We start from the raw sequence: 57007 nt of genomic DNA on the forward strand, positions 1-57007 counted from the left end.
TCACGCCAAACGGTTCTTTCAGAAGGCTGAGGAGCTTGAGGTTATGCCTTGGGACGCAGCAACGACACACACATATGACATGATCCTGTCTGACATGAAGTTCAGCGAGAATGACGGCGTTATCCGATCACCGGGTATACCGCACATCGCAAGAACAACACTGCCAGATTGGTTCAAACACGCTGATGGATCAGATCAGTAAGAGCGCTACGGCGCTTTTACTCGTCCGATCCGGACGAATTGACATCGTATAGAGAGATACAAGTTACTTTGAGAGCAATCTTAAAGTAACAATCAACACTGTTTGGTCGCCCGAGTGTGGGTCTGACCTCGGTGTGGTTCCAAGACCTTGGCAACAAGGAGTTGGAAGGCGACATGATTGAGTGCTTCCTCGCTCACCATGACGTATCCCGCGCTGAAACGAACAGAGTTGTCCAAGTCAAGTACACTAACCCGCGTGTCCGCACGGGCACGCACCGATCCTTTTGACCGACATCAGAAGGATCAGGGAAAGTATGCTTTTGACCGGAAAATGCGGCTCAGTTGTTCCAGCTTCTGAGCCATTGAAGACGCAAGTCTTTCTTTTTCTGGATCAAATCAAGCGCGAGAAGGGCGTTTGGTGAATGCCTTGGCAGTAAGAGGCGATGAAAGACGTGATACTCTGCGATAAGCCGTGAGGAGCTGAGAATAAGCTTTGATCCACGGATCTCTGAATGGGGGAACCCACCTGACAGTTTCCTATTGTTACTTCGGTAATCAATAGGTCGCTGAACCAGGTACTTATAGACTGAATACATAGGTTTATAAGAGCAAACCCGGGGAACTGAAACATCTAAGTACCCGGAGGAAAGGAAATCAATTGATACTCCCCTAGTAGCGGCGAGCGAACGGGGACCAGCCGAGCCATGAATGTGACTAGAACGACCTGGAAAGGTCGGCCATAGTGGGTGACAGCCCCGTATAGGAAGCATGATTGGACGTATTAAGTAGGGCGGAACACGTGAAATTCTGTCTGAAGATCGGAGGACCACCTTCGAAGGCTAAGTACTCCTTACTGACCGATAGCGAACCAGTACCGTGAGGGAAAGGTGAAAAGCACCCCGACGAGGGGAGTGAAACAGTACCTGAAACCGAACGCCTACAATCAGTTGGAGGCCCCTTGAGGGCTGACAGCGTACCTTTTGTATAATGGGTCATCGACTTGGTCTTACTAGCAAGCTTAAGCCGTTAGGTGTAGGCGCAGCGAAAGCGAGTCTTAATAGGGCGTCGAGTTAGTGGGATCAGACCCGAAACCGAGTGATCTAGGCATGACCAGGCTGAAGGTAAGGTAACACTTACTGGAGGGCCGAACCCACACCTGTTGAAAAAGGTCGGGATGAGTTGTGCCTAGGGGTGAAAGGCCAATCAAACTCGGAGATAGCTGGTTCTCTGCGAAATCTATTTAGGTAGAGCGTCATCCGAATACCCCGGGGGGTAGAGCACTGGATGGGTAATGGGGCCCCACAGGCTTACTGATCCTAACCAAACTCCGAATACCCGGGAGTACTAGATGGCAGACACACGGCGAATGCTAACGTCCGTCGTGGAGAGGGAAACAACCCTGACCTACAGCTAAGGCCCCTAATTCATGGCTAAGTGGGAAAGCAGGTGGGACGACCAAAACAACCAGGAGGTTGGCTTAGAAGCAGCCATCCTTTAAAGATAGCGTAACAGCTCACTGGTCTAAATAAGTTGTCCTGCGGCGAAGATGTAACGGGGCTCAAGCCATGAGCCGAAGCTTAGGATGCCGTAAGGCATGGTAGCAGAGCGTAGTGTGACATAGTTCCTATCCTCTTTAGCGATCTTCGGATCGCCTTGGAGGATATTTGGAGCTTTCAGTGAAGCCGGCGCGTGAGCGATCCGGTGGAGAGATCACTAGTGAGAATGATGACATGAGTAGCGACAAAGAGTGTGAGAGACACTCTCGCCGAAAGTCCAAGGGTTCCTGCTTAAAGCTAATCTGAGCAGGGTAAGCCGACCCCTAAGGCGAGGCCGAAAGGCGTAGTCGATGGGAACCAGGTTAATATTCCTGGGCCAGGAGGATGTGACGGATTGTGAAGGTTGTTCACCCTTATCGGATTGGGTGGGCCGCTAATCAGTCCCTGGAAATAGCCCTCCATGAGATCGTACCCTAAACCGACACAGGTGGACTGGTAGAGCATACCAAGGCGCTTGAGAGAACGATGTTGAAGGAACTCGGCAAAATACCTCCGTAAGTTCGCGAGAAGGAGGCCCGGTTCCTAGGCAACTAGGGGCTGGGGGCACAAACCAGGGGGTGGCGACTGTTTATTAAAAACACAGGGCTCTGCGAAGTCGCAAGACGACGTATAGGGTCTGACGCCTGCCCGGTGCCTGAAGGTTAAAAGGAGAGGTGAGAGCCTTGAATTGAAGCCCAGGTAAACGGCGGCCGTAACTATAACGGTCCTAAGGTAGCGAAATTCCTTGTCGGGTAAGTTCCGACCTGCACGAATGGCGTAACGACTTCCCCGCTGTCTCCAACATCGACTCAGCGAAATTGAATTACCTGTCAAGATGCAGGTTTCCCGCGGTTAGACGGAAAGACCCCGTGCACCTTTACTACAGCTTCACACTGGCATCAGGCCATGCATGTGCAGGATAGGTGGTGGGCTTTGAAGCAGGGACGCTAGTCCTTGTGGAGCCACCCTTGAGATACCACCCTTGCATTGCTTGATGTCTAACCGCGGTCCGTTATCCGGATCCGGGACCCTGTGTGGCGGGTAGTTTGACTGGGGCGGTCGCCTCCTAAAGCGTAACGGAGGCGCGCGAAGGTTGGCTCAGAGCGGTCGGAAATCGCTCGTTGAGTGCAATGGCAGAAGCCAGCCTGACTGCGAGACTGACAAGTCGAGCAGAGTCGAAAGACGGCCATAGTGATCCGGTGGTCCCGAGTGGAAGGGCCATCGCTCAACGGATAAAAGGTACGCCGGGGATAACAGGCTGATACTGCCCAAGAGTCCATATCGACGGCAGTGTTTGGCACCTCGATGTCGGCTCATCTCATCCTGGGGCTGGAGCAGGTCCCAAGGGTACGGCTGTTCGCCGTTTAAAGAGGTACGTGAGCTGGGTTTAGAACGTCGTGAGACAGTTCGGTCCCTATCTTCCGTGGGTGTAGGATACTTGAGAGGAGTTGCCCCTAGTACGAGAGGACCGGGGTGAACGATCCACTGGTGGACCTGTTGTCGTGCCAACGGCAGTGCAGGGTAGCTATGATCGGACAGGATAACCGCTGAAGGCATCTAAGCGGGAAGCCCCCCTCAAAACAAGGTATCCCTGAGGGCCGTGGTAGACCACCACGTCGATAGGCCAGAGATGTAAGCGCAGTAATGCGTTCAGTTGACTGGTACTAATTGCCCGATAGGCTTGATTTGATCCAGTAGAAGCAAGACTTCACTGATCAAAGCATACACATCACAAGGTCGTACGCGACTTGGACACATTGTTGATTATTCTGAGCGGTTTTTTCGGTTTGGTGGTCATAGCGCAAGCAAAACACCCGGTCCCATCCCGAACCCGGCCGTTAAGTGCTGTAGCGCCGATGGTACTGCATCTTAAGGTGTGGGAGAGTAGGTCACTGCCAAACCTAAAAAGCCGCTCAGGATCGTATCTCTCATACGATGTTTCAAAAACACCGCCCTTTGGGGCGGTTTTTTTATGCGCAATAGAAATTTCGCATCTATCTCGGACCCAGTTTGCGCAGTGGCGCGCCACCGCATTCGTCGACCTGGCAGTTGGCGTCGAACGAGCGCCGTCCTAGTGGCATAGACGCGGTTGAGGCTGCAAAGATCCACAGCGGTCGGTGTACAGGGTCTTGGCAATCTCCCCTCGCGGCACAAAGAGCAAAGCTGACGCCAATGTGAGTGATGGTGTCCCTGCTTATTATTGAATCGTGCGCAACAGCGCGCACATAGCGTGTCATGGAATTTGTCTTTGCATATGCCGCAGGCTTGCTGACTTTGATCAACCCCTGCGTTTTGCCGGTGTTGCCCATCGTGTTGGTCAGTGCCCTAAACGCAAACCGCATGGGGCCGGTTGCCCTGGCGGCGGGAATGAGCGTGTCTTTCGTCACGTTCGGTGTGTTGGTCACAGCATTCGGCAGCGCAGTTGGCCTGACCCAGGACCTTCTGGCGCAGATCGGGGCCGTCATGATGATTGGCTTTGGTCTTGTCCTGGTTGTTCCCGCCTTTGCTCAGCGTTTTGAACTGGCGACCGCTGGAATGGCGCGCGGCGCGGATGCACGGATGAACACGCTGGACCATTCGGGTTTGCGCGGCCAATTCATGGGGGGACTTTTGCTGGGGGCTGTCTGGTCGCCTTGTATTGGCCCCACGCTGGGGGGTGCCATTGCGCTGGCATCTCAAGGTGAGAGCCTCGGCTATGTCACTGCGATCATGAGCTTTTTTGCTTTGGGTGTATCAACCTTAATCCTTGCCCTCGGACTTGGGGCGCGTGAGGCGATCCGGGCGCGTGCCCAGTCGTTGCGTGGACTGGCGGAGAGGTCCAAGCCTATTTTAGGTGTCACATTCATGGCCGTCGGGTTGATGCTTCTTCTTGGCGTGCACCACATCATCGAAGCCTGGGCCATTCAGGTGTTGCCAATCTGGCTCCAGGACTTGTCCGTTGCACTTTAACTTTACGAAGGGGACCAAATGAAACGTCGCACTTTTCTGACGGCCACCGCGGCTGCTTCACTTCTGCCTTTTGCCGCGCGGGCGGCAGGGTTTGTCGAGTACACGCCCGGTCTGATCCAGTCCGAACTGGATGCGGGTCGCACGGTTCTTGTCGATTATGCTGCCGATTGGTGCAGCACGTGTGCAAGGCAAGAGCGGGTGATCACTGCACTGCGCGGCGGCAATCCGGCCTACGATCAGGCGATGACGTTCGTCCGGGTCGATTGGGACGAATTTGCGCGGCATGAGGTGACCACATCGCGCGGCGTTCCACGCCGCTCTACCTTGATTTTGCTGCGCGGGGACCAGGAACTGGGCCGCATCGTGGCGGGTACGTCGCAAAGCCAGATCAAAGGTCTGCTCGACCGCGCTTTGTGACGGTTTTCTGACGACAAAAGTGGGGGATGGTCTTGCGGTCCCCCGCGACTCGGCGTACACCGCCCAAACCAATTGGCGCGGGATGGAGCAGCCCGGTAGCTCGTCAGGCTCATAACCTGAAGGTCGTAGGTTCAAATCCTACTCCCGCAACCAAAAACGCCGTCCTTCGGGGCGGCGTTTCCCGTTTCAGTCCTTGTGCCCGGCGGCCTGTTGCACCAGCGGAACGAGGTCTTGCAAGGCGGGTCCCATGGGGTTGGTCGCGCGCCAAACCATGCCGATGGATCGGCTGGGCGCAGTCCCCGCGAAACGGCTGATGCATACGGGTGCCGACCGTGTTTCCACATCGATGGCCATTTCCGGGATCAGCGTCACACCAATGCCCGCGCCCACCATCTGGACCAAAGTTCCCAGTGAGCTGCCGTCTAGCCCACCGCGCGGACGGTTCGGGTTGATGTTGCAGAACGACATGGCCTGATCGCGGAAACAGTGCCCTTCCTCCAATAGAAGCAGACGCAACTGTGCCAGTTCGTTCACGGTCGCGGGTGGTGCAGTCGCGTCGGTTTTGGGGCGAATTAGCACCATTTCTTCTGAAAATAGAGGGCTTTCGACGAGGGCCGGTTCGTCGAGGGGCAGGGCGACGATCGCGGCGTCCAGTTGCCCGTCCATCAATTCGTCGATCAGTCGTGGTGTCACAGTCTCGCGCACATGCAGGTCGGTTTGAGGGTGCGCCTGCGTCACCTGGCTGATCAGATTTGGCAGCAGATAGGGCGCGATGGTTGGGATGATGCCAAGGCGCAGGCGGCCAAGGGTGGTGCCGCGCGCCGATGTGGCCCAGTCGCCCAACTCGTCCATGGCGCGCAGGATGGCTGTCGCGCGGGTTTCAAAGTCTTCGCCCTTTGGCGTTAGTCGCAGGGCGCGGGGTTGCCGCTCGAACAGCTCAAGGCCGAGGGTTTGCTCCAGGTCGCGGATCTGCACGGACAACGCGGGCTGGGAAATGGCACATCTGTCCGCTGCCCGACCGAAGTGCAGGTCCTGCGCGAGTGCCTTGAAGTACCGCAATTGTCGGAGGGTGATATTCATAATTTTTACTTATGGATCTGATTGAAAAATGCAACTTCTAATAATGTAACCTGCACCTTACTTTGCCGGTACACGCAGACGGTTCGGCAAAAGGAAATCCGAATCGAAGGCATCCAGAGGCTTGGTACCGGGACGGCAAATGAATCTGAAGACAAGTCTAGAATGATTCTTAACTGGCCTTAGATGTGCAAGCAGCAACGACACCAACGCAGCAAAGAACGGAGACTGACATGGACGGCAACGATATTGGCAAATGCCCCGTCATGCATGGCGCAAGCCTTGCCAGCACATTTGGCGGACGCACCAACAAGGATTGGTGGCCAAACGCCCTGAAAGTCGAGGTGCTGCACCAGCACGGCACGCGGATTGATCCGATGGATGCCGATTTCGACTATCGCGAAGCGGTGAAGGGGCTGGATTTTGACGCTGTCAAAGCCGACCTGCATGCCCTGATGACAGACAGCCAGCCCTGGTGGCCCGCAGACTGGGGACACTACGGTGGCTTCATGATCCGGATGGCGTGGCACGCGGCAGGCACATATCGGAAGCAAGACGGTCGCGGTGGTGGTTCCGCCGGTGACCAGCGCTTTGCCCCGCTGAACTCCTGGCCGGACAATGCGAGCCTCGATAAAGCCCGCCGTCTGCTGTGGCCGGTGAAGAAGAAGTACGGCAACGCGCTGTCCTGGGCGGACCTGATGCTGCTTGCGGGCAACATTGCCTATGAATCCATGGGCTTGAAGACCTTTGGCTTTGGCTTCGGCCGTGCCGATACGTGGGCACCGGGCATCGACATCAACTGGGGGGAAGAGACCGAGTGGCTGGCCCCGTCCGAGAACCGTTACGAGGATCTGGACGAACCGGGCACCATGGCGAACCCGCTGGCGGCTGTGCACATGGGCCTGATCTATGTGAACCCCGAAGGTGTGAACGGCAATCCTGACCCAGCCCGGACCGCGCTGCATGTGCGTGAAACTTTTGCCCGGATGGCAATGAATGACGAGGAAACGGCGGCACTGACCTGCGGTGGCCATACAGTTGGCAAGGCCCACGGCAACGGCGATGCAGAAGTGCTGGGAGCCGAGCCCGAAGGCGCTGGCATCGTGGACCAAGGCATGGGCTGGACGAACCCTACTCAGACGGACAAGGCGGATTCGCTGGTCACCTCAGGCATCGAAGGTGCCTGGACGACCGAGCCCACCAAGTTCGACATGGGGTATTTCAAGCTGCTCTTCGGTTACGAGTGGGAACTGACCAAATCGCCCGCAGGCGCGCATCAGTGGAAGCCCATCGACATCAAGGAAGAGGACATGCCCATTGATGCCGGCGATGGCACGACCCGTACTATGCCCATGATGACCGATGCCGACATGGCGATGAAGGTCGACCCGGCCTATCGTGCAGTCTGCGAGAAGTTCATGGCGGACGAAGACTACTTCCGCGATACTTTCGCCCGCGCATGGTTCAAGCTGACCCACCGTGACATGGGCCCGCGCGCCAACTATATCGGCCCCGATGTTCCGTCCGAGGATCTGATCTGGCAAGACCCGATCCCTGCTGGCAACACCGGCTACGATGTGGACGCGGTGAAGACGATGATCGCGGCAAGCGGTGTGTCGCATGCCGACCTGATCGCGACTGCATGGGACAGCGCTCGCACCTTCCGTCGGTCGGACAAGCGGGGCGGTGCCAATGGCGCGCGCATCCGGTTGGCCCCGCAGCGCACGTGGGAAGGCAATGAGCCTACGCGTCTGGACGCGGTATTGGCAGCGCTTGAGGCGATTGCGGCAGAGACTGGTGCCTCGGTTGCGGACGTGATCGTGCTGGCGGGGAACGTGGCTGTTGAAGCGGCGGCGAAGGCGGCTGGTTTCGATGTCAGCGTGCCGTTTACGCCCGGTCGCGGCGATGCCACGGACGAGATGACAGACGCCGATAGCTTTGACGTGCTGGAGCCTCATGCCGATGGTTTCCGCAACTTTGCCAAGGCTGATCTTGCCATCAGCGCCGAGGAAATGACGCTCGACAAGGCGCAGCTTCTGGGTCTGAACGCGCAGGAGATGACTGTGCTGCTGGGCGGGATGCGTGTGCTGGGCACGAACCATGGCGGGTCGAACCACGGTGTGTTCACCAACCGCGTGGGCCAGTTGACGACCGACTTCTTCGTCAACCTGACTGACATGGCCTATAGCTGGCATGCCATTGACGACGGCACCTATGAGCTGCGGGACCGTGCGACGGGCCAGATCAAGTTCACGGCGACAAGTGCTGACCTGGTCTTTGGTTCCAACTCGATCCTGCGTGCCTATGCCGAGGTTTATGCTCAGGACGACAATGCCGAGAAGTTCGTGAAGGACTTTGTCGCCGCATGGACTAAGGTGATGGACAACGACCGCTTCGATCTGCTGTAAGCGATTGTAAATAATGTGAAACGCGGGTCCGTTGTGGCCCGCGTTTTGCGTTTCAGGCGTCGAAGAAGACGGTTTCGTTTGGGCCTTGCAGGTGGATGTTGAACTGGAAATGCCCGTCCGCGACCTGTTTGGTGATGAGGGTGTCGCGCCTTGTGTCTTCGACCAGTGACAGCCACGGGTCGCTTGGCAACTTTGGTTCGTCCGGAAAATACATCCGCGTGTGCAGGCCCACATTGATGCCTCGGGCGACGATCCAGAACGTGATGTGGGCAGCACCCCCGCCGGTTGCGCCGGGGCGGATCGTTTCGAACCGCCAAGCACCTGTGTCCTGATCCGCAGGGCATCGGCCCCAACCTGTGAAGCCTGTGTTCGTCGTGCTGAAATGGCCCGCAGCGTCGGCTTGCCAGATCTCGATCAGCGCATCGGTCAGCGGTGCGTCTTCGCCGTCGTACACCGTACCGGTGACGGTGATCCGTTCGCCTTCAGTCGAGTCGGTCAGCATGGTTGCGCCGGGATCGCTGGCGTAAACGCCTGTGATGCCTGCAAAATTGGGGGTGCAGCCGATATGGACATACGGTCCGGCGGTTTGTGACGGGCTTTCCTTGAGCCGTTTGGTCGTCATCAATTTCCCTCCATCCGATTTCCGAACGGGGTCGATCCGCGCCCGCGCAGGATGATGTCGAAGCGGTAGGCGAGTGCGTCCATGGGTGCCGTTGCGTCCATGTCCAGACGGGCGGTCAGTTGGGCGATGGCAGCGGAGTCGGAGATGGCGCGCACGATCGGGCAGAGGGGGATCAGTGGATCCCCTTCGAAGTACATCTGGGTGATCAGACGCTGGGCAAAGCTGTGGCCGAAGACTGAGAAGTGGATGTGGGCGGGGCGCCAGGAGTTGGGGCCGTTGGGCCACGGGTAGGGGCCGGGCTGGACCGTTGTGAAGCGGTACGTGCCGTCGTCATCGGTGATCATCCGCCCGCAGCCGCTGAAGTTAGGGTCGAGCGGGGCGAGGTACCCTTCCTTGGCGTGGCGATAGCGTCCGCCTGCATTGGCTTGCCAGACCTCGATCAGTGCGCCGGGCACTGGGCGGGCGTTTTCGTCCCAGACGCGCCCGTGCACGATCATGCGCGGGCCAATCGCCATCTCGCCCGGTGCTGCGAAGTTGCGGATTAGGTCGTTGTCGAGGGGGCCGAGCATGTCGTGGCCGAAGACGGGGCCATGGTCCTCGCTGGGGGATGGCGGCGCCTTGACCAGCGGTTTTTGCGGGGATCGGAGGATGCTGGATTTATACTCAGGGAAATGGGCTGCCGGGTTCCAGTTGCGGTCCCTTGGGTAAAGGGGGTCAGCCACTCTCGGCCTCCATCTCGGCATATGTCTCCTTCGCGATTTGTAGGGCGCGGTTTGCACGCGGCACACCTGCGTAGACGGCTACATGCTGGAATGCTTCGGCCACATCGCTTGGGGTGGCCCCCGTTCGGGCCGTGGCGCGGATGTGCATGGGGATTTCATCGAAATTGCCAGTGGCCGCCAGCAGGGCGAGGGTCAGCATGGACCTTTCCCGCAGGCTGATCGCGTCGCTGGCCCAGACAGTGCCCCAGGCTCCTTCTGTGATCAGCTCTTGGAACGGTGCGTCAAAGGCTGTTTTCACCGCTTGCGCCCGGTCCACATGCGCATCGCCCAGCACGGTCCGGCGCACGCCCATGCCCTTGGCCCATTTGTCGTCCATCGCAGCCTCCCTTTTCATCGGTGATAGCATGGCCCAAACCGCGTTGTCGCCTTGACTTTCCACCCCCTGCCCGGTGTATCTGCGCCGATCAAAACCGCAGCCCCGAAGGGACACGACCATGCATGCTTACCGCTCTCACTCCTGCGCCGCTCTGACCTCGGCCAATGTGGGTGATACTGTGCGTTTGTCGGGCTGGGTCCACCGGGTGCGCGACCACGGTGGCGTGCTGTTTATCGACCTGCGCGACCATTACGGTGTGACGCAGGTGTTGTGCGACCCCGACAGCCCGGTGTTTTCGGACGTCGAGAAAGTGCGCAGCGAATGGTGCATTCGCATCGATGGCAACGTGAAGGCGCGGGACGAGAGCCTGATCAACCCCAAGCTGCCCACGGGCGAGATCGAAGTCTACATCCGCGATCTGGAAGTTCTGGGCCAATCGGCGGAACTGCCGCTGATGGTGTTTGGCGATCAGGAGTATCCGGAAGAGACGCGCCTGACCTACCGTTACCTCGACCTGCGTCGTGAGAAGATGCAGGAGAACATGAAGCTGCGATCGGACGTTGTGGCGTCGATCCGCAAGCGCATGTGGGATCAGGAGTTTCGCGAGTATCAGACGCCGATCATCACGGCATCCTCGCCCGAAGGTGCGCGCGACTTTCTGGTGCCGTCGCGCCTGCATCCCGGCAAATTCTATGCGCTGCCGCAGGCCCCGCAGCAGTTCAAGCAGCTGTTGATGGTGTCGGGCTTTGACAAGTATTTTCAGATCGCGCCGTGCTTCCGGGACGAAGACCCGCGCGCAGATCGCTCGCCCACCGACTTCTACCAGTTGGATATGGAGATGTCTTTCGTCGAGCAGCAGGATGTGTTCGATACCATCGCGCCTGTGCTGGCCGGTGTGTTCGAAGAGTTCGGCGGCGGCAAGAAAGTCGATGCGCCCGAGACGTGGGAGCAGATCAGCTACCGCGATGCGGCGCTTTGGTATGGCAGCGACAAGCCTGACCTACGCAACCCGATCAAGATGCAGGTGGTGTCCGACCATTTCCGCGGGTCCGGTTTTGCGATCTTTGCCAAGTTGTTGGAGCAGGACGGCACAGAAATCCGGGCCATTCCCGCGCCGACAGGCGGCAGCCGCAAGTTCTGCGACCGTATGAATGCCTATGCGCAGAAAGAGGGTCTGCCCGGGATGGGCTACATCTTCTGGCGCGATCAAGGCGAGGGGATGGAAGCGGCTGGCCCGCTGGCGAAGAACATCGGGCCGGAACGCACGGAGGCCATCCGCCAGCAACTGGGTCTGGGCGTCGGCGACGCGGCGTTCTTCCTTGGCGGCAAACCCAAGGCGTTCGAGGCCATCGCGGGCCGCGCGCGCAACGTTATCGGTGAAGAGCTCAAGCTTATCGACGAGGACCGCTTCGCCTTTGCCTGGATCGTGGATTTCCCGATCTACGAAGCGGACGAAGAAACCGGCAAGATCGACTTTGAACACAACCCGTTCTCCATGCCCCAAGGCGGGATGGACGCGCTGGACGGCGATCCTCTCAAGGTGCTGGGTTATCAGTATGACCTTGCCTGTAACGGCTACGAGCTGGTGTCGGGCGCTATCCGGAACCACCGGCCTGAGATCATGTTCAAGGCGTTCGAGATTGCAGGCTATGACGAAGCCGAAGTCCGCAAGCGGTTCGGCGGCATGGTCAACGCCTTCCAATACGGTGCGCCGCCCCACGGTGGGTGTGCTGCAGGCATCGACCGGATCGTGATGCTGCTGGCAGGCGAACAGAACATCCGCGAGGTGATTCTGTTCCCGATGAACCAGCGGGCCGAAGATCTGATGATGGATGCGCCGAACGATCCGACCAGCGATCAGTTGATGGAACTGGGTCTGCGCGTCATCCCGCAGGACTAGGCGAAGAAACGCACAATTCGAGGCGGCCACCGGTGCAAACTGGTGGCCGTAATGCTATCTTGATGCCGTGGTTTGCTGCATCGGGTGACTGTCTTGCGTTCGTTTGACCCTCAACTCGCTGAAATCCGCTTTGGCTATGGGCTGTCGCCTGAATACGCACCGCCGCAGGACGTGTCGGCCATGCTGTCTGGGCTGACTGCGCCCGATGTGATGGCCCAGACCTATCCAATCGAGAGCTTTCGCGACTTTCGTTCGCGCATGATTGAGGTGCGCGGACAGCGCGAGATTATCAGAAAGAACCGTGGGACAGACATTGCGGTCGACGCGCGCAAGAGACGCAATGTGCTGAACAGGATTGCGCGTGAGGATATGGCAGTCTGGGTGGGGCATACGATGCTTCGGCGTGCCCACACCGAAACGGCCTTCCGCGAGCGTATCGTCGCCTTTTGGGCCGATCACTTCACGGCCATTGGCAAGCGTGGCCTTATTCGCCGTGCGACGTCCCCCTATATCGAAGATGCGATTCGTCCGTTTATCGCTGGCCGCTTCGAGGACCTGTTGGTGCATGCAGCCACTCATCCGCTGATGGTGGATTATCTTGATCAGCGTTTGTCGACTGGACCAAACAGCGAGCGTGCCCAAGCGGCTGGAAACAATCGCAAGATTGGTCTGAACGAAAACCTCGCGCGGGAATTGCTTGAGCTGCACACGTTGGGTGTGGATGGGCCGTATACGCAACAAGATGTGACAGAATTGGCCGAGTTGCTGACCGGGCTGACATTCGATGTGCAGAACGGCATGAAGTACCAAAAGCGGTTGGCCGAGCCCGGGGCAGAGACTGTGCTTGGCGTGACCTATAGCGAGACGGCGAGCCTGAAAACGGTTCATACCGCGCTGAAGGATTTGGCGCGCCATCCTGCAACGGCGCGGCACATCGCAACCAAGTTGGCTGTGCACTTTGGGCATGATACGCCGGATCCGGATCTGATCGACGCTGTTGAAACGGCCTTTATCGACAATGATGGTGCGCTGCTCCCCGTGTATGAGGCATTGCTGTCGCACCCTTCGGTCTGGTCGCCTGACTTGTCCAACATAAAGCCGCCCATTGACTTCATGTCGTCGGCCCTGCGTGCGCTGGCGGTTCCACCCATGGCATTCGCGGATCGCAAAGAGCGGTGGACGCGGCGGTTGTTCATGGAGCCCCTGTTTGACATGGGGCAGAGGTGGGAGTTGCCGGGGGGGCCGGATGGCTGGCCAGAAGAAGATGCGGCGTGGATCACGCCCCAGGGCATTGCGTTGCGTGTCTCGTGGGCGATGGGGGCGCCCCGCCGATTGATGGATCCGTTGCCGGACCCGCGCGACTTTGTGGATCATGCCCTTGGCCGCTTTGCCGACGAACCTGTGCGTTTTGCCGCTGCTGCTGCTGAAACGCGGCCAGAAGCCATAGGCCTGGTTTTGATGTCTCCCGCCTTTCAGCGCAGATAGGAGAACATGATGTCCCCTTCCGTTTCTCGCAGAAGTTTTCTGGCCCGCACCGGGTTGATTGGGTGTTCCTTGGCTGCAAGCCCGCTGTTGACGCCTGTCAGCTTTGCGGCCGCCCCTTGGGACACACGGCTGGTTGTGATCATCCTGCGCGGTGGGATGGATGGGCTTGATGTGGTGCGGCCCTATGGCGATCCTGCCTTTCGCGCGTTGCGGGGCGATATGTCGCCGGGTCCGGAGGGCGGCGCGCTGGACCTCGATGGTCGTTTCGCGCTTCATCCCGGACTTGCGTCACTGATGCCGATGTGGAACGCGGGTCAGCTGGGGTTTGTGCATGCGGTGTCGACGCCGTACCGGGACAAACGCAGCCATTTCGACGGTCAGGATCTGCTGGAGGCAGGCACGACCAGTTTGAACGGGGCGCGCGACGGCTGGCTTAACCGTGTTTTGCAGGTCATGCCCGGTGTCACGTCGCAAACGGCATATGCGTTGGGACGCAGCGATATGCGGCTGGTTCAGGGCAGTGCAGAGATTGCGAACTGGTCGCCCAATGCTGATCTGGGCATCAGCCCCCAGGCTGTTCGACTGCTCGAGGTGGTAACCGAACGTGATCCCGCCTTGCATGCGGCGCTGTCAGAGGCACAGATTTTGTCGCAAGTGGATGATGGTGATGCAGAAAAGCTCAAAGGTGAACATCTTGAGATCGCCAGTTTTGCTGCAGCCCGCCTGTCGGAAGATGCGCGTATTGCGGCCTTTTCGCTGAATGGGTGGGATACACATGCGGGTCAGGACCGGGACATAGAAAGGGCGTTGACCCGCTTGGCCGATACACTCGTGATGTTGCGCGGCAAGATGCGTGGCGACACGTGGGGCAAGACCGCCGTTATCGCCATGACCGAGTTTGGGCGGACGGCGCGCCCCAATGGGACTCGTGGCACCGATCACGGTACGGGTGGATTGATGATTCTGGCCGGTGGCGCGATCAAAGGCGGTCGCGTCTACGGCCAGTGGCCGGGCTTGGGCGACGGTGATCTTTACCAGGAGCGTGACCTGATGCCGACAGGTGATGTCCGGGCGCATGCCGCGTGGGTGATGCGGGGGCTGACCGGTCTGGATCGGGCTGCATTGGAAGGTGCCGTGTTCCCGGGGCTTGATATGGGGTACGATCCCGGCCTCTTGCTTTAGGCTGCGACAATCTCCTTGGACTTTGGCAGAACCTTGCCTAACGTCCGGGCATGACTGCGATTTATACAGTGAATGCGGCGCCTGTCCCGGACTGGACACCGCCGCCCGTGCCGGACGACCAGCTTGTTTTTACGGGCCGTTACGCGCGGATTGAGCCGCTTCGGGCAGATCGGCATGCGGCCCTGCTTTATCGCGAATATGCGGGCCATGACGCCGTTTGGGACTACATGCCCTACGGCCCCTTTTCGTCGTCATCCCAGTATCACCGTTGGGTGCGTGACATGGAGAATGACCCCACCCTGCAGTTCTATGCTGTCTTCAATATCGCAACGGGATGTTACGAGGGCGTCGCCAGCTTCCTGCGTATCGCGCCCGAGGCGGGCAGTATCGAGGTGGGGCACATCAGTTTCAGCCCCGCCTTGCAGAAGACACGCGCCGCAACAGAGGCGCTGTACCTGATGATGGCGTGGGCGTTTGAGGCGGGGTATCGCCGGTTCGAATGGAAATGCGACGCGCTCAACCGTGGATCGCGCCGCGCTGCCCAGCGTTTGGGGTTGAGCTATGAGGGGATCTTTCGCCAAGCCACTGTGGTCAAGGGGCGCAACCGGGATACGGCCTGGTTTGCTGCTATCGACAGTGAGTGGCCCGCGCTCAAGGAGGCGTTTGGCGTCTGGCTGGCTGACAGCAATTTCGATGCGGACGGGGCGCAGCGGGAACGTCTATCGGATCTGACCCGGCTGGTGCGCGTGGCCGACGATCCGATGACGTGAACTGAACCTGGGCAGTTAGATCGCGATCTTTTCCGACAGCCGGTCCTGCACAAGCCCCGCAATCACAGCGGTTTCCGACGCTGCCGCGTCACCGCGCGCGCGCTTGGCCGCCAGTGCATCCGTTGCCTGCAGCAGTTCCAGATCCTGCGCGCTGCGGGCCACACCGCCAAGAAACTGTACGACATAGTCAAGGGCACGCACGTCCTGCGCATCCTCAAGCACGTCGGCCACATGAACCATATCGTCCCGGTAGGCGATCGGGTCCGGTTGAACCTCTCCATCCGGCAAGGCGCGGGGGCCAAGGGGTTGGCGGTCTTCCGGCAAATGCGTCAGGATCGCCTCCTGAAAATTGGCAAGCGAAACGACGGGTTTTTCCATGAACCCATCGGCGCCCGCCTCAAGCGCGCGCGCCTCGCTATCGGCATCGCCGGAAATGCCCAGAATCACGTCCGGACGCTGCACTGCCGACACCAGCTCGCGGATCAGGTCGGCCCCGTTCCCGTCCGGCAATCCCAGATCCACAATCGCTACGGAGGGGCGGTAGACCTGTAGATGACGCCGCGCGGCACGCATCGTGTCGGCGCGTCTGATCCGTGCGCCGCTGCGCAGGCACAGAAGGCGCATCGCCTCACAGGCATAGCGGCTGTCCTCGATCACCAGAACGGTCAGGCCCAGAAGCGGGCGCAACGACGTCGGCGCAGGGTAGGTTGGTTTGAACGGGTCCGTCGTATCCATCAGATCCTCCAAAATCTCTTGCGACTCATCGTTACGTCGCCATGCCTAACAGCGCGTTAACGTCACATTGCACCTCGCCCGATCCTTGGCGATAAGGGCGCAAATGTGAGCCAGAGGAGCCCCAGAACATGATCGGTCGCCTGAACCACGTCGCCATCGCCGTCCCTGACCTAGAGGCCGCCGCCGCGCAGTACCGCAGCGCGCTGGGCGCCAATGTGGGTGAGCCGCAGGATGAACCCGACCACGGTGTCACCGTCATTTTCATCGAGCTGCCGAACACCAAGATCGAGCTTCTCTATCCTCTGGGAGAAAACTCCCCCATTCAGGGATTCCTCGATAAAAACCCGGCCGGCGGCATCCACCACGTTTGCTATGAGGTCGAAGATATCCTTGCCGCCCGGGACCATCTGAAGGCCAGTGGCTTGCGTGTGCTGGGCGATGGAGAGCCCAAGATCGGCGCGCATGGCAAGCCGGTCCTGTTCCTGCATCCCAAGGACATGAACGGCACCCTGACCGAGCTTGAGCAGGTCTGATGGGCATCACATCCGCCCTTGTTCTTTATGCCGTGATCTGGTGGCTGTGCTTCCTGATTGCCCTGCCGATCAAGGTGCAGACGCAAGGTGATCTGGGCGAGATTGAGCCGGGCACCCACGCAGGTGCGCCCGAGCATCACCACACCCGTCGTAAGGCGTGGATCGTAACCTGGGTGTCGCTGGTGTTGTGGATCATCATCGCCGGGATCATCTTTTCCGGATGGATCAGTCTGTCCGATATGAACTTCTTTGATCGGGCGCTGCAGCCGCTGTAACCCCATGGAATATATGGGTGAACGTGGCAGCCCCGATGATCGGGATCAGCAGGTTCACGAGCGGCACAGACAGCGGGATCGCCATCAGCGTGCCCGCCAGCCAGATGGTGACGTTGTGGGCGCGGCGTAGCTCTTTCGCTCGCGCGCGCCCTACGCGGCGCATGGCTGCGAGGGTGAAGTATTCGCTGCCCAGCAGGAACCCGTTCAGCCCCCAGAAGATAAAGGGGGCTGCGGGGGCAAAGACCACGTAGAGGATCAGTGCCAGGATGTTGGCCCCGATCAGCACGCCAAGGAAGTTGATCGTGTCCACGATGGCATCGCCGATGGGCACGTTTTGCGCGGGCGGTAGGTGTGGATAGTGTTTGTCTTCAACGGCTTGCGCAACCTCATCCAGGAACATCGAGGTGATGGCCGAGGCGACCGGCATCATCAGGAAGATGGACAGCACGAGGAACAGGAAGAACGAGCTCCACGTGATGATGTCGCCGAGCCATGTGATCGTGCCGATCCATGGGACGGATACTCCATCTGCGGTGAGCCAGCCGATGAACCAGACAAGGCCCGATGTCGCCGCGATGAGCAGGGCAATCGTGAGTGCTATGCCCAGCAGCAGCACACGGCGGAAGCGCCGGTCGCTGATCTGGCCGAGGGCCGAGAAGAAGGCGGTGAGGATCATGTGTCGACCCATGTTGTGATGGCGGGCACGTCCGGTCTTGGGCGTTCCGGTGGGGCGGAGGTCTCGGTGCCGATATGGATGAAACCGGCGACGCGTTCGTTGTCTGCAAGGTTTAGGGCGTCGGTCATGAAGCCCCGGTCGTGGCTGGGCCAGCCGCTGAGCCAATTGGCGCCCCAGCCTGCGGCGAGGGCGGCATTCAGGAGGGACAGGCAGACAGCACCTGCCGAGTAAGTCATTTCCAGCACTGGGATTTTTTCGACGTCGCGGGTGATTTCGATAACGGCGACGGCGAGGTGCCCTTGGTCAAATTGGGTGCGTCCCTTGGTGATCTGATCGGGGTCGAGGTTCAGCGCGTGGCCGCGTTTTTCGGCGGTCTCTGCCAGCCGTGGCATGGCGCCTTTGCCCAGCACGATGAAGCGCCAAGGTTCGAGCTTGCCGTGGTCCGGTGTGCGGGCAGCGGCGGTTAGAAGCTGTTCTAGGGTTGCCTGGTCTGGGACGGGTTCGGCGAGCGTCTTGGCCGGGCGGGACCGGCGGGTGAGCAGGAAATCGAGGGCGGCTTGGTTTTTCGCGGGCATATGTTACGCCTTTTTACATGTTGAGGGTCATGTCGTGGCGTTGTGCTGCGACGTCAAGGGGTTAGAGGTTAAGTTGTTGCGCCATATGGTCAATTTCGGCGCGCAGGAAAGCGTCGAACCTTGGGCCCGGTTGGCGGTTGTTCAAAGCGCGGGCCATGGGGTCGGGGGCGGTGATCTTGCTGCCGGAGAGCGCTTCGAGCGTGGCGTGGCCGCAGAAGGGGACGTAGATTTCGGAGTAGCCGCCCTCGTGGCTGAGGACGAGTTTGCCGTTGCAGAACCTCTCGGCTAACGCTTTAATTTTGAGCGTCATTTCGCGGAAGGTCTCGGCTGTGGCCAGCATCCGGGCGAGGGGGTCAACCGCGCCTGCGTCGAAACCGCAGGCGACGATAATCAGGTCGGGGTTGAAGGCTTCGATGGCGGGGGTGACGACCCGGTCGATGGCGTGGAGATAGGCGGCGTGACCGGCGCCTGCGGGTAGTGGGAGGTTGAGGTTGGTGCCTTCTCCGGCACCTGCTCCGCGGTCGGCTAAGTGGCCGGTATCTAAAGGGTAATTGCCTTCCTGATGCAGCGAGATGGTGAGCACATCTGGGCGGTTGTAGAAGATCGATTCCGTGCCGTTGCCGTGGTGGACGTCCCAGTCGAGGACGGCGACGCGCAGGTCAGGGCGGGTGGCTTTGGCGGCTTCGATTGCGATGGCGATGTTGGCCATCAGGCAGAAGCCCATGGGGGTCGCCGCCTCGCAGTGGTGGCCCGGTGGGCGGGCGAGGGCGTAGGCGTTTTCATGCGTGCCTTGCAGGACTGCTTCGACGGCGGCGGTGGTGAGGCCGGCGGCGAGGGCTGCGATTTCGTACCCGCCCTTGGCGAAGGGGGCGTGGTGGCCGATTTCGCCGCCTTGATCATCGGACATCGCTTTGAATTTGCTCAGGTATTCCTGCGGGTGGACGCGCAGGAGTTGCTCGGGTGTAGCGGCGTCGGCGGAGGTCACGTGCAGGTCATTCGTGAGGCCGGTGACGTCCATCAGGTTCTTCATCCGGCGCTTGGTTTCAGGGCTTTCGGGCAGGCCGCCAGCGGCCAGCGGTTGCACAAATCCGCCCAAAGGAACGGTGAAGGCATAGTTGCCGCCGCCGTGCCACATGGTGCGTTCGTCCCAGAAAAATGCGGTGCTCATCCGACCCTCCGATTTGGGGACAAGGTGGCGGAGCGACGGGGTGTTGTCCATGGCAGCGTGCGGTCTGTTAACCGGGGCTTTGGGTGCTGATTTCGGGAGGCGACGCGGCCCGGAATTTGGAAAACTGCACATTTTGCCGGTGAAACTGCGTGTTTTCGGGCCGCGATATCCGGGCCGTTTCGACCGGTTTTGGCGAAACTGCACATATTACGCCCGAAACTGCGCGTTTTGGTGTTTGAGCGGGCAAACCGGCCCGGAAAAGGGTTAACGCAGGCGATTATGCCGCACCTTCGGCGCGCAGCGCGTCCACGTCGAGCGGCTGGTTGACCATCGCAAGCGTGCCGTCTGGATCGCGGGGCCAGTCGGCCTCTGGCCGGTCGCGGTAAAGTTCGATCCCGTTGCCATCGGGGTCACTGAAGTAGACGGCTTCGGAAACGCCGTGATCGGCAGCGCCATCGAGCGGGGTGCCGTGGGCGAGCACCCGGTTGAGGGCGGCCCCGAGGGAGGCGCGGTCGGGGAAGAGGAAGGCCACGTGGTAGAGACCGGCCGCCCGTTCGGGTGCGGGGCCTGCGCCACGGGAATGCCAGGTGTTGAGGCCGATGTGGTGGTGATAGCCGCCTGCGGACAGGAACGCCGCCTGATCGCCGTAGCGCTGGGTGAGCGTGAAGCCGAGCACGTCGCCGTAGAATGCGATGGCGCGGTCGAGGTCGGTGACCTTGAGGTGGATGTGGCCGACGCTTGTGTCGGCGGGGACTTTTGCGGGCATGGTGCGGCTCCTTTGCTTGGGAAGCTAGGGAGTGCGGGTTTTGGTTGCTAGGCGCAGGGGTGCACAGGTGTGGTGCGCGTGCGTCTTTGCCGATGCCCAAGAAGGGCTGTCGCAAAACCGTTACATTCTGCGTGTTACCGCTATCGCAGACATGAAGCTTTATCGAAGCATACGGTCGATATGACGCTGAGGGGTTGGACAGCTCTGACCCCGCCAAATGACAGCGCGTCGTTCGTGTCTAACGCATATCCAAACATACGGAGACTGATGATGGCGCACACGCGCTCGAACCTGGGTCTTGGCCTGCAAATGGCCATTGGCCCGATGTTCCTTTTGGGCATCATGATATTCACTGGCATGCCACCAATCCTGACAGGGGTGGTGACGCTTGCCATGGCATTCTACGCATGGTCGGAGTTCCGCAAGCGGAGCACACTTCGGCGGCGGGACGATGGCGTCTACGTCTGGATCGAGTGGTACGGTTTCGAGCGGACGTCGGTCACTGACCCGTCGAAACCCGGCGGCGCGTGGGACTGTGACGGAGATGGTGGAGGTGACGGCGGCGACTGACCATTTTCACTTTCCGTCTTGAGACATCGCAACGGGCCCTTTGGGGGCCTATTTTATGTGGACGACTGTCAAGTTGACCGGTCAATGCTGCGATGGCTCAATACGTCCGCAAATGGCGGGATTGAGCCCATAGTCACGGATGCTGCATTTTGAACGAAGGGCAGCTTACGTGAAAATACCGGTTTAGTCTCCGCCGTCGTCGCTTCCATCAAAGAGGCTACGATGCCCGGTGGCGTGGTCACCATTGCCACGAATGTTGTGCCGCGTTGGGCCTTTGAGACGAGGAGTTTTGAACGCAAAAAACAGTGCGCCCGCAATGATCGCAAACGCAATTGAAAAGCCAATTACAAGTTCAACGAAGGTCACTAAGTCTAATCCTTTGGGCTCGAATACACTGCTAAACTTTCAACGATCCGATGCCAACCCGACATTGGTGCAACCGCAGCGAAAGTCCGCAAAGTCCGCAGACGGTGGGTTCGTGTGGCGTCGGGTTGTGCGCGTGCAGCGAATGGTAGCATGACCATATGCCCTTGGCTGCGGGCGGCTGGTCGGTTGTCAATCTGCGGCAATTCAAAGGGCACTGTACATGCCGGGCAGGTATCCCGTTTTTGGTTCAACTTCCTCGCGCTGAGCCGCTACGGACCACAACAGCAGTCGTTGGCATGACACGTCCCAGCGTCGCCAAAACACTTACTGTTCTCTGCCTGCACACAGCGTCATGCGAAGAGGTGTGTGCAAAAGATGGCATGATTGCCGCGTCATGAGCGATTTGTCCCAATCCGTTCATCTTGCTTGTTCGGGACGTGTTTTTACCTCTGCCCCTGCAACCCATACCTTTGAAATGGCGGCTGCAGTCGCATTCAAAACCAGTTTTTCGAATATGTCTTGCATCGTATCTGTGTCGGATCTGCGGAAGCCAGACGTAGCACCACCTGACTGAATGGCGATTGCGTCAAACTGCGCGCCTGGCTCAAAGGCGCCGACCGGCAATGATGCAGCGTTTGCGCCGCCTTTTGTCGCCAGCCAGAACACTTCTGTGGTTGTCAGCGGTGCTTCACCTGTCCCACGTGCCTTTGCGGTGACAGAGGGCTCCGTTCCGGAGCAGGCACATCGTGACGCCATCAACGCATAGCGGGCGGCATCAAACAGCGATGGGCTGAAGCCGCCTGAGATATCCGTGCCAAGCCCCACCTTCACGCCGTGATCAAGGGCGCGGCGAACAGGCAGGACGGCGTTGGCGAAATAGGCGTTGGACAAAGGGCAATGCGCGATCGACGCGCCCGCGTGTGCAAGATGGGTCATGTCGGATGAGGTGACGAAATTCGAATGCGCGAGGATCGTCTTGTCCGTAAGCAGACCAAAATCCTTCAAGGCTTCGGCATCTGTCTTGCCCAGCCTGTTTCGAACATACTCCACTTCCCAATCGCTCTCGGCGCAGTGGGTTTGCACACGCGCGCCCGTTTCCGCAGCGAGTGCGCCCAAACCATGCAACAGATCGTCCGTGCAGCTTGGCACAAATCGTGGGGTGATCGCGGCATGCACGAGTGGCACCTTGCCATTCTGGCCGTCCTGCAATGCAGCCACAGCGTCGATGAATGCACGTGTCTGCGCAATGGCGTCTTCGGCTGAGGGATCGCGATAGTAGTCCGGGCACGTGTCTGGATCATCCATCGCCACCTTGCCGATCACCGCCCGCTGTCCATGTCGCAGGCAAGCCTCTGCCAGGATGATGTTTGCCTTCAGATCGACCGAGCCGAAATAGACCGCTGTCGTTGTGCCATGCGCCAGAAGAGTTGCGACGAGGTCGTCATAAACCTCAAACGCATAAGCGTGGTCGGCGAATTTGGCCTCAAGCGGAAACGTGTATTTCAAAAGCCAGTCTTCAAGTGGCGCATCCAGCGCCTTTCCCAGCTGCGGCCATTGAGGTGCATGAATATGTAAATCCACAAGGCCCGGAATGAGATAGCTGTCCTCGGGTAGTGTGAAGAGACTGCCGTTTGCTTCGGCGCGCGCCAGGATGCTCTCATGATCCGTGTCTCCCGGCGTGGTGACCGATTGGATGGTTCCGGCAGCATCAATCGCGATGGCGCAGTCGCGTAGCGGCCTCATCTTGTTCCGATTTGGTGTGTGAAACGCCGTACCAGCAATGACGCGCGTCATATTTTCCATCTCGATCCTCTTTGCCTTTGCCGATAGCATGGCTGTTTCGCTGCATTTTTGAGCAGGCCCGCAAGACATCATTGGAAAAAACGGTGACTCTGGCGGAAATATAGTTACCTTAGAAAAAATAGGTTGGACCTCCAACTTAAATTTGTGACTCTGGCGACATGGTGAATGATGCTGAAACAACTTCCAACAGTTGAGCGTCTGAGAGAGGCGGTTCTCGCGGCGGCGGTCGAGCGTAAGTTGACCGCAGGCGACCGCATGCCGAGCGAAGGCAAGTTGGCCGAGCAGTTCGGGGTGAGCCGCAACACTGTGCGCGAAGCGATGATTCAGTTGGAAAGCGAAGGCATTGTTGCGCGGTGCCATGGGGTGGGCACGATCCTTCGGCGTACGCCTGGCAGCCATCTGCGGTCCGGTTCTATACCAGAAGTCATTAAGAGCCAGGGGCAGACGCCCGGGGTTGAACAAATCTCGATGGCTCAGGACATTGTGGATGCGGATATTAGCGCCCGTTTTCGTATGGCTAAAGACGAAAAGCTTGTGCGTCTCGAACGGGTCCTGACGGCTGACAAACGCCCGGTTGCCTTCATCGTGGATTACCTGCCGCAAGATCGCGTGCGCGGATGGGACATTGATTGGTCCACTTTTGACGGCAACCTCATTCGCGTTTTGTCCGATCACACAGGTTCGCAGAGGTTTTTACAAAACGCATCTATGTCAGCGGTTGTTGCGGATGACAGCATCGCGGAAAAGCTGAAATGCGAGATTGGTACCGCTCTGGTGAAAACATCGTCTGACATGTTTTCCGAAAAGGTCGAACTGCTCGCAGTTACGCATCTTCTTATCGTACCCGACACGATCCCGATCGAGTTTGCCGGGACCATCTACGCATTGAGCGGATCGTGAGTAAGCCGCCCAATATCCTTGTCGTGTTCAACGACGATCATGGTCAGTGGGCCTTGCCTGCTTATGGCAATTCGGAGCTACATACGCCGTCCGTATCAGCACTGGCTGCCAATGGCGCGGTGTTTGAAAATGCCTTCACCCCGGTTCCGGTGTGCTCTCCCGCGCGGGCGAGTTTCATGACAGGGCTGTTGCCGACCCAGCATGGTTTGCACGACTACCTGAACTCGGCGGACCAGTTTAACGGTCGGTCGTGGGTGCAGGATATCGCCACACTGCCCAGGATGCTGCATGACGCGGGCTACCATACCGGTCTGTCAGGCAAGTGGCACATTGGGCGCGACTACGATCCCCAGCCGGGTTTCGACGATTGGTTTGCGCTGGCGGGCGACTATCCGATCTATCACCGCGCCGCGAACCGGTTCTGTGACAACGGCCATCTGCATGCGCCCGAAGGGTATCTGACCCAACTCATCGCTGATCGCACGGTGTCGTTCTTGCGTGATCGCCCGAAAGACCAGCCTTTCTTTCATTTTACAGGATTCTACGCGACCCACTCGCCCTGGGAAGACCAGCCCGAAAGACTGGTTGCGCAATATGCCGACGCACACTTCGCGGACATCCCAAGCGCAGAGCGCGTTTTTGACGGCGACATCCTGAACATCGAACTGCCACGGGACGATGCCGCGGCCCGTCGGCGGGCCAAGATGCAATACTATGCCGCCGTCACGGCGATTGACGAAGGGGTCGGGCGTATTCTGGATCAGCTGACCGCGTCGGGAGAGCTGGAAAATACCCTGATCGTCTTCACCTCTGACCATGGGCTGTGTCTGGATCATCACGGGATTTGGGGCAAAGGGAACGCGACCAGCCCACAAAACATGATCGAGGAAAGCATGCGCATTCCCATGATCCTGTCTGGGCCGGGCGTGCCGAAAGGTGCGCGCCCCACGGCATTTGCCGATCACCTTGATCTGTTTCAGACGCTGGCCGTTGCCTCGGGTGTAGAGCCCACTGGCGGCCCCTTTGCAGGGCAGTCGCTTTGGCCTGTTCTGGCTGACGATGCCCCGGATTGGCGCGATGCCCAATACGGGGAATACGGCACCGCACGCATGATCCGCACTGCAACGCACAAGCTGATTGCCCGCTTTGACAACAGACGCGACACCCTGTTCGCCCTGCAAGACGGAGAGGCGCGCAACATCATCGATGACGCCCCAGACCTCGCAGCCGAGTTGAGATCCAGATTGTCCGCGCACTTCGCACAATTCGAAGACCAACCACCAAAAGCCGAAGAATTCTTCGGTGAACCAAGATTCAACCCGGTTGAGGCTTGGCGATAACAAAACCAACAAGGAGTATTTGACATGAAACGCACACTTGCTCTGCTGGCGACAACAGCCTTCGCAGGCCCGGCCTTGGCCGCACCCGAGATGACGTATGAAGAGGCACTGGCCTGCGTCGAACGGGTTGTTCCGGCCCAAAACTACGTCACCAACGATCTGCTGCCATCCGATGCGGACCTTGCCGATATTACGCCCATGGCGGAAACGGTGACCCTGCGTGTTGGCCTGTCTTGGGTGCTCGACGATGGGCAATCCCACTTCTACAACGCGATCGAACAAGGGTTCTTTGCCGACGAAGGTATTGAGGTTGAGTTGGTGCCGGGTGGTCCTGGCAAAAACCATATCCAAACACTTGGTGGCGGGGTCGTGGATGTGGCTGTTGCCTCTGCTGGGTCTTACCTGCCTCGCGCGATCACGTCTCCGACACCGATTGAAGGGATCACTTCGGTTGGCTCTGTGCTCAAAGGCGGTCCAGCAGCCTTTCTGACAATTGATGAAGAGCTGATTGGCAAGGAATTGACGCCACAGGACCTCAAAGGTCGGACCGTGGCTGGTGGACCCTTCCTCGAACATATGCCCATCCTTCTGGATAAGGCCGGTATGGAAGAAGGCGATGTGACGATCATCAAAGCCGGCTTCACGCCCGATGCATTGTTTGCCGGAACAGCCGACTTTTACTTTGGTTGGATTTTCAACCAGACCCGCGCGATTTCGGCGCAAGGGTACGAGTGGAATGCGCTCATGTGGGGTCCGCATGGGTTTGAGGATTTTCCAGATTCCATCGTGATGATGAAAGACACGATTGCCGAGAACCCCGAAGTGGGTGAGCGTTTCATGCGGGCGGTGCATCGCGGCATCGATTTCATGCTGGAAAACCCAGAGGTGTCAGCAGAAGCCGTTCTGAAATATGCCACCGACGCCAAACACCTGACCAAAGAACTGGTGTTGCAACGCTATGAACAGCAGGCCCCGTTGGTGACAAAAGGCGATCTGCGTCTGTTGGAAACGGATTTCTCTGCATGGAATGAAAATACCGCGACCTTGCTGCAATACGGCTTCATGCCAACAGTCGACTGCAGCTAACGACATGTCACCGGCCATTCAGCTCCGCCAGCTTTCCAAGTCTTTTGGAGAGATTGATGCACTCAAGGACATCGATCTGGACATTCAGGAGGGCGAGTTCATCGCCCTGATTGGGCCATCAGGTTGCGGCAAGACTACGTTGCTGCGTCATGTCCTGTCGCTAGAAACCGCAAGTGCGGGCGAAATACTGGTCGGTGGCGACACGCCGGAACGTGTGCGGCGCGAAAACAAGCTGGGCATCGTGTTCCAGCGCGCTGCACTTGTCCCATCCTGCACGTCTTTGCAAAACGTTCAGATGACCCTTGATATTACCGGGGTCGAAACACCGCTGACCCCGGCTGGCCTACTTGATGAGTTCGGCCTTGGCGCGTTCAAGGATCATTATCCGCATCAGTTGTCAGGCGGGATGCAACAACGGGTCAACATCGCGGCAGCGATGGTTCACAACCCGCCGTTCCTGATGATGGATGAACCTTTTGGCGCTTTGGATGAAATGACGCGCGAGTTCATGTGTGAATTTCTGGGTGGGGTCCTGCTCGACAACCCCAAAACCACGGTGCTTGTCACCCATTCCATTGATGAGGCTGTGATGCTTGCGGACCGCATTGTCATCCTTGCCCCGCGTCCGGGCCGGATCAGCGCCATCGTCGACGTTGATTTTCCACGCCCCCGTCGCAGAGATCTGAAAACCCAAAGCGCATTTGGTGAGAAAGTTCTTGAGGTCCGGCGCCTGCTTTATGAGGTCGAAGAGGCATGACAAACGTATCACGCGAACGCTTGGGCTATGTGTTCATGATCGTGTCAGTCCCGATCATTTGGCAATTGGCTGTCACACTCTCCGGGCTTCAGCCATTTATCCTGCCCGGACCGGGAATTGTGTTCAAAACACTTGGCAATGAATGGTCCAACTTTCTGTACCACACCGGCGTTACGATGTACGGCGCGATGGTTGGATACGCCTTTGCAAACCTTTTTGCGATTTCCATCGCGGTTCTGTTTGTCTATCTGCCGTCGGTTCAGACGTTCCTGATGCCTTGGTTTATCGTGATCAAGAACATCCCGTTTGTCGTGATTGCCCCCATTCTGGTCATCACCCTGGGCACAACAAACATGCCCAAGTTCATCGTGGTGTTTCTGGTGACCTTCTTTCCAGTCTTGGCAAACGTGGTGGCTGGGTTACGGGCGGCGGATCAGGTTTTGCTCGATCGCATGCATGTGCTGAACGCAACGCGCTGGCAGATATTCTGGAAAGTTCGCTGGCCGTCAGCCATCCCCTACTACATGGCGGCCCACGAGGTTGCCTTCACCGGATCCATCATCGCAGCCATCGTGGCCGAGTTCTTTTTCTCCCGCACTGGTCTTGGCTACCTGATCGTCACGGCGATGGAGAGTTACCGCGCAGATATCCTGTACGGCGTGACCCTGATCGCGGCTGTGCTTGGCCTTAGCAACTATCTGCTTGTCGTTTGGCTCCGCAAACGTCTTTTGAGGTGGCAGGATGCCTAAGCCAACAAAGATGATCATCGACACCGACCCTGGTGTCGATGATGCGATGGCAATCCTCTACGCGGCGCATGACACGTCCATCGAATTGCTTGGGTTGACGACCGTGTTCGGAAATGTGCCCGTGGAGAAGGCGACACGGAACGCACTTCGGCTGTGCGATTTGGCCGACCTTGAGATCCCGGTGGCAGAAGGCGCTGCAAAGCCAAGCGTTTTTGCGCCGCTTGATCCGGCAGAAGCCGCAAGGATCCATGGAGCTGAAGGGTTTGGGCCCGTGCCACCCGAAACACCACAACGCACGCCCACTGAAGAAGACGCAGCTGACTTCATGGCCAGCATGGCCCGGCGTTATCCCGGCGAAGTGACGCTTTGCGCAATTGGGCCGATCACGAATGTAGCAGAGGCCTTGCGCAGACATGCCGACTTTGTCGACAATATCGCGAAGATCATATTCATGGGCGGCGCGGCGTACGTACCGGGCAATGTAACGCCATATGCAGAGGCAAACACCTATCAGGACCCACATGCGCTTGCAGAGGTACTGGCGTCAGGTGTTCCAACACTTATGGTCGGCTTGGACGTCACGATGCAAACCACCGGTAGCCGGGATGATTTTGCAGAACTTGCACGACGTCACCCTGATCATGGCGGATTTCTCGAAAGAGCATCGGACGCATATATTGGGATATACGAGGCACGAGGCCTCACGGGCTGCGGCTTGCATGATCCGGCAGCTGTCATCGCTTGCGTGAAACCAGATCTGTTTGAAATTACGCAAGAACCCCTTTCTGTGGTTCTCGACGGAGAGCAGGTTGGTCGTACGTTACCCGGTCACGGCAGCGAGGCACAGATTTGCCGGGGGGTCGATGCACCAAAGCTGAAAAAGCGGTTCTTTTCCATGTTTGGATAAGGGCGGCTTATCGCATGCACGTTTTGGCGGCCTTGAGTGTGCCCCACTGTTGAGAGTGTCGCAATTGTCAGTAAATTCTGCGACAGGACCAGTCGCAGATCTCGGGGGCGAAACGCTTGCATCTCTAAGGTTCAAGCCGTTAGCAGCGAAAGACCAGGTCTTGTTCGGGACTGGTTGGCACAAGTGAGCGCCTCCTTCGGTGAATCGCGGCAAGAGCCCAGAGCGACGGATGCTGCACGTCGCCCAGGGGTCTGCTATTTTTCGGTGTTAGAAAAGAGTTGCAGAGATGACCTCGACTGGAGAGAAGTTTGGCTAGAAAAGATTGGTCTAATGCCGGACACCGGCTAGCCGATGATCCCAGCTACAAAGAGCTATGCGAGATCCAAACGCGGCTCAAAAACGGTGAACTAGATCAACTCGAATTTGCGTCGCAGGTGGTGGATGGCTTTCCACTCGAAAGAGACAGCTGTTACGGATCACCTTGGATCGTGCATGCGGTATCAAGTGGGTCACTGCAATCCGTCAAATGGATGATCGAAAAGGGTGTTAATCTGCAGCCTATTTGCACTGATGGTTACCCTCCAGTGATACGTTGCATAGAAGTTGAAGGACCGGAAAAGTATCAAATACTGAGCCTGTTGATCGACGCTGGTGCAGATATCAATGAACGCGGGATAAACGGCTGGACACCTTTACACGTCGCAGCGGTTAGAGACGATGAAGCGTCCATGCGTATACTGCTGGAGGGGGGTGCAGACCGGACCATCACAACCAAAATCGACGATGATGCAACCGCAGAGGAAGAAGCTCGTAACCTTGGCCACAGGAAATCTGCTGATTTCATTGCTGGTTTTGGTTCCTGACTCAAAGCACTCATTGCGTCGGACTCAACAGAATTCAGCTTTGTTCGCTCTAAGGTCATTGATCGGTCGCACACCAAACCTATCCGCCCGCGCTGTGCGAGGCGGATAAGTTTTTTCATCTGCGGGCCTGCAAATCGTTTATGCGCCGACCATACCCACGATTTCGTAGGTGCGCTTGAGGATCGGCTGCGTGATTTCCCGCGCTTGCTCTGCGCCGCGTGCGAGCAGCCTATCGATCTCGGGGACGTCGTTCAGAAGCCGGGTCATTTCGGACGCGATGGGGCTGAGCTTTTCCACCGCCAGCTCGGCCAGCGCCGGTTTGAATGTGCCGAATTGTGCGCCGCCGTGGTCGGCCAGCACCTGATCCACGCTGATGTCTGCAAGGGCTGCGTAGATGTTGACGAGGTTGCGCGCCTCGGGCCGGTCGTCGAGCCCCTTGTATTCCGAGGGCAGGGGCTCGGGGTCGGTCTTGGCCTTGCGGATCTTCTTGGCGATCGTGTCGGCGTCGTCGGTCATGTTGATGCGGGAGGCGTCGGAGGTGTCGGATTTCGACATCTTCTTGGACCCGTCGCGCAGGGACATGACGCGCGTGGCCGCCCCCTTGATCACCGGTTCGGTGATGGGGAAGAAATCGACGCCGTAATCGTGGTTGAACTTGGTCGCGATGTCGCGCGTGAGTTCAAGGTGCTGCTTCTGGTCGTCGCCCACGGGCACGTGCGTGGCGTGGTAGACAAGGATGTCTGCCGCCATGAGGGCCGGGTAGGCAAAGAGGCCGAGCGAGGCGTTTTGCGCGTTCTTGCCCGCCTTGTCCTTGAACTGCGTCATGCGCTGCATCCAGCCCATGCGCGCGACCGTGTTGAAGATCCACGCGAGCTGCGTGTGCTCGGGCACCTGGGACTGGTTGATCAGGATGGATTTTTCCGGGTCCACGCCTGCGGCGATGTAGGCGGCGGCGAGTTCGCGGGTTTTGGACGCAAGCTCGGCAGGATCCTGCCAGACGGTGATCGCGTGCAGGTCGACCATGCAGTAGATCGTCTCGTACGTGCCTTCGTTCTGCATCTCCACGTAGCGTTTGAGCGCGCCGAGGTAGTTGCCCAGCGTCAGACCGCCCGAGGGCTGCATGCCCGAGAACACGCGGGGTGTGAATTGGCTGTCTGACATTGTGGAACCTCTGGGCAAATTTGCGTGGTTGGCTTACCCATGGGGGTAACAAGCGTCAAGCAGGCAGGCCCCATGTCAGAGCAGTATGATCCGAGCCCCGTGAACCCTTTGCCGCCCGCAGTTTGGCTGCTCTTTGCCGCCATTGCGCTGCCGGAGCTGGCGTTTTCGCTGGGGGAGGCGAATTTGATTGGTGGCCCTGCTGCTGTGGGCTGGCGGTTGCAGGCGCTGAATGACTACGGGTTTTCGGGGGAAGCCTTTGATTTCATGCTGGGCAATGGGGTGCTGTTGCCCGAGCATATGCTGCGCTTTCTGACCTATCCGTTTGTTCATGGCAGCCTGACCTCGGCCCTGTTTGCGTGTGTCATCCTGCTGGCCATGGGCAAGATGGTGGGGGAGGTGATGGGCGGTTGGCCCGTGATCCTTCTGTTCGTGCTGTGCAGCGTCTTTGGCGCGCTGGTCTTTGGGCTCTTGACGGATCAGGCGTGGCTGTTTGGGGCTTATCCCAGTGTCTACGGGCTGATTGGCGTCTTTACCTTTCTGCTGTGGCAGAAGCTGGCCGCAACGGGTGGGCCGCAGGCGCGGGCCTTTACCTTGATTGGCGTGCTGATGGGCTTGCAGCTGCTGTTCGGCATGTTTTTCCAGGTGGGCTATGCCTGGGTGGCGGAATTGTCCGGGTTTTGTGCGGGCTTTGCGCTGACGGCTTTTGTCATGCCGGGTGGCTGGACGCGGGTGCTCGCGACCCTGCGGAAGCGTTAGCCGCGGCGGACGGCGCCCTTGATGTCCGACAGGCGCATCGCGCCGATGGCGTGGGCGATGCCGAAGTAACCTGCGCCGCCGACGGCGATGAGTGCCAGAAGTGCGATGTAGCGGATGCCGTCGGTGCCAAGCGCGGGTTTCAGCACGGTGGCGAGGACGCCCAGCAGCACGCCCATGGCGACAGAGGCGGCCATGATGCGGGGCAGGCGCTTGCGGTAGCGGTCGTCGGTTTTGACCACGTCGCCCATGCCGCGCACACCGACGTAGAGGAGCCCGAGCATGGCCCAGCCTGCGGCTGTCGTTGCGATGGCGGGGGCGATCCAGCCGAGGATGGGGGAGAGGCCGATGGCGACAGCGGCGTTGATCACCATGGCGACGAGGGCGAAGTAGAACGGCGTTTTCGTGTCGCCGCGCGCGAAATACTGCGGTTGCAGCACCTTTTGCAGGACGAAAGCGGGCAGGCCCGCGCCGTAGATCGCAACGGCGGTGGCGATGGCGGCAGCGTCGTCTGCGCCTGTTGCGCCGCGCTGGAACAGGACCGACACCAGCGGCAGGGGGATCACCATGAGCGCGACAGCGCTGGGCAGGGTGAGCGCCATCGAGAACTCGGTCGCGCGGGAATAGGCGTTGCGGGCGCCTGCCATATCCTCGGCCTTGAGCCGTCGCGATAGGTCAGGCAGCAGGACGATGCCGACGGCGATACCGACGACGCCAAGCGGCAGCTGGTAGAGCCGGTCGGCGGCGAAGAGCCAGCTTACTGCGTTGTCGTAGTTTGAGGCGACAAGCTGGCCGACGACGAGGTTGATCTGCATGACGCCCGTGGCGAGGGCGGCAGGGACGGCGGTGCGGACCATTTGGGACATGTCCGGCGTCCAGCGTGGCAGGGCGGGTTTCAGGGCGAACCCGGCTTGGGCGGCAGCCCCCCATGTGAGCGCCAATTGCGCAATGCCTGCGACCGGGATGGTCCAGATCAGCCAGGTGATCGCCTCGGCCCCCGTGGCCCAAGCGAATGTCATGGCGGTGATCACCAGGACGTTCAGCAGGACGGGCGCGGCAGCGGCGGCGGCGAAGCGGCCTGTGGCGTTAAGCACGCCCGAGAACAGCGCCGAAATCGACATGAAGAAGATGTAGGGGAACATGATCCGCCCGTAGCCCACGGCGAGGTCGAAGCGTTCCTGTCCGAACCCACCCGCTGTGGCCCAGACAAGGGCGGGCATGAAGATCATGGCAAGTGCCGTCAGAAACAGCGTGACCAGTGCCAGCCCGTTCAGGGCGTCGCGTCCGAATTTCGCGGCGTCCTCGTCCCCTTCGAGTTTGGCCGAGAACATCGGTATGAAGGCGGCGTTGAACGCACCCTCGGCAAAGAAGCGGCGGAACATGTTGGGCAGGCGGAAGGCGGCGACAAAGGCGTCCATGACCGGGCCCGGGCCGATCAGCGACAGGAGCATCACCTCGCGCACGAAGCCGAAGATACGGCTGAGCAGCGTCCAGACGCCCACGGTCAGGAAGCCGGTGATGAGACGGATCGGTTTCATTTGGGATGGGGTAGCGGGCGGCGCGCGCGCGCGCAATGGGCGCTGTCACTTGCAGCTTGTCAGCGTGTCGGCTGTGCCGCGCTGGGGCAGTTGGGTGCAGCAAGGATCAGGCGCGGGGCCTTTTGCGCCGCTTTCAGTGGATCAGAACAAGCAGCCGTCCTCGGCAAAGTCTTCCTGTCCTTGGGGTGGTCAAAGCACCACCGGCACATTTTTTCCCGTAAAACGCGAATAAATCCCGGGGGTCGGTCGTTACCTTTGTGCAAGGCCGACACGGATGTCGGTGCTGACAACGCCAAACGCAGATTAGGAAAAAAGGAGACTTGAAATGAGCATTCAGACAGTTGCCATAGGTGGAGATCACGGCGAGGATTTCGACATTGAACACATCAACTCCATCGGTTTTCGCGCCAGCGATATGGTGGAAGGTGTGCGCATCAACGGCACGTATCATGGCGATGTGCAGGGCAAGGAAACGGTTGTTCTGAACCTTCAGCAGGATGAATACATCAACGAGCTTGTTGTTTACGAAAGCCATGACAAGAAAAAGAACGAGGACCGCATTCGCGGGGTCCAGTTGACGACCAACCTGGGCCGGAGCATCAAGTGCGGGACGTTTGCGGGCCCCAAGCGTGTTCTGAAGAATATCCGGGTGCTGGGTATCGGTGGCAATGCGGGCCACATGCTGTTCAAGCTGCGCGTCTACCACATCTCGGACTACGTGGAATCGGCTGTGGTCGAGACAGGGGTGTTTGCCGTGACCAATGTCATTCCGCAGGGCCAGACCTATGAACGGCTGGTGTCGAGCCGGGTGGCCCGGATGGACAGCACGCGCCTGTTCTTTGAGACGGTGACGAGCGTGACGCAGACAAGTGAGGCGGGTGTCGCGTTGGGTGAGTTTTCTGCCCGGGCCAGCACGACCTTTGGCCTGACCGTGACCACGCAGGCCGAGTTCAACTCGGTCGTCGAAGAAGAGCGGGAGCAGAGCGAGAAGATCACCTATGCGCCGCCTGCGAACCATGTGGGCATCGAGGTGGTTGTGATGGACGTGTTTGAGGCGAAGGATGGGACCATCTGGTTCTTCCCGACCTCCGAGCCGAACATCATTTCTGCTGCCGTGTCAGGTGATAGTGTGATCACCGCCGATCTTTATGACATGACCGGGGTACTGGAGTTGCACCTGCCGTACATGTCGGGCCAGACCTTTGACTACGACAGTTTCGCCAAACGTATTGCGGCGTGACCTGAGCCTTTTTCACCATTTCATTTTAGCACTTTCGAGGCCCCTGCTGATGGCGGGGGTCTTTTTTCGTGTGCGTGAATCATTTGCGTTATGGGCGGCTGGCCCGTATCAAAGCGCTTTGAGTGTTAGTGCTAACATCTGGCAATAGGGGCTTTGACGATGGCAGACGGACAAGACTGGTGGCGCGGGTCGGTGACGTATCAGATCTATCCCCGATCCTTTATGGACGCGGATGGGGATGGGATTGGCGACATCAAGGGCATCATGGACCGGCTGGAGCATGTGGCGTCGCTGGGCGTCGATGCGATCTGGCTGAGCCCTGTGTTTCCGTCGCCTATGGCGGACATGGGGTACGATGTTTCGGATTATCTGGACATTGATCCGAGCTTTGGCACGCTGGCCGAGTTTGATGCGATGGTGGCGAAGGCGCATGCGCTGGGCCTGAAGGTCATTATTGATCAGGTGCTGAGCCATGCGTCGGACCAGCATGCCTTGTTTACCGAGAGCCGTCAGAGCCGGGATAATCCGAAGGCGGACTGGTTTGTCTGGGCTGATCCGAAGCCGGATGGGACGCCCCCGAATAATTGGCTGTCTATCTTTGGTGGACCGGCGTGGACGTGGGACTCGCGGCGGCGGCAGTACTACATGCACAACTTCCTGAAGGAGCAGCCGGATTGGAATTTCCATAACCCGGAGGTTCAGGATTACTTGCTGGATTGTGTCCGCTTCTGGTTGGAACGTGGAGTGGATGGGTTCCGGTTGGATACTGTGAACTTTTATTTCCACGATGACCTGTTGCGCGACAATGCGGCGAACCCGTCGGACTGGGCACAGGATGCGGTGCGGCCGTTCGAGATGCAGTACACGCTGTTTTCGAAGAACCGGCCGGAGAACCTGGTGTTTCTGAAGCGGTTGCGGGCGTTGTTGGATGAGTATGATGCGCGCACTATGGTGGGTGAGGTGGGGGATAGCCACCATGCTATTGATATTATGGGGCAATATACCTCGGGTCATCGTCTGCACATGGCCTATAGCTTTGAGATGTTGGGCCCGGATTTCAGCCCCAAGCATTTCCGTGAGCGGATTGAGGCGTTCTTTCGCGATGCGCCGGAGGGGTGGCCGTGCTGGGCGTTTTCCAACCATGACGTGCCGCGCCATGTGGGCCGCTGGTTGGCGCATGGGGTGGATCAGGATGCGCTGGCCAAGCAGGCGGCGGCGCTGCTGCTGAGCTTTGAGGGGTCGATCTGCATCTATCAGGGCGAGGAGCTTGGGCAGGTGGATACTGTGCTGCGCTTTGATGAGTTGACCGACCCCGAGGGCATCAATTTCTGGCCGGAGAAGACGGGCCGAGATGGCTGCCGGACGCCGATGGTGTGGGAGGCGGATGCGCCGAATGGTGGGTTTAGCCAAGCCAATCGCACATGGTTGCCGGTGAAGGAGCCGCAGCAGGCGCGGGCGGTGTCGGCGCAGGGCGAGAATTCGGTGCTGGCGTTCTATCGCGAGATGTTGGCACTGCGCCGCGGGTCTGAGGATTTGCGGGCGGGCAAGACGGTGTTTCTTGATCTGCCGGAACCCGTGTTAGGGTTCAAGCGTGGAGAGAACATGATGTGCCTGTATAACCTGTCGCCTGAGCCTGTGAGCGTGGAATTGCCCCATGCGGTGACGTCTGTTCTGGATCAGTCGGCGGAGGTGGATGGCGTGCAGGTGACGCTTGGCGGCAGCGGGTTTTTGATCGGGCGCATTGACTGATGGGTGGGGCGGAGACCAAGATACTGCCGCCCCATATGACCCAAGGGGACGTTGATGCGTTGCTGGAGGCCTGCCACGACCGCCCCTTTGATGTGCTTGGTGTGCACACGACCGATGGGGTGACGTGGTGTGTCGCGCTGGTCGTGGATGCGACAGCTTTGATGGCGACTGGCGGGGCCGACGCCGTGTCATTGCCGCGCCTTGAGGGGCCGCTTTTTGCAGGGCCCGTTCCTGATGCTGCGACCGCGCATCGGTTGACTGCCATCTATGCCGATGGGGTGGAGTGGCAGTTTGACGATCCCTATCGCTTTGGGCCGGTGCTGACGGATGTGGATCAGTATCTGATTGGTGAGGGTTCGCACCGGCAGTTGTGGCAGGCGCTGGGCGCGCATGTCACCGAAATGGATGGCGTGGCCGGTACGCATTTTGCCGTCTGGGCGCCGAATGCTGTGCGGGTGTCTGTCGTTGGCGACTTCAACGTCTGGGACGGGCGGCGGCATTCGATGCGGCGTGTGGGCGAGACCGGAGTTTGGGAGATCTTTCTGCCCAGTTTGGGTGAGGGCGATCTCTATAAGTATGAGATTGCGCCACGCGAGGGTGCGCCGTTTCTGAAGGCTGACCCCGTGGGGTTTGGGGGGCAGCATCCGTCTGAGACATCGTCGGTTGTGCGGGACATTTCGGGTTATGGCTGGGACGATGCGGAGTGGATGGCGTCGCGCGGTGCGCTTCAGAGCCGGGACAGGCCGATTTCCATCTATGAGGTGCATCTGGGGTCTTGGCGGCATACCGCAGACGGGCGCAGGCTTAGCTACAAAGAACTGGCTGTTGAGCTGGTGGAGTATGCCAAGTGGATGGGGTTCACTCATCTGGAGTTTCTGCCGATCAGTGAGTTTCCCTTTGACGGGTCTTGGGGGTACCAGCCGCTTGGCCTGTATGCCCCGACCATCCGCTTTGGCCCGCCGCACGAGTTTCGCGATTTGGTCGAGGCCGCGCACAAGGCGGGGCTGGGGGTCATCCTCGACTGGGTGCCGGGGCATTTTCCGTCGGACGCCCATGGGCTGGCGCAGTTTGATGGCACGCATCTGTATGAGCACGCCGACCCGCGCGAGGGGTTTCATCAGGACTGGAACACGTTGATCTACAATTACGGGCGGCGCGAGGTGAAGAACCACCTGACGGCCAACGCGCTCTATTGGTTCAAGGAATACCATATCGACGGGCTGCGCGTGGATGCGGTGGCGTCGATGCTTTACCGCGATTACTCGCGTGCTGACGGTGAGTGGGTGCCCAACAAGGATGGTGGGCGCGAGAATTACGAGGCGATTGATTTCCTGAAAGAGATGAACACCGTTTGCTATTGTGAGGTGGATGGGATCATGACCGTGGCCGAGGAAAGCACCGCCTTTCCGGGTGTGTCGACGCCGGTGGACGCGGGCGGTTTGGGCTTTGGCTACAAGTGGAACATGGGGTGGATGAACGACACCCTGCGGTACATCGAAAAGGACCCCATTCATCGGCAATACGATCATCATCTGATGACCTGCCCGATTGATTATTCATTCTCGGAAAACTTTGTGCTGCCGATCAGCCATGACGAGGTGGTGCATGGCAAGGGGTCGATGATTGCCAAGATGCCGGGCGACGAGTGGGAGAAGTTTGCGAACCTTCGCGCCTATTATGGGTTCATGTGGGGGCATCCGGGTAAGAAGCTGCTGTTCATGGGTTGCGAGTTTGGGCAGTGGGCTGAGTGGAACCATGATGCGGCGCTCGATTGGGATGCGCTGCATGGGGATCGGCAGAAGGGGTTGCAGACGTGGGTGCGTGATCTGAACCATGTCTACCGCGACACGCCTGCCCTGCATCGGCGGGATTGTGATCCGTCGGGTTTTGCATGGATCGCGAATGATCCGGAGCACTCGCTGACTGCTTTTGTGCGGATGGGTGAGGATGGTGATCCGCTTGTGGTTGTCGTTTGTAATTTCACGCCGGTGGAGCGTCAGTGGCGCATTGGTGTGCCTGCTGAGGGGGTATGGGCCGAGGTTCTGAACAGCGATGCGGCCGTTTATGGCGGTGGAAACCGGGGGAATGGGGGCGCCGTGCAGTCTCAGGCGGGAGAGTGGGACGGGTTGCCGCAATTTGTGGACGTCACGGTGCCGCCTTTGGCGACGGTGATGTTCCGACATGACGAATAGGGAGGACTGGATATGGTGGACACGACACGGCTGTCGCAGCGGTCGATGGCCTTTGTGCTGGCGGGTGGGCGCGGGTCGCGCCTGAAGGAATTGACCGACCGGCGGGTGAAACCGGCGGTGTTCTTTGGCGGCAAGACGCGGATCGTGGATTTTGCCCTGTCCAATGCTGTGAACTCAGGCATCCGGCGCATGGCGCTGGCGACCCAGTACAAAGCGCATTCGCTGATCCGGCACTGCCAGCGGGGGTGGAGTTTCTTTCGGGCAGAGCGGAATGAGTTTCTGGACATTCTGCCTGCGTCGCAGCGAGTGTCGGAAGAGATGTGGTATCGGGGGACTGCCGATGCTGTGACCCAGAACATCGACATCGTCGATAGCTATGACATTGAATACATTGTCATTCTGGCGGGCGATCACATTTACAAAATGGATTACGAGGTGATGCTGCGCCAGCATGTGGAGCAGGGGGCGGATGTGACCGTGGGCTGCCTGACCGTGCCGCGCGAGGAGGCGAGTGCCTTTGGTGTCATGGCGGTGGATGAGACCAGTCGCATCACGTCTTTTCTGGAAAAGCCTGCTGATCCGCCGGGGACGCCGGAGGATGCGACCAAGGCGTTGGCGTCGATGGGGATTTACGTCTTTAGCTGGAAGTTTTTGCGTGAGTTGCTGATTGCGGATGCCGCTGATCCGAATTCGAGCCATGACTTTGGGCATGATTTGATCCCGGACATTGTGAAGAACGGGAAGGCTGCGGCGCATCGGTTTGATGACTCATGTGTTCGGGCCGACGGCGCGCCGAGTTACTGGCGCGATGTGGGGACACTGGACGCGTTCTGGGAAGCCAACATTGATCTGACGGATTTCACGCCGGAGCTGGATTTGTGGGATCAGCAGTGGCCGATCTGGACCTATTCCGAGAGCGCGCCGCCTGCGAAGTTCATCCATGATGAGAAGGACCGGCGGGGCGTTGCGATCTCGTCCATGGTGTCGGGGGGCTGCATCATTTCGGGGACCGAGGTGCGCAATTCGCTGCTGTTCACTCAGGTGCATACCAATTCCTATGCAGTGCTGGATCATTCGGTGGTGCTGCCGAATGTGGTCATCAACCGGTCGGCCCGGTTGCGGAAATGCGTGATTGATCGGGGGGTGGAGATCCCTACGGGGCTGGTTGTGGGGGAGGACCCGACAGAGGATGCGAAGTTTTTCCGTGTGAGCGAGAAGGGGACGACCCTGATCACCAAGGAGATGGTGGACGCTTGGCAGGCGGCGCAATGACACAGGTTCTGTCCGTTGCGTCCGAGTGCGCGCCCTTGGTCAAGACCGGGGGCTTGGCGGATGTGGTGGGCGCTTTGCCGGGGGCGCTGGCGCCTTTGGGTGTCGACATGCGGACTTTGCTGCCGGGCTATCCTGCGGTGATGGAAGCGTTGGAGGGTGCTGAGACCGCCGCTGAGTTCACCGGCCTTTTTGGCGGGGATGCGCGGCTGTTGTCGGGGGATGCTGCGGGGCTGGACCTGTTCGTGCTGGATGCGCCGCATTTGTATGACCGAGCGTCCGGGATTTACCTGAATGACGATGGCGTCGATTGGCCGGACAATCCGGAGCGGTTTGCGGCGTTGTGCCGGGTCGCGACGGATGTTGCGGCGGGGGCGCTGGGCACGTGGCGTCCCGACGTCGTGCATTGTCATGATTGGCAGGCGGGGTTCGTGCCCTATTACTTGAAGCGCGATGGGGTGGATGTGCGCAGCGTGCTGACCATTCACAACATCGCTTTTCAGGGGCTGGTGCAGATGGAGGCGGCCAAGGATCTGGGCATTGCAAAGGCGGACCTGACCCGCGAGGGCGTGGAGTATTGGGGGCAGATTTCAGCGCTCAAGGCCGGGTTGCTACATGCGGATCGGTTGACGACCGTGTCCCCGACCTATGCCCGTGAATTGATGACGCCGGAGTTCGGCATGGGGCTGGATGGTGTCCTCCAGACCCGCAAGGCGGAACTGTCGGGTATTCTGAATGGCATTGATCTGGACGTGTGGTCGCCGGAGGTGGATGACCATATCCAGACGTACACGGCGCCGAAGGGGAAGGCCGCGAACAAGACCGCGCTGCGGGCCGAGTTTGGGTTGCCGGAGGCCGATGGGCCGCTGTGCGTGGTGGTGTCGCGGCTGACGGCGCAGAAGGGTCTGGACCTGTTGCTGGATGCCTTGCCCGCACTGCTGGATCGCGGCGGGCAGTTGGCGCTGCTTGGGTCGGGTGATCCGGCGCTGGAGGGGGCCTTTGCCAGTTTTGACCATCCCGGCGTGGCGGTTCGGATTGGCTATGACGAGGCGCTGTCACATCGGATGATGGCCGGAGGCGATGCGATCCTTGTACCGTCGCGGTTTGAGCCCTGTGGGCTGACGCAGCTTTATGGCTTGCGCTATGGGACCTTGCCCGTGGTGGCGTTGACCGGGGGGCTGGCCGATACAGTCATTCCCGCCACGCCTGCCACTATGGCAAAAGGTGTCGCGACGGGCCTGCAATTTCACCCTGTTACGGCGGATGCGCTCTCAAACGCGTTGATCCAGCTTTGTGACCTTTTCGCCGCGCCCAAGCTGTGGTCAAAGATGCAGCGAAACGCGATGGCGCAGCCAGTGGGGTGGGCGCCGTCGGCTGCGGCCTATGCTGCGCTGTATGACGACCTGGTGAAGGCTGCTGAATGACACCATTCCAACTGAGCGCAGGCCGCCCGCATCCCCTGGGCGCCACGTTCGACGGCGAGGGCGTGAACTTTGCCGTGTTTTCGCAGAACGCAACGCGCGTGGTGCTGTGCCTGTGCGACGATCAGGGGCGCGAGGTGTACCTTGTCGATCTGGCCGAGCGTGAGGGGCATATCTGGCACGGCTACATCGCCGGGCTGCGGCCCGGGCAGCAATATGGCTACCGGGTGCATGGGCCCTATGCCCCGCGTGAGGGGCACCGGTTCAATCCCTACAAGCTGCTCATGGACCCCTATGCCAAGCGGTTGAGCGGTCATGTGCAGTGGCATGATGCGCTGTATGGGTATGAGATTGGGCATGCGGATAGGGATCTGAGTTTTGATGCCCGCGACAGTGCGCCATACATGCCGCGGTCGGTTGTGGTGGACCCCGCCTTTACCTGGGGGCGGAACGAGCAGGTGCGGTTGGAGACGCCGTGGTCTGACACGGTGATTTACGAGGCGCATGTCAAAGGGTTGACCGCGCAGCGTGGGGACATTGCCCATGCGGGCAAGTTTCTGGGGATGGCGTCGGATCAGATGCTGGAGCATTTGACCGATCTGGGCGTGACGGCGATTGAGCTGTTGCCCGCACAGGCCGCGGTAGATGATCGGTTTCTGGTCGATAAGGGGCTGAGCAACTACTGGGGCTACATGACCTACGGGTTCTTTGCGCCCGAGCCGAAGTATCTGAGCGACCACGACATTTCCGAGTTCCAGCAGATGGTGGCGCGGTTCCATTCCGCCGGGATCGAGGTGATCATGGATGTGGTGTACAACCACACGGCCGAGGGTGATCAGCGCGGGCCGACGCTGAGTTTCCGGGGCTTTGACAACGCGAGCTATTACCGGCTTGCGGAGGACCGGCGGTACTATGTCGATGATACCGGTTGCGGGAACACGCTGGATCTGGATCATCCGTTTGTGCTGCGCATGGCGATGGACAGCTTGCGCTATTGGGTGGAGGTCATGCATGTGGATGGCTTCCGCTTTGATCTGGCGTCGAGCCTTGCCCGGACCTCTGGCGGGTTTGACCGGGATGGGCCGTTTTGCAGGGCGATCCGGCAGGATCCGGTGCTGAACAAGGTGAAGATGATTGCAGAGCCTTGGGATGTTGGGCCGGGGGGCTATCAGTTGGGTGCCTTTCCGTCGCCGTTTACCGAGTGGAACGACAAGTATCGCGATACTGTGCGCCGGTTCTGGCGCGGGGATGCCTGCATGATCCGGAAGCTGGCGGGGAATGTGACCGGCAGTGCCTTGCGCTTTGACCATGATGGGCGGCCTGCCACGTCGTCCCTGAACTTCATCACGGCCCATGACGGGTTCACGTTGATGGATACCGTCAGCTACGCGGCCAAGCACAACGCGGCCAATGGCGAAGACAATCGCGACGGGCATGATCACAATTGTTCGGACAATTGCGGGGTTGAGGGGCCGACGGATGATCCGGCTATCATGGCGCTGCGTGCGCAGCGGCGGCGGAATATGCTGGCGACGCTGATGCTGAGCCAGGGGACGCCGATGATTTTGGCGGGCGATGAGTTGGGGAATTCGCAAGCTGGCAACAACAATGCCTATTGTCAGGACAATGAGATTGGCTGGGTGAATTGGGACGAGGCGGACCCGGATTTTCTGGCCTTCTGTCGTCAGATCATTGCGTTCCGCAAATCTAGCCCGATCCTGCGCCAGAAGCGGTTCTTGCATGCGGGCAAGCGGGCCGTGGATGGCAAGCCGGATGTGTTTTGGCGCAAGGCCGATGGCACCGCGATGCTGGATGAGGATTGGCAGCGGCCTGAGTTGAAGTTCCTTGGCGTTGAGATGCGCATGGCCCGTGGCACGCCTGCTTATGAGCCGCGGCTGGGGGCGATTTACCTGCTGTTCAATGCGGGTGAGAAGACCGTTGCGGCCCTGCCCGAGACATTGCCGGGTCATCGCTGGATGCGCGTCATTGATACCTCGGGTCAGGTGGCCGAGGCTGTGCGTCCCGGCGCTGTGTCTGTCGCGCCCAACAGTGTTGTGGCGTTGGAATTGTGCCCTGTGGACGGGATGTCCGAGGGCGAAACCGATTTTCAAAACAGAAAGATTGAAGCATGAGTATTCAAACCGTTCAGACCACCCCGATTGCGGGGCAGAAGCCCGGCACAAGCGGGCTACGCAAGAAGACCGCCGTGTTCATGGAGCCGGGGTATCTGGAGAATTATACGCAGGCGATTTTTGACGGCATTGGTGGCGTTGAAGGCAAGACGCTCGTTGTGGGCGGTGATGGCCGGTACTTCAACGATGTGGCCATCGGGACGATCCTGCGCATGGCGGCGGCGAATGGGGCGGCCAAGTGCATCGTGGGGCAGGGTGGGCTGTTGTCGACCCCGGCGGCCTCGCACCTGATCCGGAAGCGTGAGGCTGATGGTGGCTTGATCCTGTCGGCCAGTCACAATCCTGGTGGGCCGAAGGCGGACTTTGGGCTGAAGTATAACGGGCCGAATGGCGGGCCTGCGACCGAGGGCGTGACGGAGAAGATCTTTGCCCGGACGCAGGAGATTGACGCCTACCGCATTCTGGATGGCGGTGAGGTTGATCTGGGCGCGTTGGGGGATAGCGCGCTGGGCGACATGCAGATCGAGATTGTTGATCCTGTTGCCGACTATGCCGAGCTGATGGGTGAGCTGTTTGATTTCGATGCCATCGCGAGACTGTTCAAGGGCGGGTTCCGGATGTGCTTTGACGCCATGCACGCGGTGACCGGTCCCTATGCGCATGAGATTTTGGAGAACCGGCTGGGCGCGCCTGCTGGCACCGTCATGAACGGGGTGCCGAGCCCGGATTTTGGCGGGGGGCATCCGGACCCGAACCCGGTCTGGGCCAAGGCGCTGATGGACATCATGTACGCCGATGATGCGCCGGATTTTGGGGCGGCCTCGGACGGTGATGGTGATCGCAACATGATTGTGGGCGCGCATTGTTACGTCAGCCCCTCGGACAGTCTGGCGCTGCTCGCGGACAAGGCTGATCTGGCGCCGGGCTATGCCGGTGGTCTGGCCGGGGTGGCGCGGTCTATGCCGACCTCTGCGGCTGCGGATCGGGTGGCTGAGGCCAAGGGGATGGCCTCTTTTGAGACGCCGACGGGGTGGAAGTTTTTTGGCAACCTGCTGGATGCCGGGAAGGTGACGCTGTGCGGTGAGGAGAGTGCCGGGACCGGGTCAAACCATGTGCGGGAGAAGGACGGGCTTTGGGCCGTTCTGTTGTGGCTGAACATTCTTGCCAAGACGGGCAAGTCGGTGTCTGAGCTGATGGCGGATCACTGGGTGAGCTACGGGCGGAACTACTATTCGCGCCATGACTATGAGGCGGTGGATTCTGACGCTGCGAATGATCTGATCGCCAATCTGCGCGGGCGGTTGGGTGACTTGGCCGGGCAGACTGTCGGAGACCTTACGGTGTCGGGGGCAGACGAGTTTTCCTATGACGATCCGGTGGATGGCTCGACATCCTCGGGGCAGGGTATCCGCATCTATTTCGAGGGCGGCGGGCGCGTTGTGTTCCGTCTGTCGGGCACGGGCACGGATGGGGCCACATTGCGCGTCTATCTGGAGCAGTTGGAGACCGATGCCGCTGCGCTGGGTAAGGACCCGCAAGAGGCGCTGGCGGGTATCATTGCTGCCGCCGATGCGTTGGCCGAGATCAAGGTGCGCACGGGGCGCGATGGGCCTGATGTGATCACTTGATGTGCGTATGGGCGGCTAGTCTGCCGCCCGTTCCGCCCCTTCGATGATCGCGGCGCGCAGCTTTTTCTCCAGCGTCTTTTGCTTGGATTCTGAATAGTATTTCAGGCCGAACATGTCCTTGACGTAGAAGGTGTCGACCACCTGTTCGCCATAGGTCGCGATGACTGCGTTCGCGATATAGACGTTGCTCGCCGCCAGCGTGCGCGTCAGGTCGTGCAGCAGGCCGGGGCGGTCGCGGGTGTCCACCTCGATAATCGTGTAAATGTCGGACCCTTCGTTGTCGAAGGTGATGTGGGTCGGTACCCTGAACGCCTTTTCGCGTTTCTTGACCTTGTCACGGTCCTTGATTGCGTCGCGGGTGACCACTTCGCCCGCAAGCGTGCGTTCGATCATCTTACGCAAGCGGGGCAAGCGGGCGGCGTCATAGGGATTGCCGTCCGCGTCTTGAATCCAGAAGGCATCGGTCACGAAGCCGTCTGATGTGGTGTAGCTGCGCGCGTCGACCACGTTGGCGCCGACCAGAGCCAGCGCGCCGGTGAGCCGGGCAAAGATGCCGGGATGATCCGGCATGACAAAGCAGGCGCGGGTGGCATCGCGGTCCTCGTCCGGGTGCAGGTCCATGACGATTTCGTTTTCGCCGATGTCCTTGAGCAGCTTGGCAAAGACGACATGGGCTGTGACATGCAGGCCCTGCCAATAGGCGTCGTAGTGGCGCGCGACCTCGGTTTGCAGATCCCTTCGCGCCCAATCCGCCAGTTCGGCGCGGAGCGCTTTCTTGGCTTCCGCCCCGCGATTGTCGCGCGTGAGCGCCTCCATCCCGTCCTCAAGCGCGCGGCGGGTCTGACGATAGAGCGCGCGGATCAGCACGGCCTTCCAGTTGTTCCATGTATTGGGGCCGACGCCGCGGATGTCGCAGACGGTCAGAACGCACAGCAGGTCTAGCCGTTTGACCGTCTGCACCGCCTTGGCAAAGTCGCGGACAGTGCGCGGGTCGGCGATGTCGCGTTTCTGCGCCATGTCGGACATCAGGAGGTGGTAGCGCACCAGCCATTCGACTGTGTCGACGTCTTCCTGTTTCAGTCCCAGTCGCGGGGCGACTTTGCGCACGATCTGTGCGCCGAGGATCGAGTGATCGTCGGGCCGACCCTTGCCGATGTCGTGTAGAAGGAGCGCGACGTAGAGCACCTTGCGGTTCACGCCCTCCTTGAGGATCGAGGAGGCGACGGGCAGGTCCTCTTCCAGCTCGTCGCGTTCGATCATCGCAAGCTGGGCGATGCATTGGATCGTGTGTTCGTCCACTGTGTAGGAGTGGTACATGTTGAACTGCATCATCGCGACGATGGGTTCGAATTCGGGGATGAACGCGGCGAGCATTCCCAGCTCATTCATGCGTCGCAGGGCGCGTTCGGGGTTGCCGTGTTTGAGCAGCAGGTCGAGGAAAATGCGCTGCGCCTCGGGGTTGGTGCGCATGTCGTCATCGACGAGGTGCAGGTGTGATTTGATCAGACGCATGGCGTCGGGGTGGATCAACATGCCTGTGCGCAATGCTTCTTCGAAGATACGCAGCAGGTTCAGCTTGTCCGCGAGGAACTCGGCATCGTTGTCGATGGCGAGGCGGTTGTTGATGACCTGATAGCCCGCCTTGGCCCGCGGCTTGCGCTTGAAAAGGCGGTCGAGCAACGGTTCAGCCTTGAGGTGGTCGGCCTCCAGCTTGGTCAGGAAGATGCGCGTCAGGTCGCCCACTTCGGTGGCGTGCAGGAAGTAGTCCTGCATGAACTGTTCGACCGCGCGGCGGCCTGCCTTGTCCTCGTACCCCATGGCGTCGGCCACGGCGACCTGCATATCGAAGGTCAGCTGTTCCGTCGCCCGGCCCGAGATCAGGTGCAGGTGGCAGCGGGTGGCCCAGAGGAAATCCTCGGCCGCGACGAAGGCGTCGAATTCCTCGTCCGTGAAGAGGCCCAGAGGCACGAGTTCGGCGGCGTCGTGGACCTTGTGGATGTACTTTCCGATCCAGAACAGCGATTGCAGGTCACGCAGCCCGCCCTTGCCTTCTTTCACGTTGGGTTCGACCACGTAGCGTTGTCCTTGGCGTACGTGCCGCGCGTCCCGTTCGGCCAGTTTGGCTTCGATGAACTCGCGTTCCGTGCCTTGAAAGAGGTCGGTGCGCAGCTTGGCGTCGAGCTCGTCGGCCAATGCCGCATCGCCGAAGAGGAACCGGTGTTCCAGCATGGCGGTGCGGATGGTGAAATCCTCGGCCCCGAGGCGCAGGCAATCGCGGACCGTGCGGCTGGAATGGCCGACTTTCAGCTTGAGGTCCCAGAGGATGTAGAGGGTCGTTTCAATGACGCTCTCAGCCCAGGGGGTGATCTTGTAGGGCGTCAGGAACAGCAGATCGACGTCGGATGCGGGCGCCATTTCGCCCCGCCCGTACCCGCCCACTGCCAGCACGGCGAGCCGTTCGCTGTTCGTGGGTGTGGGGTTGGGGTGCATGAGCGTTTGCGCGGTGTGCAGGGCGGCATGGACCAGGCAATCGGTCAGGTAGGTGTAGGCCTGCGTGGTGGGCCTTGCGGCGAAGGGATCGGCGCGAAAGGCTGCGGCGATGGCCTCGCGCCCCGCTTTTTGCGCGGCTTTGAGGTGCGCCACGACCGATGAACGGTCTGGGTTCGTTGCCAGCAGATCATCGAAAGCGCCGCCATCGAAGATCTCGGTGGCGGCGCAGATGAGGTGTATGTCAGGCATATCGGGTGCCTGAAGGGCGGTGTCGCTCACGGTGCTCTCCGTTCAGGACGGCTGCGGGGTCAGAACCCGGCGCCGCCAAAGCCGCGTGGGGCCGGGTCGATCACAACCACCTGGTTGTCGCGCACCGTTGCGATGGCGAGGCCGCGTTGGTTGGTACCGTCCTGGCGCAAGCGGAAGATGCCCGATGCGCCCTGAAAGCCTGACCCTTGGGTCAGTGCCGCGCCCGTCAGCGCGCCCGAATTACCCTGGGCTGCAAGGGCGCCGATGGCCGCGATCCCGTCAAAGGCGAGCCCGGCCAGCGGGTGCGGGGCGCTGCCATAGGCGGCTTCGTATTGCGAGCGGAACGCGCCTGCGCGGTTCGGATCGGGCAGCGCGAACCAGCCGCCCTGAATACCGGGCAGGTCCAGCGTTTGCCGCGGGATGTCCCAGCGCGTCATGCCGATGAACTGTGTTGCTGCCGGGTCCACGCCGGTTTCGGGTAGCAGTTGCGACAGAAGCGGCAGGCCGCCCGCTGGTGCGGCGGTCATGAACACCGCGTTTGCGCCGGCGTTGTCCACTGCCGATTTCACCCGTGGGACCGCGTTGATCAGCCCTTGCTGCGACAGGGGATAGTCCACTGTGCCTGTGACCGTCGCACCGCTGCGCGACGCAGCCTGCTGGATTGCGTTGCGGCCAAGCTGGCCCGCCACGTCCTGTGCGTGCACCACGACGATCCGGTCCTTGCCCTGCCGTGCGGCATAGTTCACCAACCGGTCCGCGGTGTTGCTGAAGGTCGAACCCAGCACAAAGACGTTGCCGCCTGCGATGGTGGTGTTATTGGAAAAGGCTAGCACGTTCACGTTTTGCGGCGCAACCGCCACGCCAGCTGCATTGGCCGCTTCGGCATAAAGAGGCCCGAGGATGATCTGCGCGCCATCATTCACCGCTTGCGCGGCCTGAGAGGCGGCCGTTTGCGCGTTACCTGCTGTGCCATAGACCCGGAGGTCGATCTGCACCCCGTTGAGGTCGCGCATGGCGAGCCGGGCTGCGTTTTCGAGATTGTTGGCCAACAACTCGTCACTGCCCTGTCCAGACCCGCGCGGGACCAGCAAGGCGACGGGCACGGGCTGGGTCGTGTCGATGCGTGGTCCGCCACCTGCCGTGATGCCACCGACGGCTGCCGGATCACAGGCCGCGAGCGCGAGGGCTGCCACCGGCAACAGGGCTCGGCGCACCGACTTGCGTACCGATTTGAAAAACGCAAACATGAATTGTCACTCCCAGCGTTGCAGGGCATGACATCGGCCCGCCCGTCGTTTTGGGCGGATAATAGAGGTAAGGTTAGGCGGGTCCAGCTTTGAATCATGTCAAGACGACGCTGGCCCCGGGCCTCTGGTTTGTCGGTGTGCCCATTGGGACGGCGCGCGACATCACGTTGCGGGCACTGGATGTGCTGGCCTCCGCCGATGTTCTGGCCGCCGAAGACACGCGCAGCTTGCGCAAGCTGATGGATATTCACGGTGTCCCGCTTGAGGGGCGCCGGATCGAGGCTCTGCACGAGCATTCCAAGGATACACAGGTCGCGCGGCTTGTGGCGCGTGCCGCGGATGAGAGCGTGGCCTATGCGTCCGAGGCCGGCATGCCGCTGATTGCCGACCCGGGGTTTGAGTTGGGCCGCGCGGCGCGTGCGGCGGGCGTTCCGGTGACCTGCGCCCCTGGGCCGTCGGCCGTGTTGACGGCGTTGGTGCTCGGCGGATTGCCGACGGATGCCTTCCATTTTGGCGGCTTCCTGCCCGCGACGCGCAGCGCGCGGCTGCGGGCGCTGGAGGGACTGGCGGGGATTGATGGCACGCTGGTGCTCTACGAATCGCCCAAACGGCTGGGGGCCTTGCTGGCGGATGCGGTGGAGCGGCTGGGGGCAGACCGGCAAACTGCGGTCTGTCGCGAACTGACGAAACGGTTCGAAGAGGTCAAAACCGGGTCGCTTCAGGAAATGGCCGAGTTCTACAGCCGCGAGACACCGAAGGGAGAGATTGTTGTCCTGATCGGGCGTGCGGAGGCGCAGGCTGTTAGGGAAATAGACATAGATGATGCGCTAGTCTCTGCGTTGCGCGATATGACAGTGAAGGATGCGGCGTCTTTCGTGGCCGAAAGTCTGGGTTTGCCGCGGCGGCGGGTCTACCAGCGGGCTTTGGACATATCGCGCGATATGAAACGGGATGATGGATCTGACTGATGGCGCGGCACGAACGATGTTTTGATCATGCACAGCCGGTTGCGGCGCGCGCCGCGCGCGGGCGCATGTCCTATCTGGCTGGCCTGGCAGCGGAAGAGATTGTCGTGCGGGCGTATCGTGCCGCCGGGTACAAGCTGGTTGCCGAACGCTGGCGTGGGCGTCGCGGCGAAATTGATCTGGTGTTTTCAACCGCAGTCGGGGTCGTCATGGTTGAGGTCAAGGCCAGCAAATCCTTTGACGCGGCTGCTGCGCACCTGACACCGGCGCAGGTGTCCCGCCTTTATGCCACGGCCGATGAATACCTCGGAACGCTGCCGAACGGGTCACTTACCGATGTTCGCTTTGACGTGGCGCTTGTTGATCAATCGGGTGGTTTGAACATTTTTGAGAATGCGTTTGCAGGCTGCATTTGACTGCTGCGCAGCGCGCCCTGCGTCCCTGCACATCTCCTAGCCATTGCGCCCCCTGCTGCTCTGCGCCATCAAAGGCGCGGACGACAGCAGAGGTGTGCCATGAAGATTGCCTTTCAGATGGACCCCATCGGGGCGGTGGATATCAACGCGGACAGCAGTTTCCGCCTGGCCGAGGAAGCGCAGGCGCGGGGTCATTCGCTGTTCTTCTATTCCCCCGATCACCTCGCCTATCAGGAGGGGCGCGTTACCGCGCGGGGCCACGATTTCACAGTGCAGCGGGTGCAGGGCGATCACGCGCAGTTGGGAGAGATGCGCGAGGTTGATCTGGCCGAGTTTGATGTCATCTGGTTGCGGCAGGACCCGCCGTTCGACATGCATTACATCACGTCGACGCATCTGTTGGACCGCCTGAAGGATGATACGCTGGTCGTCAACGATCCGTTTTGGGTGCGCAACTATCCTGAAAAGCTGCTGGTTCTGGATTTCCCCGACCTGACCCCGCCCACGACCATTGCCCGCGACCTTGATACGATCAAGGCGTTCAAGGCCAAGCATGGCGACGTTATTCTGAAGCCCCTTTATGGCAATGGCGGTGCCGGTGTGTTCCGGCTGGATGCCAGTGACCGCAATCTGACCTCGCTGCACGAGCTGTTCACTGGGTTCAGCCGCGAGCCGTTGATTGTGCAGAAATTCCTGCCCGATGTGTCGAACGGCGACAAGCGCGTGATCCTTGTCGATGGGGAGGCCGTGGGCGCCATCAACCGCGTGCCCGCCGAGGGCGAGACCCGGTCCAACATGCATGTGGGTGGCCGTCCGGAGAAGATTGGCCTGACCGCGCGTGACCGTGAGATTTGTGATGCCATTGGTCCGCTGCTCAAGGAAAAAGGGCAGGTTTTCGTCGGCATTGATGTTATTGGCGACTACCTGACCGAGATCAACGTGACCTCGCCCACCGGCATTCAGGAGTTGGAGCGCTTTGATGGCGTCAACATCGCCGAGAAGATCTGGCAGGCGATTGAGGCCAAGATCGGGTGAGCCTGCTTCGCCCGCTGCTCAACCAGTATTTGCGCCTGACCGAGAAGCCGCACCTTAGAAACGCGGCTGGACCGGATGCGTTGCGCCGGAGTTTTGAGGCGAAGGCGCGGCTGTTTTTCCATGCGCCGTGGTCGATGCAGCTGGCTTGGGATCGGATCGCTGGGGCGGACGTGTTGCGCGCAGGCCCGCGCCGGGGGCAGGCGGATGTGACGATCCTGTATTTCCATGGTGGCGGGTATGTTTTTGGCTCGCCCCGGACCCACGGTGCCATGGCTGCGGCCCTTGCGCATCGTGCCGGGGCGCAAGCCATCTTGCCCCGCTACCCTTTGGCGCCGGAGCATCCTTTTCCAGCGGCTTTGGATCATGCGTATGAGGTGTATCTGGCGTGTCGGGCGGCCGGTGGACCCCTCGTCATCGGTGGCGATAGCGCGGGTGGGGGACTGGTGCTGGCGCTGTTGGGCAGGCTTTTGGTCGAGGGCGCGCCGTTGCCCGAGGCTGTCTTTGCCTTTTCGCCGCTGACCGATCTGACATTTTCCGGTGACAGCTTCCGTGACAATGCGGGTGCCGACGTGGCCTTACCTGCCGAACGTGCGGGCGAGATGGCTGAGATGTATCTGGCGGGTGCCGACCCGACTGATCCGCTTGTGAGCCCGCTGTTTGCCGACTTTACCGGTGCGCCACCTGTGTGGATCACAGCAGGCGACACCGAGATTCTGTGTGATGACAGCCGGGGGATTGTGCAGCGGATGCGGGGGCGCGGTGTGGATGTCACCTATGTCGAGGAACACGACCTGCCTCACGTCTGGCCGATCTTTCACAACACCTTGCCCGAGGCGCGTGCGACTCTGAATGCGCTGGCCGCTTGGATTAGGGCTCAGACCGGGGCAAGGGCGCCCACGCGGTAGCTGACGGCTTCGGCCACATGGGGTTTGCGTACGGCGTCGGAGTTGTCGAGATCGGCAATTGTACGTGCGACGCGCAGCACCCGGTGATAGCCGCGTGCGGACAGGCCGAACCGGTCGGCGACTTTGGTGAGCAGTGCGCGTCCTTCTTCATCAGGCGCTGCGAACTCGTCCAGGGCGCCGCCCGTCAGGTCTGCGTTGCTGCGCATTCCGGTCCCGTCCAGCCGTGCTGCTTGCACCTTGCGCGCCGCATCAACACGGGCAGCGACGGTGGCAGAACTGTCGCCTGTGCTGGGCAGGTCGAGGTCGGAGTAGGTGACGGGCGGTACATCGACGCGCAGGTCGAAGCGGTCCATGAGCGGGCCGGAGATGCGGCCCATGTAGTCGTCTCCGCAGGCCGGTGCCCGCCCGCAGGCCCGCGAGGCGTCCGACAGGTAGCCGCATTTGCAGGGGTTGGCTGCCGCCACCAGCATGAAGCGGCAGGGGTATTTTACGTGGTTGTTGGCGCGGGCAACCATGACCTCGCCCGTCTCAATGGGCTGGCGCAGGGTTTCGAGGACGGTGCGAGGGAATTCGGGAAACTCGTCCATGAAGAGGACGCCGTTGTGAGCGAGCGACACCTCCCCCGGTTTGGCACCGCGACCGCCGCCGATGATGGCGGCCATGGAGGCCGTGTGGTGTGGTTCGCGAAAGGGGCGGTCCATGGAGATGCCGCCTGCGTCGAGCAGCCCGGCGAGGGAGTGGATCATGGAGGTTTCCAGCGCCTCCATTGCAGACAGCGGTGGCAGGATGCCTGGCAGACGCGCAGCCAGCATGGATTTGCCCGAGCCCGGTGTGCCGACCATCAGGAAATGATGCCGCCCGGCGGCGGCCACCTCCATGGCGCGCTTGGCGCGTTCCCGCCCTTTGACGTCGCGCAGGTCGGGCAGGCCTGTGCCGCTGGCGATTTGGCCCGCCTTGGCGGGTTCCAACGGCACTTGGCCGGTGTAGTGACGGACCACGTCGCCAAGGGAGGCTGCGGCGATGACCTTGGTTGCGTCGACCCATGCAGCTTCTGCGCCGGAGCCCGCTGGACAGAGCAGGCCGCGATCTTGCTCTGCGGCGGCCATTGCAGCGGGCAGTGCGCCGAGGACAGGGACCAGCGTGCCGTCGAGGGACAGCTCGCCTAGGGCGACTGTGCCTTCCACAGTGTCTTCGGGCAGGATGCCGAGCGCGGCGAGCAGCGACAGGGCGATGGGCAGGTCGAAATGGGAGCCTTCCTTGGGCAGGTCGGCTGGTGACAGGTTGATCGTGATCCGTTTCGAGGGCAGCGCGATGGACATTGCCGTCAGCGCCGCCCGTACCCGGTCGCGGGCCTCGGACACCGCCTTGTCCGGCAGGCCGACGATGGAGAAGGCGGGCAGACCCGGTGTCATGGCGCACTGCACCTCGACCTCGCGCGCGTCTACGCCCTGAAATGCCACCGTGTAGGCGCGTGCCACCATGTCTCCACCTCTTCAAAGATGGTTAATGGCTAGCGATCTGCGGTTTACGATTGGTTAACGGGCGCGCGGTGCGCGCGCCGTTGTGGTGCATATTTTTGGAACAATGAAGGTCAGGGCGCAGCGCTAGGCAGGCCATGGCCCTTGGGGCAGGCCCATGTCGTATGGGAAGGGGTCATAGGTGACCTTTTGCCCCTCTGCCCGCCATGTCTGGAAGGCCGCATCCGTGATCGTTGTCATGCAATAGCTCCGCGTCGCCTCGGACACCGGCAGGTCGTAACCCACCATGCGTGCGCAGACCGGGGCATAGAATACGTCTGCCAATGAATACGCGCCGAAGAGCCATGGGCCATCGGTCTTGAACTTGGCCGCATGTGCCCAGAGCGTTTCGATCCGGTCGAGATCGCGTTGCACGTCTTCGGCGACGGCAAAGCCCTGGTTCACGTGGCTCAGTTGCATGGGGCAGGCGCTGCGTAGCGCGGTGAAGCCGCCGACCATCTCTGCACAGAGCCAACGCGCCGTGGCGCGGGCCGCTGGTGCTTCGGGCCAGAGGCCAGCGTCGGGGTGCCGTTCGGCCAGTGTTTCGGCCATGGCGAGGCTTTCGCCCACTACTGTGCCGTCGGGCAGTTTCAGGGCCGGTACCAGTCGTGCGGGGGCAAGCGGCGCCATGTCTTCGGCCATCGTGCCAGAGTAAAGGCCAATCATGTGGGTGCGGTGGGGCAGGCCGAATTTTTCGAGCATGAGCCACCCGCGGAGCGACCAGCTCGAAAAGGTGCGGTCGCCGATATAGAGGTCGTAAGTCATAGCACACAGGCTAGGCGGAGCGATGTGCATTTGCCCAACGCTGTTTTGTGGCGGGTGCCATCACGGCAGGTGATTGATGACCTCCGCCGTGCCGGTGGCGGTGTTCAACGTGGTGACGGACAGCGGCTCAATCCTTTGTCCCAGAACCTCGTGCGCGGTGAGCCCGAGTACCGCCTGCACTTGCGTCAGGATCACGCCGAAATGCGCCACGGCGATGATGTCGCGGCCGGGATGCGCGGCCTCGATCCGGCGCACGGCCATGGCGACACGGGCGGCAGAGGTGTTCCAGCTTTCGCCGCCGGGTGGGGTGTGATCGCCGGGCTGTTCCCAATAGGCACGGCTCAGGTCCGGGTGCCATTCGGCGACGGTTGAAAAATGGATACCGTCCCACACGCCGAAGTGAAACTCACGCAGGGCCGGATCGTGGGGCAAGCGGGTGCGCGTCCCTCGCAGTGCCGACGCAGTGTCTATGGATCGGGTCAGGTCGGAAGAGATGACAAGCGCGTCGTCCGGCAAATAGTTCGCTAACCGGGTGACTGCGCCGGTGTTGCTGAGGTCGGCGGGCACATCACGCCAGCCGGTAAATGTCTTTTGATGCGTTGGCCCGTGCCGCACCCAATGCCATGTTGTCATGGCGCTGTCCCTTTGCGTAGCTGCGGCAGACCGGCCAGCACGTGCCACACGGTGTCTGCCTGCGCGCCCAGAGCGATGTTGAGTCTTCCCTGCGCCTCACGGAACCGACGGGCGAGCGCGTTCTCGGGCACAATGCCCTGGCCTACTTCGTTCGAGACCACCACAACTGGCGCCGCACAGCGCGCAAGATCATCAAGCAGCGCGGCCTGCGCCTTGGTCAGGTCCGCCTCGTCCATCATGAGGTTGGTGAGCCACATCGTGGCGCAATCCAGTAAAATGGCTTGCCCCATATCTGCGTCGGCCAGCCCGTTGCTGACCCCATCTGCAGCATCGACGGTCACCCATTCTGGGCCGCGTCGCGCTTTGTGCAGATCAACTTTAGATTGCATTTCGTCATCCCAAATCCGGGATGTGGCAAGGTAAATTGGATTTAACCCGCTGTTAAGAATGAGATTTTCTGCCCATTGCGACTTTCCCGAAGCCGCTCCGCCTAGGACGAGGGTCAGTGCTGGCAACATTTTTTCATCCCAAGAGTGAACCGATCGGCGATCCGCTGCGTACAGAGGACAAGTGCGCAAAACAAGCATAACCATCCAGGGGGATGACACATGGCGTTAGATAATGTTCGGGACATGTCGCTGTCACGCACAGCTATGAAAGCCGAATTGCTTGATGCAGAGACGGAATTGCGACTGGCCTATGCCTGGCGTGATGAGCGTGACGAAGCGGCCCTTCACCGCTTGATCACGGCGTATATGCGCCTTGCTATTTCAATGGCATCGAAGTTCAAGCGCTATGGCGCCCCCATGAACGATCTGATCCAGGAAGCGGGTCTTGGCCTGATGAAAGCTGCCGACAAGTTTGATCCGGATCGCGGCGTGCGCTTTTCGACCTATGCCGTGTGGTGGATCAAGGCGTCGATCCAGGATTACGTGATGCGCAACTGGTCGATGGTGCGGACAGGTTCCACGTCGTCCCAGAAGTCTCTGTTCTTCAATATGCGGCGCGTGCAGGCCCGGCTTGAGCGTGAAAGCGCTGCGGCGGGTGAGACGCTGGACAAGCACCAGCTGCGCCAGATGATCTCGACCGAGATCGGTGTGCCGCTGCATGATGTGGAGATGATGGAAGGGCGCCTGTCGGGCTCCGACTATTCGCTAAACGCAACGCAGTCGGTCGATGATGAAGGGCGTGAGTGGATTGATGCGCTGGAAGATGACAGCGCGCAGGCAGCGGAGACTGTTGAGCACGCGCATGACACCGAACAGTTGCGGGAGTGGTTGCTGACCGCGCTGAATGGACTAAACGAGCGTGAGCGGTTCATCGTGCGCGAGCGCAAGCTGCGGGAGGACCCCCGGACGCTCGAAAGCCTTGGTCAGGAGTTGAGCCTGTCCAAAGAGCGGGTTCGACAGCTTGAGGCCGCGGCGTTCACAAAAATGCGCAGGGCACTGGAAAACCAAAGCCGCGAGGTCCATCATTTCCTTGCATGAGGATGATGTTCAGAACCGCTTTGCTTGCCGCTGTTGCGACCTTGTCGCCGGCGGCAGTTTCATTTGCAGCCACGGATTGGAGTGATTTTGACGGGGATGTGTTGATCCTTGGCGAATTTCACGACAACCCGGCCCATCACGTTGAACAGGCCAAGGCCATTCGGATCATCGCGCCGACTGCGGTCGTGTTCGAGATGCTGACGCCTGAAGAAGCGGACGCCTTGGCCGATACGCCGCGCAACCCGGACAGCATCACCGCAGCAATTGACGGTTTTCATTGGTCGAACATCGCGGATTATGCAGACGTTCTGGCCGCAAGCCCTGTGATCGTTGGCGCGGCCCTGCCACGTGACGAGATGCGCGGTGCCTTCACCGATGGTGCGGCAGCGGTCTTTGGCGCGGACGCAGAGCGCTTTGGCCTGATGGACGCACTGCCGGAGGACGAGCAAGCCATTCGCGAGCAGGCCCAGTTTGACGCCCATTGCGCAGCGATGCCGCTGGA

Annotated in this window: 51 protein-coding genes, 1 tRNA gene and 2 rRNA genes (2 of these 54 running past the window's edge); 35 read left to right on the top strand and 19 right to left on the bottom strand. The window is 60.2% G+C overall.

The window, feature by feature from the left end; all coding sequences use genetic code 11:
- The 6 genes from RA29_RS10595 to RA29_RS10620 all read left to right on the top strand — a co-directional run.
- Window positions 1-202, top strand: partial view of a glycosyltransferase family 2 protein gene (locus tag RA29_RS10595; protein WP_052249590.1) — the final stretch only. The gene continues 659 nt to the left of window position 1, outside the view; the window shows 202 of its 861 coding nt (coding positions 660-861); the start codon falls outside the window, past its left edge; the stop codon is at window positions 200-202.
- A 393-nt stretch (window positions 203-595) separates the two neighbouring features.
- A 23S ribosomal RNA gene (locus RA29_RS10600) occupies window positions 596-3425 on the top strand.
- A gap of 97 nt (window positions 3426-3522) precedes the next feature.
- Window positions 3523-3637, top strand: a 5S ribosomal RNA gene (gene rrf, locus RA29_RS10605).
- 334 nt (window positions 3638-3971) lie between these two features.
- A complete protein-coding gene (locus RA29_RS10610; RefSeq protein WP_039685604.1) occupies window positions 3972-4685 on the top strand; it encodes a cytochrome c biogenesis CcdA family protein in 714 nt (237 codons plus the stop codon).
- An 18-nt stretch (window positions 4686-4703) separates the two neighbouring features.
- Window positions 4704-5102 carry a thioredoxin family protein gene (locus RA29_RS10615; protein WP_039685606.1) on the top strand — a complete coding sequence of 133 codons (399 nt, stop codon included), beginning with the start codon at window positions 4704-4706 and terminating at the stop codon, window positions 5100-5102.
- A gap of 76 nt (window positions 5103-5178) precedes the next feature.
- Window positions 5179-5255: transfer RNA gene (locus RA29_RS10620), tRNA-Met, on the top strand.
- A 33-nt stretch (window positions 5256-5288) separates the two neighbouring features.
- Here RA29_RS10620 and RA29_RS10625 read toward each other — a convergent pair.
- Window positions 5289-6185: a hydrogen peroxide-inducible genes activator gene (locus tag RA29_RS10625; protein ID WP_039685608.1), complete on the bottom strand. Its 897-nt coding sequence runs from the start codon at window positions 6183-6185 to the stop codon at window positions 5289-5291.
- A 227-nt stretch (window positions 6186-6412) separates the two neighbouring features.
- On the opposite strand from RA29_RS10625, the gene katG reads away from it, so the two are divergent.
- Window positions 6413-8587 (top strand): catalase/peroxidase HPI, encoded by a 2175-nt coding sequence (katG, locus tag RA29_RS10630; RefSeq protein WP_039685610.1) that lies wholly within the window; start codon window positions 6413-6415, stop codon window positions 8585-8587.
- 52 nt (window positions 8588-8639) lie between these two features.
- On the opposite strand, the gene pcaG is transcribed toward katG, so the two are convergent.
- Genes pcaG through pcaC form a run of 3 tightly spaced genes read right to left on the bottom strand, consistent with a single transcriptional unit; the run spans window position 8640 to window position 10307 of the window.
- On the bottom strand, window positions 8640-9209 hold the full coding sequence (gene pcaG / locus RA29_RS10635) for a protocatechuate 3,4-dioxygenase subunit alpha (RefSeq protein ID WP_039685611.1): 570 nt from the start codon (window positions 9207-9209) through the stop codon (window positions 8640-8642).
- Entirely contained in the window at window positions 9209-9952 is a 744-nt protein-coding gene (gene pcaH, locus RA29_RS10640; RefSeq protein ID WP_039685613.1) for a protocatechuate 3,4-dioxygenase subunit beta, read from the bottom strand. The genes pcaG and pcaH overlap by 1 nt, the downstream gene beginning before the upstream one ends.
- Entirely contained in the window at window positions 9924-10307 is a 384-nt protein-coding gene (pcaC, locus tag RA29_RS10645) for a 4-carboxymuconolactone decarboxylase (RefSeq protein ID WP_039686011.1), read from the bottom strand. Before pcaC ends, pcaH begins: the two co-directional genes overlap by 29 nt.
- A 118-nt stretch (window positions 10308-10425) precedes the next feature.
- On the opposite strand from pcaC, the gene aspS reads away from it, so the two are divergent.
- The 4 genes from aspS (at window position 10426) to RA29_RS10665 (ending at window position 15644) form a co-directional block, all read left to right on the top strand.
- A complete protein-coding gene (gene aspS, locus RA29_RS10650) occupies window positions 10426-12207 on the top strand; it encodes an aspartate--tRNA ligase (protein ID WP_039685614.1) in 1782 nt (593 codons plus the stop codon).
- Window positions 12208-12300: 93 nt separating this feature from the next.
- Window positions 12301-13692, top strand: a complete 1392-nt coding sequence (locus tag RA29_RS10655; RefSeq protein ID WP_039686013.1) for a DUF1800 domain-containing protein — start codon at window positions 12301-12303, stop codon at window positions 13690-13692.
- 6 nt (window positions 13693-13698) lie between these two features.
- Window positions 13699-14874 (top strand): DUF1501 domain-containing protein, encoded by a 1176-nt coding sequence (locus RA29_RS10660; protein ID WP_039685615.1) that lies wholly within the window; start codon window positions 13699-13701, stop codon window positions 14872-14874.
- A 50-nt stretch (window positions 14875-14924) separates the two neighbouring features.
- Entirely contained in the window at window positions 14925-15644 is a 720-nt protein-coding gene (locus RA29_RS10665; RefSeq protein WP_052249591.1) for a GNAT family protein, read from the top strand.
- A gap of 15 nt (window positions 15645-15659) precedes the next feature.
- On the opposite strand, the gene RA29_RS10670 is transcribed toward RA29_RS10665, so the two are convergent.
- Window positions 15660-16379 carry a response regulator gene (locus tag RA29_RS10670; protein WP_039685616.1) on the bottom strand — a complete coding sequence of 240 codons (720 nt, stop codon included), beginning with the start codon at window positions 16377-16379 and terminating at the stop codon, window positions 15660-15662.
- A gap of 128 nt (window positions 16380-16507) precedes the next feature.
- On the opposite strand from RA29_RS10670, the gene mce reads away from it, so the two are divergent.
- Together mce and RA29_RS10680 are read left to right on the top strand one after the other, a co-directional pair.
- Window positions 16508-16912 (top strand): methylmalonyl-CoA epimerase, encoded by a 405-nt coding sequence (mce, locus tag RA29_RS10675; protein ID WP_039685617.1) that lies wholly within the window; start codon window positions 16508-16510, stop codon window positions 16910-16912.
- Window positions 16912-17187 (top strand): DUF1467 family protein, encoded by a 276-nt coding sequence (locus RA29_RS10680; RefSeq protein ID WP_039685618.1) that lies wholly within the window; start codon window positions 16912-16914, stop codon window positions 17185-17187. The genes mce and RA29_RS10680 overlap by 1 nt, the downstream gene beginning before the upstream one ends.
- Here RA29_RS10680 and RA29_RS10685 read toward each other — a convergent pair.
- From RA29_RS10685 to RA29_RS10700, 4 genes are all read right to left on the bottom strand, one after another.
- Entirely contained in the window at window positions 17138-17863 is a 726-nt protein-coding gene (locus RA29_RS10685; protein WP_039685619.1) for an EI24 domain-containing protein, read from the bottom strand. The two genes, RA29_RS10680 and RA29_RS10685, sit on opposite strands and share 50 nt — an antisense overlap.
- On the bottom strand, window positions 17860-18438 hold the full coding sequence (locus RA29_RS10690; RefSeq protein ID WP_039685620.1) for a nitroreductase family protein: 579 nt from the start codon (window positions 18436-18438) through the stop codon (window positions 17860-17862). Before RA29_RS10690 ends, RA29_RS10685 begins: the two co-directional genes overlap by 4 nt.
- A 61-nt stretch (window positions 18439-18499) precedes the next feature.
- Window positions 18500-19606: a class II histone deacetylase gene (locus RA29_RS10695; protein ID WP_039685621.1), complete on the bottom strand. Its 1107-nt coding sequence runs from the start codon at window positions 19604-19606 to the stop codon at window positions 18500-18502.
- Window positions 19607-19883: 277 nt separating this feature from the next.
- Window positions 19884-20372 carry a VOC family protein gene (locus tag RA29_RS10700; protein WP_039685622.1) on the bottom strand — a complete coding sequence of 163 codons (489 nt, stop codon included), beginning with the start codon at window positions 20370-20372 and terminating at the stop codon, window positions 19884-19886.
- A 267-nt stretch (window positions 20373-20639) separates the two neighbouring features.
- Between RA29_RS10700 and RA29_RS10705 the strand changes: the two genes are divergently transcribed.
- On the top strand, window positions 20640-20942 hold the full coding sequence (locus tag RA29_RS10705) for a hypothetical protein (RefSeq protein WP_039685623.1): 303 nt from the start codon (window positions 20640-20642) through the stop codon (window positions 20940-20942).
- A 183-nt stretch (window positions 20943-21125) separates the two neighbouring features.
- Here RA29_RS10705 and RA29_RS10710 read toward each other — a convergent pair whose 3' ends face one another.
- On the bottom strand, window positions 21126-21308 hold the full coding sequence (locus RA29_RS10710) for a hypothetical protein (RefSeq protein WP_039685624.1): 183 nt from the start codon (window positions 21306-21308) through the stop codon (window positions 21126-21128).
- 417 nt (window positions 21309-21725) lie between these two features.
- On the bottom strand, window positions 21726-23111 hold the full coding sequence (gene guaD / locus RA29_RS10715) for a guanine deaminase (protein WP_039686017.1): 1386 nt from the start codon (window positions 23109-23111) through the stop codon (window positions 21726-21728).
- Window positions 23112-23279: 168 nt separating this feature from the next.
- On the opposite strand from guaD, the gene RA29_RS10720 reads away from it, so the two are divergent.
- The 7 genes from RA29_RS10720 (at window position 23280) to RA29_RS23570 (ending at window position 29713) form a co-directional block, all read left to right on the top strand.
- On the top strand, window positions 23280-24011 hold the full coding sequence (locus RA29_RS10720; protein ID WP_241462589.1) for a GntR family transcriptional regulator: 732 nt from the start codon (window positions 23280-23282) through the stop codon (window positions 24009-24011).
- Window positions 24008-25351, top strand: a complete 1344-nt coding sequence (locus tag RA29_RS10725) for a sulfatase-like hydrolase/transferase (RefSeq protein WP_052249592.1) — start codon at window positions 24008-24010, stop codon at window positions 25349-25351. The genes RA29_RS10720 and RA29_RS10725 overlap by 4 nt, the downstream gene beginning before the upstream one ends.
- A gap of 24 nt (window positions 25352-25375) precedes the next feature.
- Window positions 25376-26437, top strand: a complete 1062-nt coding sequence (locus tag RA29_RS10730; protein WP_039685628.1) for an ABC transporter substrate-binding protein — start codon at window positions 25376-25378, stop codon at window positions 26435-26437.
- Between the two features lie 4 nt (window positions 26438-26441).
- On the top strand, window positions 26442-27194 hold the full coding sequence (locus RA29_RS10735; RefSeq protein WP_039685630.1) for an ABC transporter ATP-binding protein: 753 nt from the start codon (window positions 26442-26444) through the stop codon (window positions 27192-27194).
- Window positions 27191-27943 (top strand): ABC transporter permease, encoded by a 753-nt coding sequence (locus tag RA29_RS10740; RefSeq protein ID WP_052249593.1) that lies wholly within the window; start codon window positions 27191-27193, stop codon window positions 27941-27943. Before RA29_RS10735 ends, RA29_RS10740 begins: the two co-directional genes overlap by 4 nt.
- Window positions 27936-28850 (top strand): nucleoside hydrolase, encoded by a 915-nt coding sequence (locus RA29_RS10745; protein ID WP_039685632.1) that lies wholly within the window; start codon window positions 27936-27938, stop codon window positions 28848-28850. The genes RA29_RS10740 and RA29_RS10745 overlap by 8 nt, the downstream gene beginning before the upstream one ends.
- A gap of 308 nt (window positions 28851-29158) precedes the next feature.
- Window positions 29159-29713, top strand: a complete 555-nt coding sequence (locus RA29_RS23570) for an ankyrin repeat domain-containing protein (protein ID WP_241462579.1) — start codon at window positions 29159-29161, stop codon at window positions 29711-29713.
- Between the two features lie 138 nt (window positions 29714-29851).
- Here the strand turns inward: RA29_RS23570 and trpS are convergent, their stop codons facing one another.
- A complete protein-coding gene (trpS, locus tag RA29_RS10755) occupies window positions 29852-30874 on the bottom strand; it encodes a tryptophan--tRNA ligase (protein WP_039685634.1) in 1023 nt (340 codons plus the stop codon).
- A gap of 72 nt (window positions 30875-30946) precedes the next feature.
- On the opposite strand from trpS, the gene RA29_RS10760 reads away from it, so the two are divergent.
- Complete coding sequence (locus RA29_RS10760) at window positions 30947-31630, top strand: rhomboid family intramembrane serine protease (protein ID WP_039686024.1); 684 nt, start codon at window positions 30947-30949, stop codon at window positions 31628-31630.
- Here the strand turns inward: RA29_RS10760 and murJ are convergent.
- Window positions 31627-33165 carry a murein biosynthesis integral membrane protein MurJ gene (murJ, locus tag RA29_RS10765; RefSeq protein ID WP_039685636.1) on the bottom strand — a complete coding sequence of 513 codons (1539 nt, stop codon included), beginning with the start codon at window positions 33163-33165 and terminating at the stop codon, window positions 31627-31629. The two genes, RA29_RS10760 and murJ, sit on opposite strands and share 4 nt — an antisense overlap.
- 325 nt (window positions 33166-33490) lie before the next feature.
- Between murJ and RA29_RS10770 the strand changes: the two genes are divergently transcribed.
- The 7 genes from RA29_RS10770 (at window position 33491) to RA29_RS10800 (ending at window position 44796) form a co-directional block, all read left to right on the top strand.
- Window positions 33491-34405, top strand: coding sequence for a jacalin-like lectin (locus RA29_RS10770; RefSeq protein ID WP_039685638.1), 915 nt, complete (start codon window positions 33491-33493; stop codon window positions 34403-34405).
- A gap of 159 nt (window positions 34406-34564) precedes the next feature.
- On the top strand, window positions 34565-36154 hold the full coding sequence (locus RA29_RS10775; protein WP_039685640.1) for an alpha-glucosidase: 1590 nt from the start codon (window positions 34565-34567) through the stop codon (window positions 36152-36154).
- Window positions 36155-36189: 35 nt separating this feature from the next.
- On the top strand, window positions 36190-38346 hold the full coding sequence (glgB, locus tag RA29_RS10780; RefSeq protein ID WP_152612987.1) for a 1,4-alpha-glucan branching protein GlgB: 2157 nt from the start codon (window positions 36190-36192) through the stop codon (window positions 38344-38346).
- 12 nt (window positions 38347-38358) lie between these two features.
- A complete protein-coding gene (gene glgC / locus RA29_RS10785; RefSeq protein WP_039685644.1) occupies window positions 38359-39618 on the top strand; it encodes a glucose-1-phosphate adenylyltransferase in 1260 nt (419 codons plus the stop codon).
- A complete protein-coding gene (gene glgA / locus RA29_RS10790) occupies window positions 39615-41039 on the top strand; it encodes a glycogen synthase GlgA (protein WP_039685646.1) in 1425 nt (474 codons plus the stop codon). The genes glgC and glgA overlap by 4 nt, the downstream gene beginning before the upstream one ends.
- Complete coding sequence (glgX, locus tag RA29_RS10795; protein WP_052249595.1) at window positions 41036-43168, top strand: glycogen debranching protein GlgX; 2133 nt, start codon at window positions 41036-41038, stop codon at window positions 43166-43168. Before glgA ends, glgX begins: the two co-directional genes overlap by 4 nt.
- Window positions 43165-44796: an alpha-D-glucose phosphate-specific phosphoglucomutase gene (locus RA29_RS10800; RefSeq protein ID WP_039685648.1), complete on the top strand. Its 1632-nt coding sequence runs from the start codon at window positions 43165-43167 to the stop codon at window positions 44794-44796. The genes glgX and RA29_RS10800 overlap by 4 nt, the downstream gene beginning before the upstream one ends.
- A gap of 15 nt (window positions 44797-44811) precedes the next feature.
- Here the strand turns inward: RA29_RS10800 and RA29_RS10805 are convergent, their stop codons facing one another.
- Window positions 44812-47535 carry a [protein-PII] uridylyltransferase gene (locus RA29_RS10805; RefSeq protein WP_052249618.1) on the bottom strand — a complete coding sequence of 908 codons (2724 nt, stop codon included), beginning with the start codon at window positions 47533-47535 and terminating at the stop codon, window positions 44812-44814.
- Between the two features lie 59 nt (window positions 47536-47594).
- Window positions 47595-48782 (bottom strand): penicillin-binding protein activator, encoded by a 1188-nt coding sequence (locus tag RA29_RS10810; protein WP_039685652.1) that lies wholly within the window; start codon window positions 48780-48782, stop codon window positions 47595-47597.
- 89 nt (window positions 48783-48871) lie between these two features.
- Between RA29_RS10810 and rsmI the strand changes: the two genes are divergently transcribed.
- From rsmI to RA29_RS10830, 4 genes are all read left to right on the top strand, one after another.
- Entirely contained in the window at window positions 48872-49750 is an 879-nt protein-coding gene (gene rsmI, locus RA29_RS10815) for a 16S rRNA (cytidine(1402)-2'-O)-methyltransferase (RefSeq protein WP_039685654.1), read from the top strand.
- Window positions 49750-50163: a YraN family protein gene (locus RA29_RS10820; RefSeq protein WP_052249596.1), complete on the top strand. Its 414-nt coding sequence runs from the start codon at window positions 49750-49752 to the stop codon at window positions 50161-50163. The genes rsmI and RA29_RS10820 overlap by 1 nt, the downstream gene beginning before the upstream one ends.
- 99 nt (window positions 50164-50262) lie before the next feature.
- Window positions 50263-51198, top strand: a complete 936-nt coding sequence (gshB, locus tag RA29_RS10825; RefSeq protein WP_039685657.1) for a glutathione synthase — start codon at window positions 50263-50265, stop codon at window positions 51196-51198.
- A complete protein-coding gene (locus tag RA29_RS10830; protein ID WP_039685658.1) occupies window positions 51195-52103 on the top strand; it encodes an alpha/beta hydrolase fold domain-containing protein in 909 nt (302 codons plus the stop codon). Before gshB ends, RA29_RS10830 begins: the two co-directional genes overlap by 4 nt.
- Here RA29_RS10830 and RA29_RS10835 read toward each other — a convergent pair.
- From RA29_RS10835 to cobU, 4 genes are all read right to left on the bottom strand, one after another.
- Complete coding sequence (locus RA29_RS10835) at window positions 52073-53584, bottom strand: YifB family Mg chelatase-like AAA ATPase (protein ID WP_039685660.1); 1512 nt, start codon at window positions 53582-53584, stop codon at window positions 52073-52075. The genes RA29_RS10830 and RA29_RS10835 overlap by 31 nt on opposite strands.
- Before the next feature lie 123 nt (window positions 53585-53707).
- Window positions 53708-54385, bottom strand: coding sequence for a glutathione S-transferase (locus RA29_RS10840; RefSeq protein ID WP_039685662.1), 678 nt, complete (start codon window positions 54383-54385; stop codon window positions 53708-53710).
- A 60-nt stretch (window positions 54386-54445) separates the two neighbouring features.
- Window positions 54446-55018: a histidine phosphatase family protein gene (locus RA29_RS10845; protein WP_039685664.1), complete on the bottom strand. Its 573-nt coding sequence runs from the start codon at window positions 55016-55018 to the stop codon at window positions 54446-54448.
- Window positions 55015-55611, bottom strand: a complete 597-nt coding sequence (gene cobU / locus RA29_RS10850) for a bifunctional adenosylcobinamide kinase/adenosylcobinamide-phosphate guanylyltransferase (RefSeq protein WP_342666407.1) — start codon at window positions 55609-55611, stop codon at window positions 55015-55017. The genes RA29_RS10845 and cobU overlap by 4 nt, the downstream gene beginning before the upstream one ends.
- A gap of 15 nt (window positions 55612-55626) precedes the next feature.
- On the opposite strand from cobU, the gene RA29_RS10855 reads away from it, so the two are divergent.
- Window positions 55627-56505, top strand: a complete 879-nt coding sequence (locus tag RA29_RS10855; RefSeq protein ID WP_039685668.1) for an RNA polymerase factor sigma-32 — start codon at window positions 55627-55629, stop codon at window positions 56503-56505.
- A 5-nt stretch (window positions 56506-56510) separates the two neighbouring features.
- Window positions 56511-57007: the 5' portion of a ChaN family lipoprotein gene (locus RA29_RS10860; protein ID WP_082029515.1), read on the top strand. It continues 292 nt past the right edge of the window; only the first 497 of its 789 coding nucleotides appear in the window; the start codon lies at window positions 56511-56513; the stop codon falls past the right edge of the window.

The sequence above is a fragment of the Tateyamaria sp. ANG-S1 genome, assembly GCF_000814025.1.
GTDB lineage: Bacteria > Pseudomonadota > Alphaproteobacteria > Rhodobacterales > Rhodobacteraceae > Tateyamaria.

What these genes read in the sequence shown, in the direction of transcription:
- RA29_RS10835 (WP_039685660.1), bottom strand. Translation starts at nt 53,584, where the DNA reads ATGGTGGCACGCGCCTACACGGTGGCATTTCAGGGCGTAGACGCGCGC.
- RA29_RS10685 (WP_039685619.1), bottom strand. Translation starts at nt 17,863, where the DNA reads ATGATCCTCACCGCCTTCTTCTCGGCCCTCGGCCAGATCAGCGACCGG.
- glgC (WP_039685644.1), top strand. Translation starts at nt 38,359, where the DNA reads ATGGTGGACACGACACGGCTGTCGCAGCGGTCGATGGCCTTTGTGCTG.
- RA29_RS10775 (WP_039685640.1), top strand. Translation starts at nt 34,565, where the DNA reads ATGGCAGACGGACAAGACTGGTGGCGCGGGTCGGTGACGTATCAGATC.
- RA29_RS10615 (WP_039685606.1), top strand. Translation starts at nt 4,704, where the DNA reads ATGAAACGTCGCACTTTTCTGACGGCCACCGCGGCTGCTTCACTTCTG.
- murJ (WP_039685636.1), bottom strand. Translation starts at nt 33,165, where the DNA reads ATGAAACCGATCCGTCTCATCACCGGCTTCCTGACCGTGGGCGTCTGG.
- guaD (WP_039686017.1), bottom strand. Translation starts at nt 23,111, where the DNA reads ATGGAAAATATGACGCGCGTCATTGCTGGTACGGCGTTTCACACACCA.
- glgX (WP_052249595.1), top strand. Translation starts at nt 41,036, where the DNA reads ATGACACCATTCCAACTGAGCGCAGGCCGCCCGCATCCCCTGGGCGCC.
- RA29_RS10730 (WP_039685628.1), top strand. Translation starts at nt 25,376, where the DNA reads ATGAAACGCACACTTGCTCTGCTGGCGACAACAGCCTTCGCAGGCCCG.
- RA29_RS10845 (WP_039685664.1), bottom strand. Translation starts at nt 55,018, where the DNA reads ATGACAACATGGCATTGGGTGCGGCACGGGCCAACGCATCAAAAGACA.
- RA29_RS10805 (WP_052249618.1), bottom strand. Translation starts at nt 47,535, where the DNA reads ATGCCTGACATACACCTCATCTGCGCCGCCACCGAGATCTTCGATGGC.
- RA29_RS10665 (WP_052249591.1), top strand. Translation starts at nt 14,925, where the DNA reads ATGACTGCGATTTATACAGTGAATGCGGCGCCTGTCCCGGACTGGACA.
- glgA (WP_039685646.1), top strand. Translation starts at nt 39,615, where the DNA reads ATGACACAGGTTCTGTCCGTTGCGTCCGAGTGCGCGCCCTTGGTCAAG.
- gshB (WP_039685657.1), top strand. Translation starts at nt 50,263, where the DNA reads ATGAAGATTGCCTTTCAGATGGACCCCATCGGGGCGGTGGATATCAAC.
- RA29_RS10770 (WP_039685638.1), top strand. Translation starts at nt 33,491, where the DNA reads ATGAGCATTCAGACAGTTGCCATAGGTGGAGATCACGGCGAGGATTTC.
- pcaG (WP_039685611.1), bottom strand. Translation starts at nt 9,209, where the DNA reads ATGACGACCAAACGGCTCAAGGAAAGCCCGTCACAAACCGCCGGACCG.
- pcaH (WP_039685613.1), bottom strand. Translation starts at nt 9,952, where the DNA reads ATGCCGAGATGGAGGCCGAGAGTGGCTGACCCCCTTTACCCAAGGGAC.
- cobU (WP_342666407.1), bottom strand. Translation starts at nt 55,611, where the DNA reads ATGGTTATGCTTGTTTTGCGCACTTGTCCTCTGTACGCAGCGGATCGC.
- mce (WP_039685617.1), top strand. Translation starts at nt 16,508, where the DNA reads ATGATCGGTCGCCTGAACCACGTCGCCATCGCCGTCCCTGACCTAGAG.
- RA29_RS10695 (WP_039685621.1), bottom strand. Translation starts at nt 19,606, where the DNA reads ATGAGCACCGCATTTTTCTGGGACGAACGCACCATGTGGCACGGCGGC.
- RA29_RS10740 (WP_052249593.1), top strand. Translation starts at nt 27,191, where the DNA reads ATGACAAACGTATCACGCGAACGCTTGGGCTATGTGTTCATGATCGTG.
- RA29_RS10810 (WP_039685652.1), bottom strand. Translation starts at nt 48,782, where the DNA reads ATGTTTGCGTTTTTCAAATCGGTACGCAAGTCGGTGCGCCGAGCCCTG.
- RA29_RS10820 (WP_052249596.1), top strand. Translation starts at nt 49,750, where the DNA reads ATGGCGCGGCACGAACGATGTTTTGATCATGCACAGCCGGTTGCGGCG.
- RA29_RS10690 (WP_039685620.1), bottom strand. Translation starts at nt 18,438, where the DNA reads ATGCCCGCGAAAAACCAAGCCGCCCTCGATTTCCTGCTCACCCGCCGG.
- trpS (WP_039685634.1), bottom strand. Translation starts at nt 30,874, where the DNA reads ATGTCAGACAGCCAATTCACACCCCGCGTGTTCTCGGGCATGCAGCCC.
- aspS (WP_039685614.1), top strand. Translation starts at nt 10,426, where the DNA reads ATGCATGCTTACCGCTCTCACTCCTGCGCCGCTCTGACCTCGGCCAAT.
- glgB (WP_152612987.1), top strand. Translation starts at nt 36,190, where the DNA reads ATGACCCAAGGGGACGTTGATGCGTTGCTGGAGGCCTGCCACGACCGC.
- RA29_RS10720 (WP_241462589.1), top strand. Translation starts at nt 23,280, where the DNA reads ATGCTGAAACAACTTCCAACAGTTGAGCGTCTGAGAGAGGCGGTTCTC.
- pcaC (WP_039686011.1), bottom strand. Translation starts at nt 10,307, where the DNA reads ATGGACGACAAATGGGCCAAGGGCATGGGCGTGCGCCGGACCGTGCTG.
- RA29_RS10735 (WP_039685630.1), top strand. Translation starts at nt 26,442, where the DNA reads ATGTCACCGGCCATTCAGCTCCGCCAGCTTTCCAAGTCTTTTGGAGAG.
- RA29_RS10610 (WP_039685604.1), top strand. Translation starts at nt 3,972, where the DNA reads ATGGAATTTGTCTTTGCATATGCCGCAGGCTTGCTGACTTTGATCAAC.
- RA29_RS10800 (WP_039685648.1), top strand. Translation starts at nt 43,165, where the DNA reads ATGAGTATTCAAACCGTTCAGACCACCCCGATTGCGGGGCAGAAGCCC.
- RA29_RS10660 (WP_039685615.1), top strand. Translation starts at nt 13,699, where the DNA reads ATGATGTCCCCTTCCGTTTCTCGCAGAAGTTTTCTGGCCCGCACCGGG.
- RA29_RS10840 (WP_039685662.1), bottom strand. Translation starts at nt 54,385, where the DNA reads ATGACTTACGACCTCTATATCGGCGACCGCACCTTTTCGAGCTGGTCG.
- RA29_RS10745 (WP_039685632.1), top strand. Translation starts at nt 27,936, where the DNA reads ATGCCTAAGCCAACAAAGATGATCATCGACACCGACCCTGGTGTCGAT.
- RA29_RS10700 (WP_039685622.1), bottom strand. Translation starts at nt 20,372, where the DNA reads ATGCCCGCAAAAGTCCCCGCCGACACAAGCGTCGGCCACATCCACCTC.
- RA29_RS10855 (WP_039685668.1), top strand. Translation starts at nt 55,627, where the DNA reads ATGGCGTTAGATAATGTTCGGGACATGTCGCTGTCACGCACAGCTATG.
- RA29_RS10705 (WP_039685623.1), top strand. Translation starts at nt 20,640, where the DNA reads ATGATGGCGCACACGCGCTCGAACCTGGGTCTTGGCCTGCAAATGGCC.
- RA29_RS10760 (WP_039686024.1), top strand. Translation starts at nt 30,947, where the DNA reads ATGTCAGAGCAGTATGATCCGAGCCCCGTGAACCCTTTGCCGCCCGCA.
- RA29_RS10680 (WP_039685618.1), top strand. Translation starts at nt 16,912, where the DNA reads ATGGGCATCACATCCGCCCTTGTTCTTTATGCCGTGATCTGGTGGCTG.
- RA29_RS10670 (WP_039685616.1), bottom strand. Translation starts at nt 16,379, where the DNA reads ATGGATACGACGGACCCGTTCAAACCAACCTACCCTGCGCCGACGTCG.
- katG (WP_039685610.1), top strand. Translation starts at nt 6,413, where the DNA reads ATGGACGGCAACGATATTGGCAAATGCCCCGTCATGCATGGCGCAAGC.